This window comes from Yersinia aldovae ATCC 35236, from assembly GCF_000173735.1.
GTDB classification, from domain to species: Bacteria; Pseudomonadota; Gammaproteobacteria; order Enterobacterales; family Enterobacteriaceae; genus Yersinia; species Yersinia aldovae.
Map to the genome: position 1 here is coordinate 173015 of NZ_ACCB01000001.1, position 57671 is coordinate 230685.

The following is a 57671-nucleotide window of genomic DNA, read 5'->3' on the forward strand; positions in this document are numbered from 1 at the left end:
AAATAGAAACCAGTGTATTACTAAGCGAGTAATAGAATTATTTTTTGTTAACTTATCTGACCACATGAGTAGATATTATTTATTTGATTAAGTTTAGTCGATAGTGGTGGGATAAATGCGGTATTTATTGTAATGAGGTAGCAAAAAATAATTTCTTAGTCACGGATAAGTTAAAAATAGCCATAATTATCTGGCGTTGTGTTTTGGTTAATTGGACGGCAGATAAGCGTGGCCAAAATTGTGTAACCTAGTCAGTTATACCGGCTCAATGTTTATGCCGATGATGTGAATCAGGGAAATGCCGGTGAGAGTGGCTTATTGGCCGATGCTGGTGGCGATGTTTGTGGGCGGCACCTTCGGTTACAGGGAAATCATGTGTGTGCTGATGATGCTCATCATGCAGATGTTGGTGCTCATGCGATAATTCATCATGAGTATGCTGATGCTCATGCTGTTCCGTCAGATGCAACCCGATCCCCACCGCCATCAGTAGCCCGGCGACGATTAATGTAAATGTGACAGTGTCACCCATTGCGATTGCCAATATGGCACCTAAAAAAGGCGCAATAGAGAAATAGGCACCGGTACGCGCCGTGCCGAGGTGACGTAATCCGATGACAAACAGCGCCAGACTGACGCCGTAAGCAAAAAAACCAACCAGTAAAGCGCTGAGCAGATTTGTCAGCGGTGGCATCGTCGCACCCAGAGCAAAAGCGAAGGTCAGATTCACCGCGCCAGCAACCAGCCCTTTGATAGCTGCAATCCAGGTGGCATCAGTTAACGAAACCTTGCGAGTCAGATTGTTATCAATTCCCCAGGCAAAGCACGCACCTAAAATAGCCAGTGTTGGCCCCAAACCGGCAAAATGCGCCTCTCCCGGCCAGCTTAAAATCACCGCACCGGCAACAATCACTATCATGCCCAAGGCGATACGGCGGTCAAAATTCTCTTTGAAAGCAAACCAGGCAAGCAGGGCGGTAAATACCCCTTCAGCATTGAGCAACAATGATGCTCCGGATGCAGGCATCCCCGTTAGCCCTATCATCAGCAGGACTGGAGCCACAATTCCGCCTGCGCTGATAGCACCGAGTAACCACAGTAATTCGTTACGGGGCAGGCGGACAGCCGCCGCGCGGGTTAGCAAACGATAGAGCGCCAAGCCGATACCCGAACCCAAATAGAGTAAACCTGCCAGTAGCCACGGGCTGACGGTATCGAGTAAGTGTTTTGCCAGCGGGGTGCCGGCACCAAACAGTACCGCGGCACTCAATGCGGCTAATACACCGGGTTGTCGCAGCCCATCATGCCATTTCATGGTGTTAACTCTGAGAGTAATGGAGGTGTGACAATGTTAACCGATGAAAAAGCCGGAAAACCATTTCTGTGGCAGAAAAAGTTAACCGGCTGCTATTATCGTTAATTATCAATTGTCTGTTTGTGAAACAACTCACGAAATACCGGGTAAATATCTTCTGGCTCACGGATATGTTGCATGGCAAAATTCGCAAAATTTGCCTCTAAATCTTCATATTCCCGCCACAAGGTTTGATGGGCACGGCGGGTTATCTCGATGTAGCTGTAGTAACGCACCATGGGCAGGATCTTTCTTGCCAGTAACTCATGACACAGCGGCGAGTCATCTGCCCAGTTGTCGCCATCAGAGGCTTGGGCGGCGTAGATATTCCACTGTGCCGGGTCATAGCGTTCTTGCACCACTTCATCCATCAACTTCAGTGCGCTGGAAACAATGGTGCCGCCGGTTTCTTGTGAGTAGAAAAACTCTTGCTCATCGACTTCTTTAGCTTGTGTATGGTGGCGAATATAGACCACGTCGACATTTTTATAGGTTCGGCTCAGGAACAGGTAAAGTAAGATGTAAAACCGCTTTGCCATGTCCTTGGTGGCTTGATCCATCGAACCTGACACATCCATTAGGCAGAACATTACCGCCTGGCTGGATGGCTCTGGACGACGCTCATAGTTTTTATAACGTAAATCGAAGGTATCGATAAAAGGTACTCTGGCGATTTTTTGCTTCAATTCGGCAATCGCTTTGCGCACCCGTTCTTCTTCGAGTAATTGGGCTGGTTCAGAGTGCTCCAGCACACTGAGCGTCTCTTCCAGTTCACGCAGTTCGCGGCGCTTACTGGCGGTCATGGCGGTACGACGGGCCAGCGAGTTTTGCAGCGAACGCACCACACTGATATTGGCCGGTACGCCGTTTGAGGTGTAACCCGCGCGATGAGTTTTGAATTCTGTCAGTTGTTTATGCTGATTTTTCTTTAAGTTGGGTAGGGCAAGGTCTTCAAATAAAAGATCCAGATATTCATCTTTAGAGATCTGAAAGACAAATTCATCTTCACCTTCACCATCTTGACTGGCATTACCCTGACCACTGCCGCTGCCACCACCACCTTGCGGGCGTTCCACCCGATCATTAGTGACAAAGTGGTCATTACCGGGGTGTACCCGGTGGCGCAATCCACCACGGCCCTGATGGAACATTGGCTCATTGATGTCGTCAATAGGAATCGATACTGATTCGCCACTTTCAATATCCGTTACCGACCTTTTGTTGATAGCATCGGAAATCGACTGTTTAATTTGCGCCTTATAGCGGCGCAAAAAGCGTTGGCGGTTAACCATGCTTTTATTCTTGCCGTTAAGTCGTCTGTCAATAAAGTAGCCCATAACTCCCCCTGCCTCTGTGCCCTACATCTTTCACGCTGTAGCTGTGCTGGCTGCCAACACAGCCACAACGCGAAAGCTGTACCTGCGATGTTAGGGTGGATCGATAACAGGTTATGATGATTTTCTTACCCGCAGATACCATTCGCACAGCAAACGAACTTGCTTGCGGGTATAACCTTTCTCCATCATTCGGTCGACAAAGTCATCATGTTTTTTCTGCTCATCCGTTGAGGTCTTGGCATTAAAGGAGATAACGGGCAATAACTCTTCCGTGTTGGAGAACATTTTCTTCTCGATAACGGTACGCAGCTTCTCATAACTGGTCCAATTTGGATTACGGCCATTATTATTGGCTCTGGCGCGCAACACAAAATTGACGATTTCATTACGGAAGTCTTTCGGGTTGCTGATACCCGCCGGTTTTTCAATTTTCTCCAGTTCAGCATTCAGTGCTTCACGGTCAAATAACTGCCCGGTATCTGGGTCACGATACTCTTGATCCTGAATCCAGAAATCGGCGTAGATAACATAACGGTCAAAAATGTTCTGACCATATTCAGAGTAGGATTCCAGGTAGGCAGTCTGGATCTCTTTACCGATAAATTCGGCGTATTTCGGGATCAAATAGCCTTTCAGATGCTCAAGGTATTTCTCTGCAACATCTTGTTGGAATTGTTCCCGCTCGATTTGCTGTTCCAGCACGTAGAACAGATGTACCGGGTTAGCGGCCACTTCGGCGTGATCAAAGTTAAATACCCTTGAGAGGATTTTAAAGGCAAAACGGGTAGAAAGGCCGTTCATCCCTTCGTCAACCCCCGCGTAGTCGCGATACTCCTGATACGACTTGGCTTTCGGATCGGTATCTTTCAGACTTTCACCGTCATAGACTCGCATTTTGGAGTAAATACTGGAGTTTTCCGGTTCTTTCATTCGGGAAAGAATCGAGAAACGTGCCAGTGTTTCCAGTGTGCCAGGCGCGCAAGGTGCGTGGGTTAATTCACTGTGATTCAACAGCTTGTCGTAAATTTTGATCTCTTCTGAGACACGCAAGCAATAAGGCACTTTGACGATATACACCCGGTCGAGGAATGCCTCGTTGTTTTTGTTATTACGGAAAGTGACCCACTCAGATTCGTTTGAGTGTGCGAGGATAATACCGCTGAATGGCAGGGCAGAGATCCCCTCGGTACCGTTATAGTTCCCTTCCTGCGTGGCGGTCAGTAATGGATGTAGCACCTTAATGGGCGCTTTGAACATCTCGACGAATTCCATAATCCCCTGGTTTGCACGGCACAATGCGCCGGAATAACCATAAGCATCGGGATCGTTTTGCGCGTGATTTTCCAGTTTACGGATATCTACTTTACCGACCAGTGCGGAGATATCCTGATTATTCTCATCACCCGGCTCAGTTTTCGCGATAGCTATCTGTTCAAGGATTGAGGGCCAAACTTTAATGACTTTGAATTTGGTAATATCACCACCAAAGTCATGCAAGCGCTTGGCCGCCCACGGCGACATAATGGTGCCAAGATAACGGCCAGGAATGTTGTACTCTTTGGCCAGAATTGCCGCATCTTCCTGCGGGTTGAATAAGCACAATGGATGGTCATTGACCGGGCTGCGCTCACCATTAGCACTTAAGATGTAGATAGGGACACGTTGCATCAGTGCTTTCAAGCGTTCAGCCAGTGATGATTTACCCCCACCGACCGGGCCGAGCAAGTAGAGGATCTGTTTCTTCTCTTCTAAGCCTTGGGCCGCATGTTTGAGATAGGAAACAATCTGTTCGATGGCTTCCTCCATACCATAGAATTCTTCAAAAGCAGGGTAGCGGGCGATAACCCGGTTAGAAAACAGCCGAGACATGCGGGACTCTAGCGCGGTATCAACCATGACTGGCTCACCAATTGCCATCAGCAAACGTTCAGCCGCATTGGCATATGCGCTGCGATCTTGCTGGCAGATGGTGAGGAACTCTTGCAGTGTGAACTCTTCGTCCTTGGCCGCTTCGTAGCGCTGGCGATAGTGATCAAATATGTTCATAGCGATGCCCGTCCTGTTTGAATGGTTGGGAACATAAAATAATAGTAGCGCTTTATTGGGTTAAAATTTTGAAACTACTACCTTATTGTTATGGTCGCGTCTCCTCTAAAGGTCAAGTGAGTCATTAACATAGATTTGTCACCCACCGAACAATAAATGACCACCAATTAGTGATTAAATCTATTTTTTATTTTATTACTAGCATTTTATATATGATTAATTAAGCTTATCTATTTGAATGTATCGTTATTTTATTGCAATCAAATCTACGTAAATTTTTTGGTTATCAGGGATAGGATAATGGGGGATAAGTTGTACTGGCGTTTTGGATGTCCACCTAAAATGTGTAAAAATTTCGCCACAGACAACTAATTGATTTACACTAGATCTGAGCAATATTTTGTTACTAACAGGATTTAATCAGTGAAAAAACATCATATAAAAATGACGCGCATGAAAACTCTGGCTGCTTTAACTATTGCCACGGCTATTTGTATGCCAGCGGCGATGGCAGGAACCTGGTCTCTGGGGGCGTCGGCATTGGTTAGCCCAGATCCCTATCGTGGCAAGAATGACCGCGTATATCCTGTACCCATCATTACTTACGAAAGTGATAATTTCTACTTTCGTACTTTAGCTGCGGGCTATTACTTGTGGAAAGATGATAATAACCGCTTATCAATTGATGCCTATTATTTGCCTCTACATTTTACGCCAGGCGACAGTGACGACCAGCAGATGAAGCAGTTGGATAAACGACGCAGCACCCTGATGGCGGGGATGTCATATTCTCACATTGAGGACTGGGGAACATTGCGAACCATGTTCTCAGGTGATGTGCTGGATAACAGCAACGGTTTTGTCGGGGATCTGGCCTATTTATACCGTTATACCGTCGATAGCTGGACACTGATACCCGGAGCCGGTGTGAGCTGGAACAGCAGTGACCAAAATGGTTATTACTATGGTGTCAGTGGCGCTGAATCCGCGCGCAGTGGCTTTGCGCAATATAACCCAAGCGATAGCTGGTCACCGTATTTGGAATTATCTGCTCATTACACTATCAACCCAAACTGGAATGCCTTCTTTACGGGCCGTTATATCCGTCTGTCCAATGAAGTGAAAAATAGCCCGGTGGTTGATAAATCCTATACCGGTGTGCTGTGGACTGGCGTGACTTATACTTTCCGCTGATAAATAAAGTAACACATTGAATCATAAAAAATGGGGCTAATGCCCCATTTTTACGTTTAAAATCAAGTGTTCTTACGGCTACGAAGCGTCATGGCTAACCGGGCTGGCGCATCTACCGTTGCGACCAATGGCTTACTCACCCGTGCGGTTTCAACGCAAACCATCGTCTTATAACCCTCATTGGGCATATCCACCATGCTGCTGGATAATTCAGCGCCTGGGTTCCAGGCAACCACATCACTCTGGTGATGGTGATGTATTTCAATGGTACGCTGCAACGCGGCATCTTTTATCAGGCTGTAGGCTTGAGGATGCGTATAAATCCGGTCTGTCTGGCCATTAAACACCAAATCACCGTGCTGGGTTGCATCCGCAACCTTCAATACTTTATCTAAGTATTTCTCACCCAGCCCACTGACTTTAATTTGGTTGATATCGCCAATCTGAAAGTATGTGTGCAGTGCTGCTTCCGCTTGATATTCACCGTGCGATTCCAACTCAACTTCACATTCATCACCCAATTTAAAGCGCGCGATTAAAGTGAACGCATGTGGCCATAGCTGACGAGAAGTGTCGCTATCTTCCAACGTGAAGGTCAGGATGACACCATTTTCATTCTCATCATGGGCGCTAAGTACCCACGGCAGAATACGAGCAAAGCCGTGTGAGGGTTGCGCCGTTGGGCCAAACCACGGCCAGCAAATGGGTACGCCGCCACGAATCGCCACACCCTCTTTAAACGGTGTGTTATTGCTCAGCCAAATAATCGGTTGTTCACCACTGGGTTGGTAAGCCAACAGATGGGCACCTTGCAGGCTTATGGCTGCACGAACTTTCGGATGAGAGACAACCACGACCGGTAATTCATCCAGTTGGCGCTGGCTGATATAGGGGGAGATTTGTTCGACAATAGGCAGAGTGAATACTTTCTCGTTCATTCGTTTGGCCTTATGAGCAAAGGGGCTGGATATCCATTGAACTTCAGACTCTTGATAATATCACAGGCTTAAAATCTTGCAGCACATCGCCGATAAAGTCGTGTGAATCATTGATATTGCGCAATTTTTTGTCGTGGAGCAACGGACGAAGGTTCGGAACACACTGTATCAACAATAAAAAAGCCACCCGAGGGTGGCTTTTGGCAGAAATCTACATCAATCCATTATTTGGAGATGTGAGAGATCAAATCCAGAACTTTGTTTGAGTAGCCAGTTTCGTTATCGTACCAAGAAACCAGTTTCACAAAGTTGTCGTTCAGCGCGATACCGGCTTTAGCATCGAATACTGAAGTTAGTTTTTCGCCGTTGAAATCGGTAGAAACAACGTCGTCTTCGGTGTAACCCAGAACGCCTTTCAGCTCGCCTTCTGAAGCCGCTTTGATGGCAGCACAGATTTCTTTGTAAGACGCTGGTTTTTCCAGACGTGCAGTCAGGTCAACAACTGAAACGTTAGGGGTAGGAACGCGGAACGCCATACCAGTCAGTTTGCCATTCAGTGCTGGGATAACTTTACCCACTGCTTTAGCTGCACCGGTAGAAGAAGGGATGATGTTCTGGGATGCGCCGCGGCCGCCGCGCCAGTCTTTGTGAGACGGGCCATCAACAGTTTTCTGAGTTGCGGTAGTGGCATGAACAGTGGTCATCAGTGCTTCAACGATACCGAACTTGTCGTTGATAACTTTAGCCAGTGGAGCCAGGCAGTTAGTAGTACAAGAAGCGTTAGAAACGATTTCCTGACCTGCGTATTCTTTATGGTTAACACCCATAACGAACATAGGGGTATCGTCTTTAGACGGGCCAGTCAGAACCACTTTCTTAGCACCTGCTGCGATGTGCTTACGTGCAGTTTCGTCAGTCAGGAACAGGCCAGTTGCTTCGGCAACAACGTCAACCTTAACTTCGTTCCACTTCAGGTTAGCCGGATCTCTCTCTGCGGTAACACGGATGGTTTTACCGTTAACAACCAGATGGCCGTCTTTTACTTCTACAGTACCGTCGAAACGACCGTGGGTAGAGTCGTATTTCAGCATGTACGCCATGTATTCAGCGTCCAACAGGTCGTTGATTGCAACGATTTCGATGTCAGAACGTTCCTGAGCAGCACGGAAAACAATGCGACCGATACGGCCAAAACCGTTGATACCTACTTTGATAGTCATATATTCCACCAGCTATTTGTTAGTGAATAAAAGGTTGGTTGTAAAATTACAAAAACCTTACCGAGCGTCAAGCGGAATCGTGTCAATTATTGCTACAAATCAAACCAACAACGGTAGATCGAACATTAATCGCACGTTTCCAGATTCGATTAGCCTCATTTTTATATTGGGGCGAATTATTCAGTTTAAAGTGAGAATCAGTAATATTTGCGATTTTTATCGTATTTATACCCAAAATGATTGGCGTTGCAGGTAGGCAGCTAGCGAACGAATCCCGATGAGCTTACATGAGTAAGTGATTCGGGTGAATGAGCATAGCTAACAACCCTGCGGCGTCAAGTATAAAGGGTATATGCGGTTGCCGCTTCGATGGCATACAGTTTAGGACAATTTTAACTGCTTTGTTGTTAATTTTTTGTTATTATTAGGCATTGTTTTCGTTGATTTTATTCCCTGCCAGAGAAGCGCACAAATGGCTAAACAACTGAACCCTGCACAAGATATTGAGAAACTGTCCGATATTCAGCGTCATGTCACCCAACAGCGCGGGACAGAAGCCCCTTTTAGTGGCAAATTGCTGCATAACAAACGCGATGGCATCTATGAGTGCCTGTGTTGTCATCAACCTTTATTTATCTCAGAATCGAAATTTGACTCTGGCTGTGGTTGGCCGAGTTTTTACCAACCTATCAAAGATGACTCTATCCGCTATATTGATGATAATTCACATAATATGCAGCGAATTGAAATTCGCTGTGGTCATTGTGATGCCCACTTGGGGCATGTATTCCCTGACGGGCCGCAGCCTACAGGCGAGCGCTATTGCGTGAACTCGGCGTCATTGAACTTTGTTGATGACCAGAATGGCGAACAGATTGCGGGCTGATAACGGCTTGGTATGCAGTTTGAAAAAACGATTCAGCTTATTATTCGTTTATCTAAGGATGCTCTGATGGAGCTTGAAGACCTGATTTCCGTGATGACACCTGAAATCTACCAGCGCTTGATGCAAGCGGTAGAGTTAGGTAAATGGCCAGACGGTGTGGTTTTGACGCCAGAACAAAAAGAGAACAGCTTACAGATGGTGATGCTGTGGCAGGCCCGTCACAACAAGGATGCGCAGCATATGAGTATCGGCACCGATGGGCAGATAGTGATGAAAACCAAGCAAGAGTTGAAGCAGCAGTTTAGCCAACCGATGCTGGCAAAGTTGAAGCCTGAGTAAGGTGTTTTAAGCGGTATTACTGGCGCAGGAAGAGCGTTCTCACTGCGCCACTATTAGCGCCGACTTAGGGGTTAATGACCAAACTATTACCCCGCTGAACTGACTTCAGCAAGATTGGGTTGCGACTAAAAATTGTTGCAATGTGAGTTGCTGTGCACCTGCATCGCTCATGGCTTTAAATGCTAACGCACTGTCCTGCGGTTGCAGATTGACCCCACGGCAACCGTCGCTGATCACGGTTGTTTTATAGCCCAGCGCTAATGCATCAAGCACGCTGTATTTCACGCAGTAATCTGTCGCCAGCCCCATAATGAACAAATTCTCCACGCCTTGCTGCTTTAACCATGCATCCAATGGCGTTTTGGCTCGTTTCCCATTATCAAAGAAAGCGCTATAACTATCGATGTCTGGATCTTGCCCCTTACGGAAAACCTGTTCGATGGCATCTTGCTGTAGCAGAGGATGAAAGGCGGCCCCAGCTTGGTGCTGAACGCAATGAACCGGCCACCAGACTTGCACCAGCCCATTCAACTCGCCAATAGTTCCCTGTTTGGCATTTGAATTGATGGCAAAGCTGCGGTGTTCGGCAGGGTGCCAATCCTGACTGGCGATAACGGGGATCTGTTGTGCGATACAAGCCCCGATCGCCTGGTTAGCAATCTCAATGACACGGTCGCCTTCTGCGACAGCTAACGCGCCACCTGGGCAGAAATCATTTTGCAAATCAATCAAGAGTAGGGCTGTGTTCATTGAAACTCCGCAGGATCAATTCGTGTCGGTTAATTCGCCGCGCAAGTTCTGCTGCATCAACTCGCGGATCTCTTCAGGCGTGAGCGCCTGGCTCAATAAATAATGCAGCTTTGTCAGGGCGGCTTCAACGGTCATGTCAAATCCACTGATCACCCCCGCGTTAGCTAATGCATTGCCAGTGGCGTAACCGTCCATATTGACCCGGCCAGAAATGCATTGCGTCAGATTCACCACCACAATACCGCGCTCGCTGGCATTTTTTAACTCATCCAATAATTCGGCTTTCTGTGGGGCATTGCCCACCCCGTATGAGCGTAAAATGAGCGCCTTTACCGGCTGAAGCAAGAAGTTACGCACTACCGCACCGGATATTCCTGGATAAATCGTCACCACTCCAATGGGCTGAGGTGTAATGCTATGCACAATCAATGGCCCATTATTGACCGGTGACTCAACGGACACCATACGACGGATATGAATCCCGGCTTCAAGCAACACCGAGAGATTGGGTGAAGCGAAAGCATCAAAACCATCGGCATGAGCTTTAGTGGTGCGGTTGCCACGGAACAGTTTGTTATTGAAGAATAAGCTGACTTCATTCACCGGATGATTAGCCGCCAGATAGAGCGCATTTAGCAAGTTGGTTTGCCCATCAGAGCGTAATTCTGCTAAGGGAATTTGTGACCCTGTCACAATGACCGGCTTCGCCAGGTTCTCCAACATAAAAGAGAGTGCCGAGGCGGTAAACGCCATCGTGTCAGTACCGTGCAGAATCACAAAACCGTCATACAAATCATAATTCTGCTGAATGTCATTAGCGATATGCTGCCAATCCTCTGGTGTCATATCAGAGGAGTCAATTAACGGGGCGTATTCATGGATAGTAAAATCAGGCATTTCTGGCCGATGGAACTCAGGCATCAAGGCCAATTGGCGCTGCAAGTGGCCAGATACCGGGATATAGCCGTGATCAGAACGTTGCATACCAATAGTACCGCCGGTGTAGGCGACATAAATAGATTTCTTCTGCATGGCGGGGTGACCTGAAAATGAGTGCGAAGTGAGATGAGTGAATTATAGGGAGCCTGACGAATAAAAAAAGCCCGGCAGGTGCCGGGCGGAGTATTTATCTTTCATTTGGTGAATTATCTAGCGGACATCACCACAATTTAAGCATAACGCATAGCGATTCTGCGGATCGTTCAAGGTGTTAAGCAAACTCGGTTTATCTTTAACGGCCTGTGCCATCGCAGATATCGGAGCCGGTAGCATCGCTTGAATGGCTGAAGGTAGTATCGCCTGAATGGATACGTTCATTTGACCCAAGATCATATCGCTCAGGCTTGGCTCATCAATAAACCAGTTCAACTGCCAGGTTTTCAGTTGTGCCAGTTCAGCGACTTTCTTAACGGCGTCGTCAAAATCTCCCAACTGGTCTACCAGACCATTACTTTTGGCGTCCACGCCTATCCACACATGGCCCTGAGCGATTTGATCCACCTGCTCTGGCGTTTTGTGGCGAGAGGTTGCCACCAGGTCAATAAAGGTCTTATAGCCATTTTCGATATTAATTTGCATCATCTGAGCGAACTCAGGTGGCAAGTTTTTGGTGATGGAGATATCAGCCAGTGGTGACGTTGCTACGCCATCGGTGTGTACGCCAATACTTTCCAGCGTATTTTGGAAGGTATTAATCACACCGAATATTCCAATCGAACCGGTCAGGGTGCTCGGGCTGGCGACAATATAGTTCGCCGGTGTTGAGATCCAATAGCCACCAGAGGCTGCCATTCCACCCATTGACACCACCAATGGCTTATTAGCCGCGCGCAGTGCGGTCAATTCAGAGCGAATCAACTCAGAGGCGCTCACGCTGCCGCCTGGGCTGTTTACCCGCAGGACAACCGCTTTAATCTTCGGATCTAACCGTGCCTGACGGATTTGAGCTGCCAGCGTATCGCCGCCGACGTTGCCCGGTGTTTGTGGCCCATCAATAATCGCTCCGTTAGCAAAAATAACCGCTATCTGGCCGCCTTGTTGTGGGACAGCCATCGGCTGATAGTCATAGATACTGACGTAATTAAAGTCATTACTCTTTTTATCCCAGCCGAAGGTTTTGACCAACTCAGTCTCAACATCAGGGCGTGAAGCCAACTGATCAACCAATTTACTGGTGAGCGCGTATTGGGCAGGAGAGCCGCCCGCGGCTTGCAATCCACTGATCACGCCAGCCGCGCCGGGGAACAGTTGCTCAGGTGTTAATTGGCGGTTAGCCGCGACCGCGGTGAGGTAGTTGTGCCATAAACCGCCAATCCAACGGCTATCCGCTTCACGGGCTGCTGGTGACATATCATCACGGATCATGGGTTCGACCGCAGACTTATAGGTTCCGACGCGGAAGATATTGGTGGTGACCTGAAGTTTTTCCAGCAACGATTTGTAATAAAGGTTATTACTGGCAAAACCATGTAAATCCACCGCACCTTGGGGTGACAGGTAAATTTTATTGGCAAAACTGGCTAAATAATATTGGGTTTGATTGTAACTATCGCCAATAGCATAAATGGGTTTACCACTGTCACGGAACTCACGCAGTGCTTTACCCATATATTGTAGCGACGGTTGATCCGCGCCGGTAAAATCACTCAGTGATAGCACCAGGCCGGTAATATTATTATCGTTTTTTGCTAAACGGATAGTATCAACGATATCGAACAGCGAGTTTTCCTGTAAACGATTACTGGATGACCCTAATAACTCGCGGCCCAATTGACGCAACTTATTATTGACGGCCGGTTGATCCACCACCACGCCAGTTAAATTAACCAGCAAAGCGCCTTTAACCGGTTCGACCGGTTTGCTTTGAAACTGAAGGTAAATACCGACGCCGACTAAAATGAGCAGTATCAGGAAAAGATTAAGAATAAACTCTCTGACAAAATTCAGCAGACGCCATGTCCACTTGAAAAAGCCAGCAATAATTCGCCACAAAGTGCGCATGTTATCTCCAACAAAACCGAGCAAGTAGGGATATCCTAATGACCTGACGAATAAAAGTCAGCTTTAAATCACTGTTGAGCCTAGCTGAAAGGTCAACGCTGGCAACAAAACGACAACTTATGCTACCTTGCTGAAAATGAAAATCGTTATCAGGAGAAAATGATGGATGCATTAGAACTGTTACTTAACCGCCGTTCGGCATCACGTTTAGCGGCTCCGGCCCCAGTTGGAGAGGCGTTAGGCCATATTATTCACGCCGGAATGCGAGCACCGGATCATGGCACATTGCAGCCCTGGCGCTTTGTTTTGATCGAAAATGACGGGCTGGAGCGTTTTAGTCAGTTGTTACAAAAAGCCGTTCAACATGATGGTGCGGATGATGCGGTGCTGGAGAAAGCGAAAAATGCGCCTTTCCGCGCACCACTGATTATTACCGTGATTGCCCACATTACTGAAAATGGCAAAGTGCCTAACTGGGAACAGGTGGTTTCTGCCGGTTGTGCGGTGCAAGCGATGCAAATGGCAGCTTTGGCACAAGGCTTTAATGGTATCTGGCGTACCGGCTCCTGGACTCACCATCCGGTTGTTCGTCAAGGTTTTGCCTGCCGTGAACAAGATGAAATTGTCGGTTTTCTCTATCTCGGTACTCCGTTACTGAAGTCTTCGACCAAAGTGACCCCACCGGATTACAGCACTTTTGTTCGCCACTTCTAACAATAACCTCGTTTTTGTCAGGTGGCCGTGACGCAACTTTTGCCTTTTTCCGGCAATATGCTGCGTTTTCGGCTGCTTTGTGACCAACCTATCTGCCCGACCACCGCACTGTACTTACCAAGACATGCTATAGACGCTACCATAGGCTGTTGGGATATTGGCCCTGCGTGCATCATTCCTGACCGAATAGCCTTATTTATTGATTAACGTGCTCATTATTGAACCACCAAACGGGAGAGTGTTATGACATCGCCAGCGATACGTCTTACTCAATACAGCCACGGAGCGGGCTGCGGTTGCAAAATTTCACCGAAAGTATTGGATAAAATTTTGCACTCCGAGCAACAGCAGTTTTTTGATCCCCGTTTGTTGGTAGGGAATGAAACCCGTGATGACGCCGCCGTTTATGATATCGGCAGTGGTGTTGGGATTATCAGCACTACCGATTTTTTTATGCCGATCGTTGACGATCCATTCGATTTTGGCCGCATTGCTGCAACAAATGCTATCAGTGATATCTATGCGATGGGCGGCAAACCGATTATGGCGATAGCCATTCTGGGCTGGCCGATTGATAAGCTGGCACCCGAAATCGCCCGACGGGTTATCGAAGGTGGGCGGCAGGTTTGCCAACAAGCAGGTATTTCCCTGGCCGGAGGCCATTCTATCGATGCACCGGAGCCGATTTTTGGTTTAGCGGTCACGGGGGTGGTCAGTACCGAGCAGGTAAAGAAAAATAGTGCGGCAAAAGCGGGATGCAAACTATTTCTAACCAAACCCTTAGGTATCGGCATTTTAACGACGGCTGAGAAGAAAAGTAAATTGCGGTCAGAGCATCAAGGCGTTGCTACGGAAACCATGTGTCAGTTGAATAAATCGGGCGCTGATTTTGCGCATATCCCCGGTGTCACCGCAATGACGGATGTGACCGGGTTTGGCTTGCTCGGCCATTTGAGCGAAATATGCCAGGGTTCAGGCGTTCAGGCGACGTTGCATTTCTCCGCTATCCCGCGTTTACCTGCCGTCGAAGACTATATCGCTGAAGGGTGTGTACCCGGCGGTACGGAGCGAAACTTTGACAGCTATGGTCATCTGATCGGCGTAATGTCTGACTTACAGCGAACGTTGCTATGCGACCCACAAACGTCGGGGGGGTTACTGTTGGCCGTGCTGCCTGATGCAGAGGCTGATGTGCAGGTGATTGCGGCGCAATATGGCATAACACTCAACCCTATTGGTGAGTTAACTAAGGCTGTGAGTGGCCGGGCGCTGATTGAGATTGCAGAATGACTTTTCCTTGGATGTCTTTTTTTATGTATTCGTGCGGTGAATGATGCGACTGTTTATTGCCGAAAAACCCAGTTTGGCGCGGGCAATTGCGGATATTTTGCCAAAACCGCATCGTCGGGGTGATGGATTCATTGCCTGTGGCAATGATCAAATGGTGACCTGGTGTGTCGGCCATTTACTGGAACAGGCCCAACCGGATGCTTACGACAGCCGTTATGCTCGCTGGTCACTGGCCGATTTACCGATTATTCCCGAAAAATGGCAGCTACAGCCACGTCCCTCAGTCAGTAAACAACTGAATGTTATCAAGCGATTGTTGCTGCAAGCCGATGAAGTGGTCCATGCCGGTGACCCTGATCGTGAAGGGCAACTGCTGGTTGATGAAGTATTGGACTATTTGGATTTGGTCGCAGAGAAGCGGCAAAATGTACGCCGCTGCTTGATTAACGATTTAAACCCGCAAGCCGTGGAGCGCGCCGTGGAGCGATTGCGCTATAACCGCGAGTTTATTCCGCTTTGTGTCTCCGCCCTGGCGCGGGCCAGAGCAGATTGGCTCTACGGCATTAATATGACGCGGGCCTATACCATTCTTGGGCGTAATGCGGGCTACGACGGTGTCTTATCGGTCGGCCGGGTACAAACGCCGGTATTAGGGCTGGTGGTGCGCCGCGATGAAGAAATAGAAGATTTTGTTGCCAAAGATTTTTTTGAAGTCAAAGCCCATATCGTCACACCGGCTGATGAGCGCTTTATTGCGCTATGGCAGCCGAGTGATTCTTGCGAATCTTATCAGGATGAAGAAGGGCGCTTGTTACACCGGCCACTGGCTGAACATGTGGTTAATCGCATCACGGGTCAGCCTGCATTTGTAACTTCCTATAATGATAAACGGGAATCAGAAACCGCTCCGTTGCCATTCTCGCTTTCTACCTTGCAGATTGAAGCGGCAAAACGATTCGGGTTAAGTGCGCAGCAAGTGCTGGATATTTGCCAGCGTTTATATGAAACGCACAAATTGCTTACGTATCCTCGTTCGGATTGCCGATACCTACCTGAAGAACATTTTGCCGGGCGTCATGCGGTACTCAATGCCATCAGTATTCATCAGGCTGATTTGTTGCCGCTGGAAGTGATGGACAGTGATAGGCGTAATCGCTGTTGGGATGACAAAAAAGTGGATGCCCACCATGCCATTATCCCGACGGCGCGGACAAGTAAGGTGAATCTGACGGTAGATGAGGGCAAGGTTTACCGGCTGGTGGCACAACAATATTTGATGCAGTTTTGCCCTGATGCGCAGTTTCGTAAATGTGTTATTGAACTGGATATTGCCGGGGGGAAATTTGTCGCTAAAGCCCGTTTTCTGGCCGAGGCGGGCTGGCGAACCTTATTAGGCAGTAAAGAGCGTGATGAAGAGAATGAAGGTGCGCCTTTGCCGGTGGTTGAGAAGGGCGCTGAATTATTGTGTGAGCGCGGGGAGGTTGTCGAGCGGCAAACTCAGCCCCCACGGCCATTCACCGATGCCAGCTTATTATCTGCCATGACCGGTATTGCGCGCTTTGTGCAGGATAAAGAGTTGAAGAAAGTGTTACGCGCCACCGACGGTTTAGGTACAGAAGCAACCCGTGCCGGCATCATCGAATTGCTCTTTAAGCGAACGTTTTTGTTTAAGAAAGGGCGTTATATCCATGCCAGCCCCGCAGGGAGAGCATTAATTCATGCATTGCCTGATATTGCCGCACGGCCAGATATGACGGCACACTGGGAGTCAACGCTGACACAAATCAGTGAGAAAAACTGTCGTTATCAGGATTTTATGCAACCGCTGGTGGCCACGTTGCAGAGTTTAATCAGTCAGGCAAAACAAAATCGGTCACCTCAGGCTTTCCGTGGGTTGCCAGCCGCGCCTTCGGCTGCGGCAACCCAAAAACGTAAGAGAACACCGTCTAAGGCCAAGGAGAATAAAGCATGAGAACATGGGGAGTGTTGGGCTGTATTAGCTTTGTTACGCTGATGTCTGGTGCGGCAATGGCTAACCGTAACAATGTTGATGTCGTGGTGCCACTGCCGCCAGAGGTATGGAATAACTCAGCAAATCGTAATACTAACAATAACCTCTGTACTCGCTGTTGCGTTTATCAAAACCAGAACTATTCGGAGGGCGCGGTATTACGCGTGGACGGTGAGGTGTTACAATGTGTGCGAGATTCAAACGTTATTGGTACCAACCCACTGATTTGGAAACGATTAACCCGATAATGGCTAATTAATGACGGCCTGCTGCCGGGAGATAAATGCGTCCAGCAGTGGAATATCAGCGGGAGCTAACGGGTAGAGATAAGCCTGCTGCGGTGTCAGCCAGACAATTGCCGAGTGGCAATTTAGCTCTGGTTCACCGCTGAAATGTATCACATGCCAGCCATGCAGGCGGATAGTCTGGTGGCCCGAATCCCACTGATTGGTTCCAATATAGCCAGATATCGTCGCTTCAATCCCCAGTTCTTCAGACAATTCACGCATCAGCGCCTGAGGTTGGCTTTCTTCAGCCTCAACCTTGCCGCCAGGAAACTCCCATAAACCGGCCTGATCACGATCTGCATCTCGTCGAGCCAATAAGATCTTTCCATCTTGTTCTATTATTGCGGCAACGACATCAATCATTTTAGGAAAACCTTCATTTTGGCTAACATCTACTGTGCTGGGCTTATTGCTGAAATCGAAGATAGGTAACATTGAGAAATGGCCCCATTTTCATGCGGGGCCAATAGGCATCAGAGCGCGAATTCAGACCATACCGGCGCGTGGTCTGACGGTTTTTCCATGCTGCGGATATCGTAATCAATCCCCGTGGCAATGCAGCGAGCGGCCAGCGGTTGGCTGGCTAGCAATAAATCTATGCGTAAGCCCCTGTTTTCATCAAACCCGCGTGAACGGTAATCAAACCATGAAAACTGCTGATTACAATCAGGATTTGCTGCGCGGAAAGTATCAACCAAGCCCCAATTTTGTAAGCGTTCCAGCCATGCCCGCTCTTCTGGCAGGAATGAGCATTTACCGGTACGCAGCCAGCGTTTACGGCTCTCCTCACCAATACCGATATCCAGATCGGTCGGGCTGATATTTAAATCACCCATAATCAGCACTTGCGCATCGGCAGAAAGTTGTTGTTCCAGATAATTTTGTAAGTCTGCATAAAAACGCTCTTTAGCTGGAAACTTAGTGGGGTGGTCGCGACTTTCCCCTTGCGGGAAGTAGCCATTAATGACCGTTAATGGGCCTTGCGGTGTAGCGATATCTGCCATAATAATCCGACGTTGAGCATCTTCTTCATCGGTAGGGAAACCACGACGCACCGCTAAAGGCTCTTGCTTGGTCAGTAATGCAACACCGTAATGGCCTTTCTGCCCATGATAAAATACGTGATAACCATGTTGGCTAACGTCTTCCAGAGGAAACATATCGTCATGCACCTTTGTTTCCTGAAGACCAATGACATCGGGCTGGTGTTGCTCGATTATAGCCGCTAGTTGATGAGGTCTTGCACGTAGGCCATTGATATTAAAAGAAACAAATTTCATGATCAGCACCGTTTATCGCTAAAAAAGTAGATGAATTTTAACAGAAACAGAGTGAAAATGTAATGCACTGTCGGCGGCTAATGTTAGCTAAATAGGCGTGCGTTGCGATATTAGGTGTTAACCCGTGTGACGGTACTTAATGATCTCAAATCATGTAAATCTTTAAAGTGTCAATATTACGAACAGCTTGCGAAGCGTTATTTATAGATAGAGAGATAAGTGATTTTCATAGTTAATAAGGAAAGCATATCTTTTTCTATATCAATCTTAAGTTAAATTGTTTTGTGGTTTTTTATTTTATAAATGCAGCCGCATTGAATTATAAAACAAACTCCAATCTTATATCTTTATTTTCACCTCAAGTTAATTCTTAAAAAACAATATCATGCAAGACGATATTCATCCTGACTAAATTAATACGAGTGTTATCTCTCGATTAAATTAAAAAACACTTATTATCGTCGGTATTTGTCCTTTTTTATACACTGGTCTGTTAATTGATTTTGTAACGGTAAGAATAAAAAATAGTTATTAAATATCATGGATCTACGGTGTTATGTCTGTTAAAAATGTGTGTGATTTCAAGATGAAAATACACAGATAATTTAGGTTTAATCTGTAATGTAAAAAGTTAATGATATAGACGTCTATGCGATATCTATTTTATTATTCATCTTTTAATTATTATAAATCAAATTTATATATATATTTTATTAATGTATTAAACATTATCTACAGTAAACAACTCACACGTAGAAATGTTTATAGTTTGTGGTTTTCTGATGAACTTTTGATGCAAAGGATTGGTGAACTATGTTTTTATCTAGAAAGCTGGAAGCCTTTATGGCTGTAGTTGAAAATGGCTCATTAAGTAAGGCGGCAAGAGTAATGAATAGAACTACACCACCAGTAGCTAAGTCTATTAAGGACTTTGAAAATATAATAGGTAAAAAACTATTTAAACGAGAGAAGTTTGGTATGAGTTTGACCAGAGATGGAGAGGTTTTATATAACGACCTGAAGGATTTATATCAGCAAGAAAAGGAAATTACCAAGAAGCACCTTACTGGTCATGTATCCAATGTCATCAATATTTATTACGATTGGGGTAAAAGCGAGGATTTGACAAGATTATATAAAGTGGCAGAAAAAAATAACATACAAGCCAATATAATTAAGTTTTATTATGAGAGTATTGATGACATTGGGGATTATGATGGTAACTCCCTTATCTTAACATCTGAGAAGGTAACCAGTGAAAGATTTACATTGCTTAACGACGTTCCCGACTCAGGTTTTGGCATCTATGGAAGGAAAGATATAATAAATGAAAGCAAAGATATCATAAGTATACTTTATAATAATATTTGGTTGTGTAACCCTACGTTATACAAAAGTAAATTTGTGAAATCACTGGAAGAATCCGTTAAAAAACAACATAGTAAGGTAAGTATTAGGCAGGTGGACAGCTTAGGGTGTTGCTTGAATTTTATCTACTCAGGTCGGTATATTTGTATTACTGATTCAATGATGGATGACTTTAATGGTGATTCTAAACTTGAATTCGTCAATCTGGCTAATTTCCAAGATGAGAATAGGCTATATTTTTACAAATCACGTTCACACTCTAGTGTCTTGAATAGACTCATCGATTACATCTACACATTGGAATAATATTATTTAGCATCGTAACGTCGTAATAATCATTATTATGATACAGGCGGTTTATTTGTCGTCGCCTTGCATTGCGTGTATTTATCTTTTTTTTCTGGTGTAAACCTTGTCGAAGGTACTTACCTTCCCTGGTGTGGGTACTATTTATGATTATGATTATGATTATGATTATGATTATTGGTATTAAGAGGAGGCTTACAGGAATAGATGGTGGTGGGGGAAGGATTATTCGTCACTTCGTTCCTCACCCTTCGGGCCGCCGCTGCGCGCGTTGTCTCACTACGCTCGACTCGAACCTTGTCGAAGGTACTTACCTTCCCCAGTGTGGGTACTATTTTTGATTATGATGATTGGTATTAATAGGAGGCTTACAGGAATAGATGGTGGTGGGGGAAGGATTCGAACCTTCGAAGTCGATGACGGCAGATTTACAGTCTGCTCCCTTTGGCCGCTCGGGAACCCCACCACTGAATTCGTGGTTTTTAATACGTGGCCGTACTTTGTGCTAATTATTAGAGCGTTAATGGTGGTGGGGGAAGGATTATTCAACACTTCGTTCCTCACCCTTCGGGCCGCCACTGCGTGTCGTTGACTCGCTACGCTCGGCTCGAACCTGCGTCGAAGGTTTTCACCTTCCCTTCAAGTGGCTCATTTGGATTCTTAACGCTGAATCGGCTTGAGACTCAAGGGTAACTATGGTGGTGGGGGAAGGATTCGAACCTTCGAAGTCGATGACGGCAGATTTACAGTCTGCTCCCTTTGGCCGCTCGGGAACCCCACCACTGGCCTTACCGCTTATCAACGCTGTCTTGGTAAGCGGGCGCATCATATCAAATGAAGCGCCCCTGTAAAGACTTGAAGTGAAAAAAACAATTTGTTCGGTGTTTTTTTGCGCGCGACGACGGTTATCTGGACAATAAATATAGATTTATTGTGTGCTTATAGAATGATAGTCCGGTTTCCGTAAACAAAAACACGCTGCGCCAGTACCTGATAAAGCGCGCGGCTTAACACATTCTTTTCTACATCACGCCCTGCCCGCATCATATCTTCGGCTGTATATGAGTGATCAACATGAATCACATCCTGCATAATAATGGGGCCTTCATCCAGGCATTCATTAACATAATGTGCAGTCGCGCCAATAATTTTTACGCCACGTTCGTAGGCTTGATGATAAGGGCTGGCACCAATAAATGCGGGTAAAAATGAGTGGTGGATATTAATTATCTTATTAGGATAATTTTGAACAAAGGCGGGTGTTAGTACGCGCATGTATTTTGCCAACACGACGTAATCTGGTTGGTACGAATCAATTTGTGCCATTAAAAGCGCGTTATGTTCCTCTCTGCTCAGACCTTCATGGCTAATCAGATGGAAAGGAATATCAAAGCGCTCAACCAGACTCTGCAATGTATTGTGGTTAGAAATGACCGCAGCAATTTCCACGTCCAGGCCACCGTAAGCACTTTTCATTAATAAGTCGCCGAGGCAGTGTGCTTCTTTCGTTATCATGATAACTATACGGCGTCGTCCTGCCGGATGTAATTCTCTAACGGTGCCGTGCGGTAAGGCACTGTCCAAATCTGCCAGCAAGGTGGTATCATTAAAAATCCCCTCAAGCTCAGTGCGCATAAAGAAACGCCCCGTCAGATGATCGACAAATTCGTTATTCTGAACAATATTCAGTTCATGTTTGTAGCAAATATTGGTGATTTTCGCGATCAAGCCTTTGGCATCAGGACAGATGGTGCGTAATACTTTCTTTTGTACGTTTTGGTGTGACATAAAGTGGTAAATCCTGTCTTAACATGATTTGATGTTGTGTAAGTGTTTGATATTACTGCATGGCAATGGGGTGTCTCTTGATTAACGCCCGCAGCATTTTTTATTATTTTTTCGCCGAACCGCAAGGGCAGGTATCATTTCGACCTACTGCTGGCCGGACTCCATCGATATAGTACCAGTGTTCTTTTATACGAAGGAAGCGTGAACGTTCATGCATGGCGGTTATCTGAGGATTATTTGCATCAGTGGAGCGGGCGATAAATTCAACAAAAGCTTCATCATTATGGCTACCCGCTGTTTCCGCGACCACCGTTAACCCACACCAGATAGTATTAGCAAAGCTCTGAACTATCCCCTCACGCCATTCGTGGGCATGGCAGTCAGGGTGCCAGGTACTTATCAGATAATCCGCATTCTTCTTTACGTAGGCGCAATAGCGTGAACGCATCAATATTGCTGGTTTTTCTGCCACCTGCGTTCCCAGATGGTAGGGCTGACAGCATTGCTGATACTCGCGCGTACTGCCGCATGGACACTGTTCTGACAAAATCTCTCCGAAATAATTAATAGTGCCACCGAGTCAGGTCGTTATCACGTAGCGGCAGGTTTAACAATGTAACGTTATAGGTATCATCTTACCTAATCACGGCGTGAGGTTCAAAATTGTTGATGCCACGGGATATCCGGCGTCATTTTAATTTTCGTGATGGTGATCACATAAAAACTTGACCGGTGTTTCATTATGGCGTAATTTGTAAAGCGTGAAGTGTGTCACAAAATAAAAATGATATTTACAGGAATAAACAATGAAACTGATCAATAAAATCATCGCCATTTTTGAAAAAATGAATGTCTCTTTCGGTACTCTCAACGGTTAATTATTTCTCTACCACTAATAGATATCAAGAATATTCTGAAAAATAACTCTGCGGATAGATAATAACACTATAGCCAGCGCGAGCTACCTGTGAAATGGCAGCATGACTTGCGATTATTTATGCGTAAAATTCATTGATAGACGATATTAAATGCTATAATTGAGTGTCATCCAGAATGTATTTCCTCAATGGTTACCCTCGCGGTGGCTATTTTGTATTTGTATGCCAGACAATAAATGATTATTTCCTCCTTTCCCATCGGCTACCAGTTGATTAACTAACTATCCCCATCCAACGATTTCACCATATATACACTTAATGGGTCATATTGATAATGGCCAAACACCGACGTGAACTTAAATCCAAAACATTGATAGAGCTTAATTGCTTCAGGCTGATAAACACCCGTCTCCAGGTAAATATCGTTTAAATTTAACTCGTTAGACTGATCAATTACCGTGGTCATCAGTAATTTCGCGATACCCAAACCGCGATATTCGGGTATGACAAAAATACGCTTCACTTCCGCATATCTGCCTTCTGGCAGAACAAGTGCGGCGCATCCAACGGCCTGATTGTTAACGTTAGCAATATATACCAATGTTTTTACCTGCCGCATAACCTCTACAGGGTCGGCGTAATTACTTTCTGCAGGATAGCGTGGCAGTTGGTACGCATCTAATTGTGCTATCAATGTCATCAGCGCAGGATTAAACAGATCTGTCTGGCATATCTCAATATTCACAGTGTGTCCTTTGAAGGTGGCGTTATATATTGGTAATAATATGTAAATAGTTTGTATCACGCTAACAAAAGCATAGACTTATCACTATAGTCATAGAGGCGAAGTGATACACGATTCAAAACTGAGAGTGTACATTTGAGATATATCTTATGTGAAGATTATCGGTGCTAATTTGAAAACTGAAGGATTACACCCTTGATCATATCTCGATTTTAGCCTGTTCCATTTAGGGAAAATATGCCAAAGCAATTTGAAAATGGATGCCATTGAATGAGAAAAATAAAAATAGGGTTGGCGCTGGGTGCCGGGGCGGCTAAAGGATGGGCACACATTGGTGTAATTAATGCGCTGAATAAAATAGGTATCAGTATTGATGTCGTCGCAGGTTGTTCGGTGGGTTCATTGGTTGGAGCCGCTTATGCCAGCGATCATTTAGACGCAATGGAACGTTGGGTGCGTTCTTTCAAATATTGGGACGTTATTCGCATGATGGATTTTTCCTGGCAGCGGGGAGGGTTGTTACGCGGAGAGCGGGTGTTTAATGAGGTGAATAAAATCATCGACGTGCGTGACATTGCCGAATGTACGCTGCCTTTTGGCACCGTTGCGACGAATTTAACTACTGGCCGCGAACTGTGGCTTACTGAAGGCGATATTAAGCAGGCTATCAGAGCGTCGTGCAGTATCCCTGGGTTATTTGCTCCCGTGTGGTTCGATGGTTATTGGTTGGTTGATGGGGCGGTTGTTAATCCGGTTCCGGTTTCGCTCGCAAGAGCTATGGGTGCTGACGTTGTTATCGCCGTCGATTTACAGCACGATGCCCATTTATTTCAGCAAGATTTATTTTCTTCACCCGCGGTTTCAGCAGATAAACCTATTGATCAGTCTGAAAGTTGGCAACGGCGGCTAAAAGGGCGGATTGCCAATCTTACGGCTAAATCTTCCAATAGTGCGCCTGGCGCAATGGAAATTATGTCTACCGCGATTCAGGTGTTAGAGAATCGCTTAAAACGTAATCGCATGGCTGGCGACCCTCCTGATATCTTAATACAGCCCTTTTGCCCACAAATCTCAATGCTGGATTTTCATCGTGCAGATGAAGCTATCGCCGCAGGGCAGTTAGCCGTAGAGATAAAAGCAGAACAATTAACTCATTTAATCAGAAATTGACAGTAGCTGAATCAGTATTAACAAAATATCACATGACAATTTCTAACAAGCACAAACACCCTTTTTGAGCCACTATTACCATTAAGGTCAGTAAGAGAAGTAGTACATGGAAAAACCACTAGCAGGAAAAAATATTTTAGTCGTAGAGGATGAAACTGTCTTCCGCACCGTGATCGCCGGCTACCTGAGTTCGCTTGGCGCAACTATCTATCAGGCAGAAAACGGCCTGGAGGCATTGAACCAACTGAAAGTTCAATCTGCGGATTTGATCCTTTGTGATCTGGCCATGCCTGAAATGGGCGGGATTGAGTTTGTTGAACGTTTACAGATTCAGGGGGTTCAGATTCCGGTATTGGTGATTTCAGCGACCGATAAGATGACTGACATTGCTCAGGTGATGCGTCTGGGGGTAAAAGATGTATTGCTGAAACCAATCGTAGATTTGAATCGATTACGAGAAGCGGTACTGGCATGTCTGTACCCGGTGCTATTCACATCTTATGCTATCGAAGAAACCGACCTTATTCAGGACTGGGAGGCGTTGCGCAAGAATCCGCATGATGCTGCACAGTTATTAAAGCAACTACAGCCTCCAGCACAGCAAACCATTGCCCGCTGTCGAATCAATTACCGTCAACTGACCGTGGTTGAACAGCCTGGTTTGGTACTTGATATTGCAGCATTGTCTGATAAAGATTTGGCTTTCTATTGTTTGGACGTAACCCGAGCAGGCGATAATGGTATTTTGGCTGCATTACTGTTGCGAGTATTATTTAATGGCATATTGCAAGAGCATTTGGCACATCAACAGCAACGTCTGCCACAAATGTCATCTTTACTTAAACAGGTCAATCAATTATTAAGGCGAACCCATCTGGATGGGCAATTCCCTTTATTAGTTGGTTATTACCATGTTGAATATCAGAATTTGATTCTGGTTTCTGCGGGGTTACATGCCAATGTCAGTGCAGGTAAAAATCAGATTCAGCTGAGTAATGGTGTGCCTTTGGGAACACTGAAAACGACATACCTAAATCAAATAAGCCAACGCTGTGATGCCTGGCAGTGTCAGGTATGGGGGGGAGGGAGCCGCTTAAAACTGATGCTTTCATCTGATGAGTAGTTTGATTTTTGAATATATCAGCCTGAAAATATGCCATAAAGCCTATCTATTCCCCTCTTTTCCGTTATCGCGCGACCCTCTATATAAATGGTTCTATAACGAAACTTCGAAATAAACTCGATTTGTTTCAATCTATGTGTCTGTTCAAGATGTGTGAAATTTGGCTTGATATACTTTTGCTAGCGTCGACATCGGCTAATTTTACGTAAGCTTAATTATTAGCCAGCAATGATAATGTGCGGCCTCAGGCTAAATTAAGGTTCGTTACTGATAATGACTAACAGACAGTTTTGTATTGAATTTGAACTCGAGGATCGATGGAATGAAGGTTACCGTTTTTGGTATTGGTTATGTAGGGCTGGTCCAGGCCGCAGTGCTTGCCGAAGTTGGTCATGACGTACTTTGTATTGATGTCGATGCTAAGAAAGTTGCCGACCTACAACAAGGCCGGATCGCAATTTTTGAACCAGGTTTGGCTCCATTAGTGAAAGAAAATTATGAGGCTGGCCGTCTTCAGTTCTCAACGGATGCTCAGGCCGGGGTTGCCCACGGTACTATTCAATTTATTGCGGTCGGTACACCTCCTGATGAAGACGGTGCCGCTGATCTTAAATATGTACTCGAAGTTGCCAGTACCATCGCTAAATATATGGATGCACCGAAGATTATTATCGATAAGTCGACGGTCCCGGTAGGAACGGCAGATAAGGTACAGCAAACGGTTCAGGCTGTTTTACAGCAGCGTGAAGAGAATATTGAATTTAACGTGATATCAAATCCTGAATTTCTAAAAGAGGGGGCCGCCGTTGCTGACTGTAAGCGTCCGGAACGTATCGTTATCGGCATTGATACCGATGATAGCGGTGTGATCGATTTAATTAGCGAGTTATACGAACCCTTTAATAGAAATCATGATCGGCTATTAATTATGGATATCCGCAGTGCTGAACTGACCAAGTATGCAGCAAACGGTATGCTTGCAACAAAAATCAGTTTCATGAACGAGATTGCTAATATTGCTGAACGCCTCGGCGCTGATATTGAAAAAGTACGACAAGGCATTGGTTCGGATTCACGCATTGGCTACCATTTTATATATTCGGGTTGTGGTTATGGTGGTTCCTGCTTCCCGAAAGACATACAAGCCTTAATTCGTACCGCGGAAGCTCATGACTATCAGCCTCTACTCTTGCAAGCGGTAGAAAAAACCAATAATCAACAAAAGTATAAGCTGACCGAATTCATTGAGCGCCATTTTGGCTCAGAATTAGCAGGGAAAACATTTGCGCTTTGGGGATTAGCATTTAAGCCTAATACAGATGATATGCGAGAAGCGCCCAGCCGGGTTTTAATGGAAACCTTGTGGAAGGCTGGGGCTATTATTCAGGCATATGATCCAGAGGCTATGGATGAGGCGCAGCGTATTTATGGCGCTAGAGATGACCTGAGATTAATGGGGACAAAAGAGTCCGCCTTACAAGGTGCTGACGCTTTGGTTATTTGCACTGAATGGCAGAGTTTTAGAGCTCCCGATTTTGATGTAATCAAGTCACGACTAAAACAGCCCATTATTTTTGATGGACGCAATTTGTACGATCCAGAGCGTCTAAATAGCCGAGGGTTCACTTATTACGGGATTGGCCGTGGTGTTTCGATTAGACAGGCATAATAAGTCTGTAAAGGTGAATTTATCTGTTGAGTACAAAAAGTAAATTAGCTGATTTTGTGCTCAATCTTGTTCGATAGTGTAGCTAACATCTGCATTCTCAGCATCGGATTATATCGTTAACTGACTTAATTGATTCTGCGTTGTAGTTATTTTGATTATTGTATGACTATAAATTAGCAGAGTATTCTTATAGATTTATCAACAGAGTGATAACCGAGCGTTATTTATCTAAACCGAAAGTTTAGGTGACGGGTTATGTATCACTTGTATGTTAATCCAGCGATATGATGGTGTGCATTTCAACGCATATGGCTCAGTTTAAATGAGAGACAAAAAATACCCTCCGGTGAATGGGAGGGTATTTTCATCGTAATAGTAAATGAAACAATACTATTACAGTAGGAAATCATCCAGTGATTTGCCTTGCTCTTCAATAGCTTTCTTAATTACTGCTGGAGTACGGCCTTGGCCTGTCCAGGTTTTCAGTTCGCCATTTTCATCTTTGTACTGATATTTAGCAGGACGCGCAGCACGTTTTGCTTTACCAGCAGTTTTAGTTGCAGCTAAAGTTTGCAGCAGTTCATTTGGATCAATACCGTCAGCAATAAGCATTTCACGGTATTGCTGCAATTTACGCGTACGTTCTTCAATCTCGGCTTGTGATTGAGATTCTTCTTCGCGGCGTTCGTTAACGACCACTTCAAGTTTCTCAAGCATTTCTTCTAACGTTACAAGAGTGCATTCGCGCGCTTGTGCACGTAGAGTACGGATGTTGTTAAGAATCTTTAACGCTTCGCTCATTGTCCTGGTCTCAAATTATAATTGGTGGGGGGGCGTCTGGGTAATAATAGAGTGCTATTTTAATTTCTGCAATAGCCAATTTGATATACATGCTCGAATTTACGTATTTTATTTGTAGAAAGTTGCTGGCCGCTACTAATAAGCGAGGAAGAATTGTTATTCTCAGCACTTTTTTTAACACAATTTTTCGTTTTGCTGCCAAATGCCCTTACAAGTGAACATGATTTTCTGACTAAGTTATAAGTTTGCTTTATATCAATAAATCAAGAATAGACAACTTCCACGTTTGTATGTGCAATAACCGATAGTGCTAAAAGGGAGAGATATAGGTGTAGTGAAAAACTCAGTAAGTCAAAAAGGCATGTTGTATTGGATTCGTCAGATTCTGACAATATTTGTAATCACTATTTTGCCAATTAAACATGAGAACACATTACTTGCATCATTAATGAACCAATCGTGCGGCCAGCATATGCGGTAGCTTGTGCTTCTTACATCGCGGATCTGGTTAATGTTCAAGCAGAGTTTTTTCACTATTGCAATATTGTGAATTTGATCAAGTAATGTCACTAATAATAGATCAGTATTTCAAATGCAAGTTTGTACAGTCTCATTAACAATATCTATTACTTAATAGAGAAAACAGCAATATAGCGGAGCCTCAGACGCTATGCCGTGTCTGAATTTATGATAAACTGAGCGTATGTTGTCACTGTGATCATTTATTAAACCATTGGAGTTACGGGCCCATGGCTCAACTTTACTTTTATTACTCTGCAATGAATGCAGGAAAGTCCACAGCGCTGTTACAGTCTTCTTATAATTATCAGGAGCGCGGTATGCGTACCTTGGTATTTACCGCTGAAATAGATAACCGCTTTGGCGTCGGGACCGTAAGCTCACGCATTGGCCTCTCTTCACAAGCACTCCTGTATAATAGTGCGACATCACTGTTCTCGATAATCACGACAGAACATCAGGCAAAGCCTATACATTGTATTCTGCTTGATGAATGCCAGTTTCTGACCAAAGAACAGATTCAGGAACTGTGTCAGGTGGTGGATGATCTCGATATCCCGGTATTGTGCTACGGACTACGAACTGATTTTCTTGGCGAGCTTTTTCCTGGTAGCAAATATTTGCTGGCATGGGCGGATAAACTGGTGGAACTAAAAACGATTTGTCATTGTGGTCGCAAAGCTAATATGGTGCTGCGTTTAGATGCGCAGGGTAAAGCAGTACATGATGGCGAGCAGGTGGTTATTGGTGGCAACGAAAGTTATGTTTCCGTTTGTCGCCGCCATTATAAAGAAGCGATTAAAGCCGCTTGCCAACCAGATTCATGTGAGTAGTCAATTCTCTGCTGTACGCTACCTCACAGGCTTTTTTATTCAGTCTGTGGGGTTGTTTGCCTTTCATCGTATTAATTCAATACAAACCTTTATGCGCTAATTAATAAGGCTTAACGGTATTTGGTGGTGACTTACTTTCCTGTTGCAACCTTTACTCGCTGAATATTTTAAACTGTGTGTCTCATCGGGTGTATAGCGAACGTCCAGCATCAGGGAATTTATCTTGGAGCCTGCAAAGATCCTCCGTTATGTGCATCGAACCATACCCCGAAATACGTTTCAGCCGCGTGTCACTGCGCGCGTGAGCAGAGGCACGCATTATATCGAGTCAATTTAGCCGATTGCGTGTTGGAAGGCACAGAGAGAATTAATAGGGAGGCGCTGCGGGTGCATGTGGAATAAAAAAGAAAACCCCCAATCAGCCGTTGCCCATTGGGGGTTATATCATCTTTACTTTACCCCATTTGAACGTGGGGGTTTAAGCCTTAAGACGATTATTACTTCTTAGCTTTCTTCTCAGCTTTTGGTGCCGTAGTTGCTACTGCAACGTCTTCACGGTCAAGCTCTTCGCTAAATTCACGGCCATAATAAGTATCCATCAGAATCTGTTTCAGCTCAGAGATTAGTGGGTAACGTGGGTTAGCACCGGTACACTGATCATCGAATGCATCTTCAGACAGTTTGTCTACTTTTGCCAGGAAGTCAGCTTCTTGAACGCCCGCTTCTCGAATTGATGCCGGGATACCTAAATCAGCTTTGATTTCATCTAACCAAACCAGCAGTTTCTGGATTTTCTGTGCAGTACGGTCGCCCGGCGCACTCAGACCCAGATGGTCTGCAATTTCAGCATAACGACGACGCGCTTGTGGGCGGTCATACTGGCTGAAGGCAGTCTGTTTGGTTGGGTTGTCATTCGCGTTATAACGAATAACGTTAGAAATCAACATGGCGTTTGCCAGGCCGTGTGGAATATGGAACTCAGAACCCAGTTTATGGGCCATTGAGTGGCAGACACCCAAGAAGGCGTTAGCAAAAGCGATACCGGCAATGGTCGCAGCGTTGTGAACACGCTCACGGGCCACCGGGTTTTTCGCCCCTTCGTGGTAGCTGGCTGGCAGGAATTCTTTCAGCAGTTTCAGTGCTTGCAGAGCCTGACCGTCAGAATATTCATTTGCCAATACAGAAACATAGGCTTCCAGCGCATGGGTTACTGCGTCCAGACCACCGAAAGCACACAGTGACTTAGGCATATTCATCACCAGATTGGCATCAACGATTGCCATATCTGGAGTCAATGCATAGTCAGCCAATGGATATTTCTGACCAGTAGCATCGTCGGTAACAACCGCAAATGGTGTCACTTCTGAACCCGTACCTGAAGTGGTCGTGACGGCGATCATTTTCGCTTTCACACCCATTTTCGGGAACTTGTAAATACGTTTACGGATATCCATAAAGCGCAATGCCAGTTCTTCGAAGTGCGTCTCTGGGTGCTCGTACATCACCCACATGATTTTGGCAGCATCCATCGGTGAACCACCACCCAGCGCGATGATCACGTCTGGTTTGAAGGAGTTCATCTGCTCTGCACCTTTACGTACGATGCTCAGGGTAGGGTCTGCTTCGACTTCAAAGAAGACTTCAGTCTCAATACCGTGAGATTTCAGTACGCTGGTGATTTGATCGGCATAACCGTTGTTGAACAGGTAGCGGTCAGTCACGATGAAGGCACGTTTTGCACCGTCAGTTGCCACTTCTTCCAGCGCGATTGGCAGAGAGCCACGGCGGAAGTAAATAGATTTCGGGAGTTTATGCCACAACATGTTTTCTGCTCGCTTAGCCACAGTTTTCTTGTTGATCAAGTGTTTCGGACCGACGTTTTCAGAGATGGAGTTACCACCCCATGAACCACAACCCAGCGTCAGAGATGGCGCTACTTTGAAGTTATACAGGTCACCGATACCACCATGAGAGGCAGGGGTGTTGATTAAGATTCGGGCGGTTTTCATTTTATCGCCAAAATACTTAACGCGTGCAGGTTGGTTATCCTGGTCGGTATACAGGCAAGATGTATGGCCGATACCGCCCATTTCCACCAGTTTTTCTGCTTTTTCGACCGCGTCTTCAAAGCTCTTCGCACGATACATCGCCAGTGTTGGCGACAGTTTTTCGTGAGCGAATGGCTCTGATTCATCAACAACTTTAACTTCACCGATAAGAATTTTGGTATTACTTGGTACTTTAATACCGGCCATTTCAGCAATTTTAGTGGCTGGCTGACCTACGATGGCGGCGTTCAGACCACCATTTTTCAGGATGATATCCTGAACCGCTTTCAATTCTTTACCTTGTAACAGATAACCGCCGTGAGAAGAGAAGCGCTCACGGACAGCATCATAAACGGAGTCAACTACAATAATTGACTGTTCTGACGCACAAATTACGCCGTTGTCAAAGGTTTTTGACATCAGAATAGAGGCGACAACACGTTTGATATCCGCAGTTTCATCAACAACAACGGGGGTGTTACCTGCACCTACACCGATAGCCGGTTTACCAGAACTGTAAGCCGCTTTAACCATGCCTGGGCCACCGGTTGCCAGAATTAGGTTAATGTCTGGGTGGTGCATCAGTTGGTTAGACAACTCAACAGTAGGGGCATCAATCCAACCAATAATATCTGCTGGCGCACCTGCTGCAATAGCGGCTTGAAGCACGATATCGGCAGCTTTATTGGTTGCGTCTTTAGCACGAGGATGTGGAGAGAAAATGATACCGTTACGGGTCTTCAGGCTAATCAGTGCCTTAAATATGGCGGTCGAAGTAGGGTTGGTTGTCGGAACAATACCGCAAATCAAACCGATAGGTTCAGCGATAGTGATGGTGCCGAAGGTTTTGTCTTCTTCTAAAATGCCACACGTTTTTTCATCTTTGTAAGCATTATAAATGTATTCAGAAGCAAAGTGGTTCTTGATCACTTTATCTTCAACAATACCCATGCCTGATTCTTCTACAGCCAGTTTGGCCAAGGGAATACGGGCATCCGCTGCAGCCAGAGCTGCGGCACGGAAGATTTTATCAACCTGCTCTTGAGTGAAGTTGGCATACTCGCGCTGGGCTTTCTTGACGCGTGCTACTAGCTCGTTAAGTTCAGCGACATTCGTTACAGCCATAATGCTCTCCTGATAATGTTAAACTCTTTTAGTAAATGAGCTGTTGAAGCAACTAGTATAGACAGGCTATGCCATACTGTATGGCGAAATAGAGATAGTTTTTATAGCCTACTTTTCTATTTCTGACCGCTGATTTACTGAAAGAGCTTCTCGTGCCTAAGGATAATGTGGGGGGAGGAAAAACATTTTCAACCTTTTATACCTCATTCACTCCGTGGATTCGCTCTCTGCCACGACTCTGAGCTTAACTATTCTTAGGTATGCTTTTCGTGACTTAAATCACAAAATCGTCAAGCTGACACCATTCAGCAATTATTTGTTGAGAGTAATTATCACTTGGGTGAATAAATCGATAATTCATGACCTTAACACAGCATTAGTACCACAGATTTTTAACAAAAAAATGCCATTACGATCTGCATTCCAAAATTGAGTATAAATGCTGTTTTATTCCATAGATTCCTGTGACTAATTCCATTACATTATCGCGAAAACTCGCTGAGTAGCGTCAAATCGGTGTTTTTTGGTAGAACGACCTGATGTGGTTGGCATGAAATAAATCGTGCAGAAAACAACGCACGAAAGGGTTTTATCATAAGGCAACATGTGATGCATATTTGTGGCGCACCGCGTTGATTGCATCGATACGGTGCGCCACAATGCCGTGCGCCGGTAGAATGATTATAATTGACGGCTACCGATGATGTTTTATCAGCAATGTTTTTATCAGCGATTTTATTATAAACAATGCGGAGTGATGTGTGAGTCAATCACTGTTGGACCTTTCAGGTTACATCAAGTTTTTTGTTGGCTTATTTGCACTGGTTAACCCGGTAGGCATATTGCCGGTATTCATCAGTATGACCAGCTATCAGGCCGCAGCAGGGCGGGATAAAACCAACCTGACAGCCAACCTGTCGGTGGCGATTATTTTATGGATATCTCTGTTCCTTGGCGATGCCATCCTAAAAATATTTGGTATTTCTATCGATTCATTCCGTATTGCGGGGGGGATTCTGGTCGTCAGCATTGCCATGTCGATGATCAGTGGCAAACTGGGTGAAGATAAGCAGAATAAGCAGGAAAAAACAGAAACTGCGGTGCGTGAGAGTATTGGTGTCGTCCCATTGGCATTGCCTCTAATGGCCGGGCCGGGTGCCATCAGTTCAACCATCGTCTGGAGTTCTCGTTACCACAGTTGGCAAAATTTATTGGGCTTAACCGTCGCGATAGCGCTGTTTGCTTTCTGTTGCTGGCTATTATTTCGTGCGGCTCCATTATTAGTTCGCTTATTAGGCCAAACAGGGATTAACGTCATAACCCGTATTATGGGGCTATTGCTGATGGCATTGGGTATTGAGTTTATTGTCACTGGTATTAAAGCGATATTCCCTGGGTTACTTTAACCCACCCGGCAAACCCTCCTCATAATTGAAAGGTCATCTATGTATATTGGATGACCTTTTTCATTTCAAAAGCCTATCGTGTAGGCAACTAAGCATTAATTTGGTGCAGAGAACGTATCAAATTTAATCTATTGCACTTTAATGCTGCATTTATATCAATCTCATCTTAAAAATTTGGTTTAAGGTCTATTTACTCCGCTTTATTGAGCGGCCCGTATCGGATTTGATCAAATAAAACACGCTATTTGTTGTTAAAATGCTCACATCATTCTGTAGGGCTTGTGCGGAAATTATCTAGATGTTATTAGTGATTATCGCCTAATGTATAGGTGTTTATCCTGCCAATGGCAATAATGTTAACTTTATGTTTTTTTTCGTGGTGGGTGGTGTTTCTCATGATTTTAAGTTAAATGCTTTACGAAATATATCTATCTAAATCATATTGTTATGTCAGGTATTGTGCGTTGATGTACTTCAGCACTATAGTTAGAAATTATATTGAAAAGAGAATTGCTTAACATTTCTGTAAAATTTATTGGCGTCAGATTTCGGCATCTGTTAGTTTTCGGGCAACTTTCTGATAAGAGATCTCTTGTCTTTTCAACAAAAAATCTATCAAGTTCACTATTCTGGAATAGTTATTGCTAGTCGTTGTTAGCCACAAATTGGCCTTAAGCATTGAGAAAAACATCACAAATCTCGTAAAACGGGCGGTGATAAATACAAATAAAGTTTAAGCGGCGACTATCGGCAATAATTAGCACTATTCTGGGTTTATCATTTTCAGCAGCATCAATGATAGCCGTGGTTCCGCCGGTGTTGAAATGGGCAGGCAATAGGGCTGTATAACAGGGTTGATAAAATGGTCTGATGTTTATACATGTGGGATGTTACGTAGTCGGATTCGTTCCCCGAATAACGTAATTTACAAATACCTTTTAAAGGTGAAGCTTGCTCAGTCACTGGGCGATGCAATAATAAAAACTGGAGTGAATATAAGCATGACCAACATCACAAAAAAAACTCTGCTGGCGGCAGGTATCGCTGCGGCAATGGGTATGATGGCCGTAGGGACTTCTTTTGCAGCCAATGTCCCTGCTGGCGTACAACTGGCAGAAAAGCAGGTTCTGGTACGTAACAATGGCTCTGAACCACAATCACTGGATCCACATAAGATTGAAGGGGTGCCAGAATCCAATATATCTCGTGATTTGCTGGAAGGGTTGGTTATCAACGATCCTAATGGCAAAATTCTGCCCGGTGCGGCTGAACGTTGGGAAAACAAAGACTTTAAAGTCTGGACGTTCCATATTCGCAAAGATGCTAAATGGTCAAATGGTGACCCTGTAACGGCACAGGATTTCGTTTACAGTTGGCAGCGTCTGGCTGATCCTAAAACGGTATCTCCCTATTCCAGCTATGTGCAATATGCCCATATCGCTAATATCGACGATATTATTACCGGCAAAAAAGCCCCTGATACGCTGGGCGTAAAAGCGTTAGATGATCATACTCTGGAAGTGACACTGACCGAACCGGTTCCTTATCTGGACAAACTGTTGGCCCACCCATCAATGTCTCCGGTTAACAAAACGGTGATTGAGAAGTTTAATGAGAAGTGGACGCAGCCACAAAACTTTGTCGGCAACGGCGCTTATAAGCTGAAAGATTGGGTGGTAAACGAACGTATTGTATTAGAACGTAGCCCAACCTATTGGGATAATGCGAAAACTGTCATCAACCAGGTCACCTACCTGCCAATTTCTTCTGAAGTGACGGACGTAAATCGCTATCGCAGCGGTGAAATCGACATGACATATAACAACATGCCGATCGAGTTATTCCAGAAACTGAAAAAAGAGATCCCACAAGAAGTCCATGTTGATCCATATCTGTGTACTTATTACTACGAAATTAACAACCAGAAAGCACCGTTTACCGATGCCCGTGTCCGTGAAGCATTGAAGCTAGGTATGGATCGCGACATTATTGTCAATAAAGTGAAGAATCAAGGCGATCTGCCAGCCTACGGTTTCACGCCTCCGTATACCAGTGGCGCTGAGTTGACACCGCCAGAATGGTTTGGTTGGACGCAAGAGAAACGCAATGAAGTGGCGAAGAAGCTGTTAGCTGACGCAGGCTACACTAAAGACAAGCCATTGACATTTAACCTGTTATACAACACTTCCGATCTGCATAAAAAACTGGCTATCGCGGCGGCATCGATCTGGAAGAAAAACCTGGGTGTTGACGTTAAGCTGGAAAATCAAGAGTGGAAAACCTTCCTTGATACCCGTCATCAGGGGACTTTCGACGTCGCGCGTGCTGGCTGGTGTGCTGACTACAACGAACCCTCTTCATTCCTGAATATGATGCTATCCGACAGCAGCAATAACACCGTGCATTATAAAAGCCCGGCGTTTGATAAGTTGATCAAAGACACACTGAAAGTAAAAACTGAAAAAGAGCGTGCCGGTTTGTATCAGCAAGCTGAAGTTCTGTTGGATAAGGACTCTGCCATTGTACCGTTGTTCTACTACGTGAATGCGCGTCTTGTGAAACCTTATGTCGGTGGCTACACCGGTAAAGATCCGCTGGACAATATGCACGTTAAAGATCTTTATATTATCAAGCATTAATGTATTAGGGGCAGCCGCAAACGGGTGTGCTGCCCTTATTGCTTGATAATTCAAAAAGGCTAAAGGTACAGGCAATGTTAAAATTTATTCTACGCCGCTGTCTGGAAGCGATTCCGACACTTTTTATTTTGATTACTATCTCATTCTTTATGATGCGTCTCGCACCCGGCAGCCCATTTACTGGCGAGCGTAATCTTCCACCCGAAGTCATGGCAAATATTGAGGCGAAATATCACCTCAACGATCCCATTTATAAGCAGTATTTCAATTACTTGGGGCAATTGGCACAAGGTGATCTTGGGCCTTCATTTAAATATAAAGATTACACCGTCAATGAGTTAGTTGCTGCGTCATTTCCCGTCTCGGCAAAACTGGGTTTTGCCGCCTTTTTATTGGCGGTAGTATTAGGGGTGAGCGCGGGTGTTATTGCGGCGTTAAATCAAAATACCAAGTGGGACTATACGGTGATGGGCTTTGCCATGACCGGTGTCGTTATCCCCAGTTTTGTGGTCGCGCCGTTATTGGTGCTGGTTTTCGCCATCCTATTAAAATGGTTGCCGGGGGGAGGCTGGAATGGTGGTGCGCCTAAATTCATTATTTTACCGATGGTAGCGCTGTCACTGGCTTATATCGCCAGCATTGCACGTATTACCCGTGGTTCAATGATTGAAGTTTTGCACTCCAATTTTATTCGTACTGCGCGAGCGAAGGGTTTACCACTGCGGGTTATCGTATTGCGCCACGCGTTAAAACCGGCATTGCTGCCCGTGCTGTCTTATATGGGACCCGCTTTTGTGGGTATTATCACCGGTTCAATGGTGATTGAGACTATCTTTGGTTTACCGGGGATTGGTCAGTTGTTCGTCAACGGAGCGTTAAACCGCGATTACTCTCTGGTTCTGAGTTTGACCATTTTGGTCGGCGCTTTAACTATTTTATTTAATGCGATCGTGGATGTGTTGTATGCCGTCATCGATCCGAAAATCCGTTACTAGCACTGGAGCACGCCAATTATGTTGAGCAAAAAAAATAGCGAAGCTCTGGATGTTTTCAGTGAAAAGCTGGAAGTTGAAGGGCGTAGCCTTTGGCAGGATGCCCGCCGCCGTTTTGTCCATAACCGTGCGGCGATCACCAGTTTGGTGATCCTGATATTTATTACCTTATTTGTTATTGTGGCACCGATGTTAGCGCAATTTAGCTACGCAGATACGGATTGGGGCATGATGTCAGCCGCACCGGATATGGCCTCTGGCCATTATTTCGGTACTGATTCATCGGGCCGTGATTTGTTGGTTCGCGTGGCCATCGGCGGGCGCATCTCATTAATGGTGGGAGTCGCGGCGGCGTTGGTGGCCGTGGTTGTCGGCACATTGTATGGCTCTTTATCCGGCTATCTTGGTGGCAAAATCGATTCACTGATGATGCGTCTACTGGAAATTCTCAACTCCTTCCCGTTTATGTTTTTCGTTATTCTGCTGGTCACCTTCTTCGGCCAAAATATTCTGCTGATATTCGTGGCGATCGGCATGGTTTCCTGGTTGGATATGGCGCGTATTGTGCGCGGGCAGACATTAAGCCTGAAACGCAAAGAATTTATTGAAGCGGCGCTGGTGGGCGGTGTTTCCACGCGCAATATCGTATTACGCCACATCGTACCGAACGTATTGGGCGTGGTGGTGGTTTACGCCTCTTTATTGGTTCCCAGTATGATCTTGTTTGAATCTTTCCTAAGTTTCCTTGGGTTAGGGACTCAGGAGCCGCTGAGTAGCTGGGGGGCGTTGTTGAGCGATGGTGCTAACTCAATGGAAGTCTCGCCGTGGTTGCTGATGTTTCCTGCCGGTTTCCTGGTCGTGACGCTGTTTTGTTTTAACTTTATCGGCGATGGCTTGCGTGATGCCCTCGATCCGAAAGATCGCTGAGGAGTAGCACTATGACGACTATTGATAATCAGTCTGCTGTTCAGCCATCGGCGCTGTCGGAGCAAAAAATACTGTTGGATGTGAAAGATTTGACCGTCACATTCGGCACACCCGATGGTGATGTGACTGCGGTTAACGCACTCAATTTTGACCTGCGTGCTGGCGAAACACTGGGCATTGTGGGGGAATCTGGCTCGGGTAAATCACAAACGGCATTCGCTTTAATGGGGCTGCTGGCCAGTAATGGTCGCATCGGTGGCTCCGCGAAATTTAATGGCCGTGAGATCCTAAACCTGCCTGAGAAGCAATTGAACCGTTTGCGGGCGGAAGAAATTTCGATGATTTTCCAAGACCCGATGACGTCACTAAACCCCTATATGCGGGTGGGTGAGCAGCTCATGGAAGTGCTGCAACTGCATAAAAAGATGAGCAAAAGTGAGGCGTTCGAAGAGTCGATTCGGATGTTGGATGCGGTAAAAATGCCCGAAGCGCGCAAACGGATGCGTATGTACCCCCATGAATTTTCAGGGGGAATGCGTCAGCGAGTCATGATTGCAATGGCACTATTGTGCCGCCCGAAATTATTGATTGCCGATGAACCGACAACTGCGCTGGACGTAACAGTTCAGGCACAAATCATGACTTTGCTGAATGAATTGAAAAGTGAATTCAATACCGCGATCATTATGATCACCCATGACCTTGGCGTTGTGGCCGGTATCTGTAATAAAGTTTTGGTGATGTATGCCGGGCGAACTATGGAATACGGTCAGGCCCGTGATGTGTTTTATCAACCAAGCCACCCGTATTCTATTGGCCTGTTGAATGCTGTTCCTCGCCTTGATGCTGAAGGTGAATCTCTAATGACTATTCCAGGCAATCCGCCGAATTTACTGCGCTTACCCAAAGGTTGCCCGTTCCAGCCGCGTTGCCAATTCGCAATGGATCGCTGTTCTACAGCACCTGAGTTGGAGCACTTTGGTGAAGGCCGTTTACGTGCCTGTTTTAAGCCAGTAGGGGAATTAGTATGAATGCCATAACAGATAAGAAAGTATTATTGGAAGTGGCTGACTTGAAAGTCCATTTTGATATTCAGGATGGTAAACAGTGGTTTTGGCAACCCTCAAAAACCCTAAAAGCGGTTGATGGTGTCACCCTGCGGCTGTATGAGGGTGAGACTTTAGGTGTGGTGGGTGAGTCCGGCTGTGGTAAATCAACCTTTGCTCGCGCCATCATCGGCCTGGTCAAAGCCTCTGGCGGCAGTGTCTCGTGGTTAGGCAAAGACCTGCTCAACATGAGCAAAGCTGAGTGGCGCGCAACGCGTAGTGACATTCAGATGATATTCCAGGACCCGCTGGCATCATTAAACCCGCGTATGACTATTGGCGAAATTATTGCTGAGCCATTACACACTTATCACCCCAAAATGTCACGGCAGGAAGTCAAAGATAAAGTTAAAGCCATGATGTTAAAGGTGGGATTATTACCTAACCTAATCAACCGTTATCCTCATGAGTTTTCCGGAGGGCAGTGCCAACGTATCGGTATTGCTCGCGCGCTGATTCTTGAGCCTAAACTGGTGATTTGTGATGAGCCGGTTTCCGCGCTGGATGTGTCAATTCAGGCGCAGGTCGTTAACTTATTGCAGCAATTGCAGCGCGAAATGGGGTTGTCACTGATTTTTATTGCCCACGATCTGGCGGTGGTAAAGCACATCTCTGATCGGGTATTGGTGATGTATTTGGGCCATGCGGTGGAGTTGGGAACCTATGATGAGGTTTATCACAACCCGCAGCACCCTTATACCAAAGCGTTAATGTCTGCGGTACCAATCCCCGATCCGGACAAAGAAAGGGCTAAAGTCATTCAGTTGCTGGAAGGGGAGCTACCTTCGCCGATTAACCCACCATCAGGCTGTGTATTCCGCACTCGTTGCCCGATTGCCGGGCCAGAATGTGCGAAAACGCGCCCACTGCTGGAGGGCAGTTTCCGACACGCGGTTTCATGTCTGAAAGTTGATCCGCTGTAATATGATGGTGTCGCTTCACCCAACGTTGCGTATCGAATAGCAAAAAGCCACTGGCCTTATTGAACTGCACCCCAAATGTTGGACACTCAATAAAGTAAGGTGCTTTTTTTTATGAGTAAATACTCTCTCAATTTCAAGTTACGGGTCGTGCAACACTATCTTTCCGGACTGGAGGGACAAAAAGCGACAGCCAAACGATTTGGCATTGATCACAGTGCGGTCCGTAAGTGGTCCAGTGCGTGGAAACTTCATGGTGAGGCAGGACTGACGACAAAACCTGGCCACTATCCTCCAACCTTTAAGGAAGCCGTTATTCTGTATATGCGCGACCATCTTCTTTCCGCACGTGTGTTTAATATTCCTGCATTCACCTCTGTTTGCCTGTGGGAACGCCTGTATAATGAAGGGGGTCTGGAAGCCCTCAGAAATAGCCGCCGCGGGAGAAAAAGGATGTCAGAATTAACCGGAAAACACCCTAAAAAAAACACAACATCCTCTCTTTGTCCAGATGAACGGGAAGAGCTGGAACAACTTCGTGTTGAGGTGGCTTATCTAAAAAAGTTGCAGGCCTTACTCAGTCAAAAAAACACGCCAGAGCATGGTACAAAGCGCAAGCCGTGAATGAGTTAAGGCAATAATATTCGCAGCCCCGTCTGCTGAGGGCCGCAGAGCTAGCCAGAAGCACGTTCTACTGGCAGTTATCTTCATGCAAAAAACCAAATAAATATGCGGATGATAAGCGACGGATTACGACACTGTTCCATCAGCATAGAGGTCGATATGGATACCGCAGGATCACGCTTGCCTGTTGCAGGGCTGGCACGCCGCTTAACCATAAAACTGTTCAGAGGTTAATGCAGGAGTTACAGTTAACTTCCTGTATTAGAAGAAAGAAATATAACTCTTATAAAGGTCGATATGGAAAAGCAGCCGATAATATCCTGAGCCGTCAGTTCAGTGCGGATAAACCTAATCAGAAATGGGTAACGGATGTTACTGAGTTCAAAATTAGCGGAGAGAAACTGTATTTATCACCGGTACTTGATCTCTATAATGGTGAGATAATCGCGTATCAGATGGAGTCACGCCCACATCTGTCAATGGTGGAGAATATGCTGTCAAAGGCCTTATCAATACTGAGTGAAAATGAATATCCGCTGATACATTCAGATCAAGGCTGGCAATATCAAATGGCACAGTACCAGATATAGTCATTCGCACCCTGAGAGTTACACTTTTAAGTGATTCAGGGTATGCGCTTACTGGTTACGAATATTGTGCCAGAATCATGTGATTTGATGATTGCCGCTTTGCTTTCGAGCCAGTAAGTGCTCCACGTTCGCTAACGAATACTCAGGGCATGCAGAAAAACTGCTGACTATATTTCTTTCGAAGAACGTGGAATGCATACCAATCCCCGATAAAAAGGAGTTGGTCATGACTACGATAGATCAGTTTGCTGCCCATGTTGGTTTGGACTGGGCGGATAAAAAACACGATGTCTGCGTTCAGTTTAAAAACGGTGAGCGTATATTCTATGTGGTTGAACACACTCCGGAAGCGCTTGATATCTGGCTCAGCGAGTTGCACCAGAAGGTGAAAGGCAGGATCGCGATCGCCCTTGAGCTGAAGAAAGGCCCGGTGGTGTATGCTCTCCAGAAGTACCCATTTGTCACGGTTTTTCCTGTGCACGCGTTGTCACTGGCCCGCTATCGGCAGACCTTTTGGCCAAGTGGTGCGAAGGATGATCCACAGGATGCTGAGTTAGCATTAGAGCTAATGTTACGCTATCCCCAAAAGATAAAAGCCATAGAACCCGACAATGCGGATATCCGGTTACTTCAACAATTAGTTGAGCAGCGTCGACTGCTGGTCGAAGACAAACGCCGTTTTGTGAATCGTCTCATCAACACGCTTAAGCAGTATTATCCTCAGCCCCTGGAATGGTTCTCGCATCGGGACAGTTCTCTGTTCTGCGAGCTAATAATCCGCTGGCCCAGTCTGCAACAACTCAAGCGGGCCCGGAGCGATACCATCCGTCATTTTATGAACGCTAAAGGTGGTCCTGCTGTTGCATATACAGAGCAGCGGGTCGCAAGCATTGCCATCGCTATTCCCCTAACCACCGATAAAAGTGTCATCGAGGCGAACGCGCTAATGGCAACAGCACTTGCATCGCAAATCAAACTGGTAGGTGACCTCATCAGAACCTACGACGAGCGAATCGAATCGTTATTCAATACTCTTCCGGATGCAGACCTGTTCAAATCCCTTCCGGGCATGGGACCATGTATGGGCCCGCGAATGCTTGCAGCACTGGGTGATAACCGCAACCGCTTCAACAGTGCAGAGGAAATACAAAACTACGCTGGCATTGCACCAGTAACCGAACGAAGTGGCCAGAAATCCTGGGTACACTGGCGTTGGCAGTGTGCGAAGTTCGTCAGGCAGACCTTTGTCGAATGGGCTGCCAAGACGGTAAACTCCTCATACTGGGCCAAGCTGTATTATCAGGGGCTGCGAGAAAAAGGAAAATCTCATCAGTCAGCGATCCGGGCTCTGGCATTCAAATGGATAAGGATAATTTACTGCTGCTGGAAGACCAGAACCCAGTACGACGAAGCAAAATATTTGCTGGCTCTCGAGGCGCGACACTCGCCCTTATTGATGCCGTAAAAAGCTTGTCGAATGCCTCAGGGCGTGAAGCGGCTGAAAGAAGCGGGTCTGACGCAAAGTATGTCCAGAAAAGGGAACTGTCTTGATAACGCGGTAATAGAAAGCTTCTTCGGGACACTGAAATCGGAATGCCTGTATCTTGATGATTATAAAAATATCGGTGAGTTACGAATTGCAATCGATGAGTATATTCACTATTACAACCATGAAAGAATAAAACAGAAGCTAAAAGGCCTGAGTCCGGTAGAGTATCGAACTCAGGCCCAGATAGCCACCTGACAAACCGTCCAACTTTATGGGGTCAGTTCAATTAGGGTGGGGCTTTTTATGTTACCGCTCAGCGCTGGCGGCGTTATCGATTACTCTTTCCACAAGATATGGCAAAGTTTGTGGTCTTTTTCGCGGCACAGCAGCACCCGCGCAAAAATATCGTTAATCTCTTCACCATCATTGTCAGCCAGGCCGATAACCACTTCAGCGAAGAAGTCAGGGTTTAAATCAAAATCGACATGTTCTTGCCAATCTTCAGCCGGATCAAATAGCTCTGCGCCACCACGTTCTTCAAACTGAAGATTAAATAACAAGATATCGGCCGGATCGAGGTTATCCCCAGCTAATTCCAGAAAGATATCGTAAGCCTGTTCCAGCGTTTCATCTTCAGTCAGGCGGTTATTGAGATCCATTGAGCTTGGCTCTTGTGCGTTCTGGTCCATTTGCAGATTCCCATTTATCATTTGCGATTTGCGCTCATTAAAACATTCCCGGCACAGCTTTTACAATTATTATGCTGCCATTACTGCGTAACTCAGAGAATCTACAATTTACTAACACCCAACCACGTAACTTATTACAGTAATGGACTGAAAAAATAGAACAATCTTTCAGTGACACGATGCCAAAGAGGGCGCTTATTCCACAGTTTTCCGTCCAATAAGGCTGAACGGGCGATATAGTCACCCTGAACCTGGGCTAAATCGGCACCAAAACCATCATCATCAATGACTAGCGTGATTTCGAAATTAAGCCACAAACTGCGCATATCCAGATTAACGGTACCCACTAAACTCAGTTGACCATCGACCAGCACACTCTTGCTATGCAGCAGGCCACCTTCAAACTGGTAAATTTTGACGCCAGCTTCCAGTAATTCGGCAAAGAAAGCACGGCTGGCCCAACGTACCATCATGGAGTCGTTTTGGCGCGGAACAATAATACTGACATCAACGCCACGTTGTGCAGCGGTACAGATGGCGTGCAACAAGTCGTCGCTGGGCACAAAGTACGGCGTGGTCATGATGAGCTGCTCACGCGCAGCATAAACCGCAGTCAATAATGCTTGATGGATCATCTCTTCCGGGAAGCCGGGGCCAGATGCGATAACTTGTATCGTGTGGCCACTTTCTTCTTCAAACGGCATGATATTGGCGTCTGGTGGGGGGGGCAAAATACGTTTGCCGGTTTCGATCTCCCAGTCACAGGCATAGACGATACCCATCGTGGTGGCGACCGGGCCTTCCGTTCGTGCCATCATATCAATCCATTGGCCGACGCCGGCGTCCTGTTTGAAGAAGCGTGGATCGACCATATTCATGCTGCCGGTATAGGCAATATAGTTATCAATCAGCACGATTTTCCGATGTTGGCGTAGATCCATTCGGCGCAAAAATACTCGAAAAACATTCACTTTGAGCGCTTCGACCACTTCGATGCCGGCATTGCGCATCATGGCGGGGTAAGGGGTACGGAAGAACTGCTGGCTACCCGCAGAATCCAACATTAGCCTGCAATGGACACCGCGACGCGCTGCTGCCATCAAGGATTCGGCAACTTGATCAACCAAGCCGCCTGGCTGCCAGATGTAAAACACCATCTCTATATTGTGGCGGGCCAGTTCGATGTCGCGCATCAGGGCTTTTAGTGTGTCATCGGTGGTCGTCAATAATTGTAATTGATTGCCTTTAACGCCACTGATGCCTTGGCGGCGTTCGCATAACTGAAACAGCGGAGTGGCCACTTCACTGTTTGAACTGGCAAAAATGTGTTGGCAATCTTTGAGTTCGCTTAACCAACGGGCTGTGGAGGGCCACATGGCTTTAGCACGTTCGGCCCGGCGTTTACCCAGATGAAGTTCGCCAAATGAGAGGTAAGCGATGATTCCGACCAAAGGAATAATATAGATAATAAGCAGCCAGGCCATCGCCGAAGGAACCGCTCTGCGTTTCATCAGAATACGCAATGTTACCCCGGCAATAAGCAACCAATAGCCAAACACTGAGAGCCAACTGATTACGGTATAAAATGTTGTCATAAGGGCGGAAATCCTGTTCACAAACGGTAACTAAAAAGAGTGTACGCACAGTATGGCAAAGGCGAAACCTTTAATCGGAATTTTACTGGATAAAATCTTTTAAGCTAAAGGACTTGCAACGGTGACTACGTAATAAGTCGCGGTTTGATATTCAGGTGTTGAACAATGCGTCAGGAGAGGGGGCGAGCACAATACGTAATTTCACCGAACGGCACTTTGGCTCAACAGCTTAAAGGTTTATAATAGCGTGGTTCTCAGCTTTGGAAGAGTTTTTCATGCGACGGAGTAAAAATGAAGTCGGTCGTTGGCGAATGCTGCGGCAAAATCAACGGCGAAGAAATCGCTGGCTAGAAGGGCAATCACGGCGTTATCGCCATATCTACTGTGTCAGGCAACTCCACGAACATCAGCACCGGCGTTCGCTATTGTTCATCGTTGCTTATGAGTGGTAGCCCGAGCTTGAAGTAAAAACAGCCTCCTTGTAGGGGCTGTTCTTGTTTTTGATAAGGGTGAATATTTTGATTTTTAACTATTTGTCACATAAAAAATTTCATTAATATTGGCTATTGGTTGAGTCTAACCTGTCCTGCTGTTAGAGGGAGGTTACACGATTGAATATCGACAAGGATATTTTTCACTTTTAATTATGGCTTTTTTCGCAGAAAAACAATCCCTATCCTAAATTAACAAAATGCGATAATTCTGATGTCATTAGCTATAAAGAAAGAGGCACAATAATAACTCCTCAGTTTATTTCACATCAGAATGACATCGCGTTACTCTATATATTTGGTCACTTCGTATTAATCATTCAGTTTCAGGGGTGTTACTGTTTGGTTGTTCGAAGCGGCCATCTCACCAGAAAATGGCAAGTTTTAAATAGTAACACTTGGAATTATTAATGCGAGATTATAAGTTCATTTATTTCAATCGGTTAATGCACTTCGTGTTATCTTTACTTAAATCTGTATATTACTTTTAACGATCAATGATAAATAATTGATCAATTTTATCAATTGATCAATACTGTCGCTCTCATCAAATAAAAGGATTTTTATCATGGGTTGCAGGCTAAACATTGCGGTTGATTGCACCTTTATCTGTGAGCCGGTTTACAGCTCAACGGGTAAGTTGCTTGCGGTGGAGTTATTGAGCCGATTTATGACATCTTCTTTTAAATCGCCAATTTATACTGAACGCTTTCTGTATCAACTTAATGCGCAAACGAAAACGCTACTGTTATGTGAGCAATTATCCGCAGTGGAGAAATGTCAACAGTGGTTTATTGAACAGCAAATAACACTATCAATAAATATAGATTTTGATATGGCGCAAGCTGTGTTACATGACGAAAAAATCATATCTTTATTGGCAGTGATGCCGTTTATCCGCCTGGAGGTGATGGAGAGTTTCCCTAATCTCAATGATGGTGCTAAGAACCCATTATTAAGTAAGTTGGCTGAACGATATCCGTTGTGGTTAGACGATTTTGGCAGTGGTAATGCTCATCTCGCTGCTGCGACGAGCGGTTTTTTTGAATGCGTAAAAATTGATAAGAACTTCTATTGGCAATGTGGAGGGAGTGCCACTTTCAATAATCTCATCGCCCACCTGCGGGATCACTGCCAAAATGTGATTGTTGAAGGCGTCGAAACCCATCAGCAATTTATTCAGTTAGCGGATAGTGGTATTGATGCGATGCAGGGTTACTTATTCAGTTCATTACGGTTGAATAAGGTTAATAAGTTTCCCTTGCAATATACCGATTTTAATATTCGCTGAGCGTGCCATTACCGGGCGGTGTAAAACTGAATTTTGCTAGTATGACATCAACTTAGGAAGGTTTTTGCTGTGAATATCACAGTTAACGAGAGCTAATCGGCGGATGATAACCTACCTATCTTCAGCAAAGGCTAGAGTTCATGTCTCAATATAAATTAGCTAAAACAGTATTCTTCGGGGATTTGAAAGTCAGTACTGCACTTTATAAGTATGAGATTTATTGTGAAGAGTCTGAGCTGGTATATCATGCGGCTATTTATTCTGAACAAGTCATTGCCGCCGGTAAACATACTTACCCTGTGTGGGTAAGAAAAGATCATATGATATTAAAAGCACCCGCTCATATGCTCGATAAAGCGGTAGCGGCTTGCGAGGAGCACTGGTTGAAGCACTATAAAGTTTAGTGGCGCTGGCTTGAATGCGCCTGAATGCAGGCGTATTCAAGGATGTTATTGTGATGAAGAACCTATCTCATTAGGGCTATTTTATTTGCCATTTTGAACCTGGGTTGTACTCGGAATCTTCACGTACTACGTATACGCTCCGGTTCTTCTGCGTTGTCCGTGCTCAAACTCACCGCAACAATTATGCCTACTGGGATGGGCTCTAAGGCCGGTTATTTAATCAAAATACGCGTTTGTAAGGTTTTACTATCACCGATTGGTAAACCCCAGCGGCAACATAAGGGTCTTGTTCGGCCCAGCACTTCGCATCTTGCTGCGAGGCGAATTCGGCAATTACGGTTGAACCGGTAAAACCGGCATTGCCCGGTTCGGCACTGTCGATAGCTGGATTTGGCCCCGCGGTCAGCAGGCGGCCTTGATCCTGCAATGCTTGCAATCGCGCCAGATGGGCAGGGCGTACTGATAAGCGTTTCTCTAGTGAATCAGGGACATCCGTTGCAAAGATCACATAAAACATTTCTTACCTTCAAATTTATCAACGTGGTGCCGGTTGTGTGTGGAGGGCCATAACAACATGTTCTACTCATGAATTCAATCATCGTGAGGCGCGGCTGTTATTTGTGTCATCTGATTGAAATATACCCGCTATTTATAATGAAATAAAATGATAACTGGCGGTAAATATATTGTACGCTTTCGTTATGATTGAAGTTTTAATCGCCATTTAACGCTAATTGGTAAGATTGTTTGTGGTTGCTTATTGAATATGATTGCTATTTGCATTTACACTTGGCTGCATTAGAGGACACTGAATTATTATGCAGCTAAACAAATTTTTCCTGGGTCGCCGGCTTACATGGCCATTCGCATTTTCAATTGCCTTACACGGTAGCGTAGTTGCTGCGTTGCTATACGTTTCCGTAGAGCAAATGAAAATACAACCTGAAATAGAGGATGCTCCTCTTGCTGTCACGATGGTGAATATCGCCACTTTTGCGGCACCACAACCTGCCGCCGCCGAGCCTGAGCCAGAACCGGTTGAAGAAGCGCCACCAGAACCTGAGGTGCTACCAGAGCCTGTTGCTGTACCTATTCCTGAGCCGGTAAAGCCAAAACCCAAGCCCAAGCCTAAACCGGTGAAAAAAGAAGTCAAAAAGCCGGATGTGAAGAAGGTGGAGGCTCCACCAGACGATAAGCGATTCAAGTCTGATGAACCGGCACTGGTGGACAACAATGCACCGGTTAAATCGGCCCCCAAAGCTTCAGTACCCGGCGCTTCAACATCGGCTGGGCCAAAAGCCTTAAGTAAGGCCAAGCCGACTTATCCCGCCAGAGCATTGGCGTTAGGGGTTGAAGGGCAAGTTAAAGTCCAATATGACATTGATGAAGATGGCCGTGTGACCAATGTCCGTATATTGGACGCAACACCGCGCAACACTTTTGAACGGGAAGTGAAGCAAGTGATGCGTAAATGGCGTTTTGAGGCGGTGGCCGCGAAAGACTATGTGACGACGATTGTGTTCAAGATTGGCGGCGACATGGAGATGAGATAAGGCATTTATGCTTTGTATATATCACTTTTGAACGATATATCAGATATAAAATTATAAAGGGTCGCTTTGTGGGCGACCCTCTGTACTAACAGAACATTGGCTATTGAGTCGCACCGACCTCAAAATTACCTCTGCCGTCAGGTAACGCACGGGCTTTACCTGCATCATCTACTGCCACATAGGTAAATATCGCCTCTGTCGCCCGATAGCGCTGGCCGATAGGCTCTGAAGAGACTTTTTTGACCCACACTTCGATATTGATAGTGATAGAGCTGCGCCCGGTCTTAATGCAGCGCGCATAGCAACACACAACATCACCGACGGCGACAGGTTTGAGGAAAGTCATGCCATCAACACGTACTGTCACCACCCGCCCGTGGGCTATCTCTTTGGCCTGAATCGCCCCGCCGATATCCATTTGCGACATCAGCCAGCCACCGAATATATCGCCGTTGGCGTTGGTATCGGCAGGCATTGCCAGGGTACGAAGTACCAGTTCACCGTTAGGTAGTGATTGTTGTTCGTTCATTTCGGTCTGCTTTTGAAAGTAATAATTCGCCTGGAATGGCTCACTGAAAGCTCAATGAGCCTAATAAGATGGTTCAGAACTAGGATTTTTTTTGTTTCTTCGGGCATATGGCGATAAATATAAACGCCGCTGATCAGGGTAAATACCAGCGTCAGTGCGGTTAAGCCAAATACTTTGAAATTAACCCAAATATCTTGCGGCAGCCAGAACGCGACGTAGATATTCAAGAGGCCACAGGCCAGGAAGAACAGCGCCCAGGACATATTGAGTTTAGACCAGACACTATCCGGTAGCGTCAGCTCTTTGCCAAGCATACGTTGAATCAATGGTTTCTTCATGAACCACTGACTAACTAATAATGCAGCGGCGAACAAGACGTACAGAACCGTCACTTTCCATTTAATGAATAAATCACTGTGAAACGCCAGTGTTAAAGTCCCGAACACCAGCACCATAATTGCCGTGACCAGGGTCATTTTCTCTACCTTGCGGTATTTCAACCAGGTAAAGGCTAACGCTAACAATGTGGCGACAATCAGCGCCCCTGAAGCGATAAAAATGTCATACATCTTGTAAAAGACGAAAAAAACCACCAATGGGAGAAAATCTAAAAGTTGCTTCATGAATCAATCCATTATTTATACACCGCCTGACTATACCGGATTCAGGCAGATGAGGGTACCTGCGGCAAAGCAGTATTATCCTTAATTATCTGTTTGAATGCGCGTTCCGCCAGTGGAATTTGCAGAAACTTACGATAAACACGTAACAGATTTTGTCTGCATATTGCCAGATATGCACTAAGCCAGCATGATAAGTAAATTGGGTATCCATATTGGGTTAAGGCCGGGTGGAGTAAATATGCAAAGAAAATCGCTTCGGTATTGGATGCCAGGCTTGACCCAATTAATGGCTTATGAGCGCGAGTGGCTAAAGCCCGATGTCAGGGCGGGGTTATCGGTCGCCGCAGTCGCGTTGCCTATTGCAATTGCTTACGCGGAACTGACCGGGGTGAGTGCCGCCGTGGGGCTGTATTCGTGTATTTTGCCGATGATAGCTTATGCGTTTTTCGGTTCTTCACGGCAATTGATTGTCGGGCCTGATGCGGCCACCTGTGCGGTAATAGCCGCAGTAGTCGCGCCACTGGCGGCGGGGAATAGCGAGGTCCACTGGCAATTAACCATTATGATGACCCTAATGATGGGAACATGGTGTTTGGTGGCCAGTCGCTTCAAGTTGGGGGCGCTGGCGGATTTATTGTCACGGCCCATACTGACCGGTCTACTCAATGGGGTGGCGATGACCATTATTGTCGACCAACTGGGTAAAGTGTTTGGTTTTATGACCCGGCCACCCCAATTGATTGAGCGGGTATTGGCGTTGCCGCATAATTTGATTAACAGCCATTTACCCACGGTGGCAATCTCCTTACTGACCTTTATCGTGTTATATGGCGTGAAGTGGCTAAGACCAAACTGGCCTGCGCCCTTGCTGGCGATTGTGATGGCAACCTTCGTCTCCTGGGCGGCTAACATGCAGCAGTTTGGTGTGACGGTGGTCGGCGGGTTTGAGGGCGGGTTGCCATTGGTGCATTGGCCCGATTTTCAACCGGGCCTGCTGCGTGACATGGTTATCCCGGCACTTAACCTCGCGGTGGTCAGTTTTGTCAGTATGATGCTGACTGCACGCAGTTTTGCCGCGAAAAATGGCTATGAAGTGGATGCTGATGTGGAGTTGAGGGCATTAGGGATTACCAACATCGTCTCGGCGTTATCGCAAGGGTTTGCTATTAGCGGTGCCAGTACGCGCACCGCGGTAAATGATGCCAACAACGGTAAAAGTCAGTTGGTTTCGATTATTGCCGCACTGGTTATTGCCACGGTATTGCTGTTCCTGACGCGGCCGTTGCAATTTATTCCGGTCGCAGCCTTGGGCGTGGTGCTGATCTATGCCGCCTGGTCGTTACTGGGGTTCAGAAGCCTGTGGCAATTGCGCAAACGCAATACACAAGCTTTCTATCTGGCAATTTTTACTTTCGTCAGTGTGGTTTTGGTGGGCGTGATTAGTGGTATTGGCTTGGCGGTGTTATTGGGGCTATTGCAGTTCCTGCGCACGGTATTTCGCCCAACAGAGCAGTTATTGGGGGTGAATGCCGATGGCATGATTCATTCGATGCGCAGTGGAAATGGCATTAAACCGGTGCCCGGTGTGATGATTTATCGTTTTAACTCGCCACTGACCTATTTCAACGTTGCCTATTTTAAGCGGCGCATCCTCAATTTGGTCGATAGTACACCGCATCGGGCAGATTGGGTGGTGATTGATGCGGTTGCCAGTTTTACCTATGCCGATATCAGTGTGCTGGCGGCGATTGATGAGCTAAAGCGTGACCTAAAGCTGCGTCATATTAAGTTGATACTGGCGGGAAGGCGCACTGAGCTGACGCGCTGGTTTCGTATTAATCGCCTAAAGAGCCATGATGATGATCTGATTTTGGTGCCCGATTTGTATCTGGCACTGAAACTGATTCAGAGTAAACAGCGGGTGGCTGAGAGGGACGATAGCAGTGATAACACGGTGCCGGAGCCTGGCTGACAGGCGATGACATGGTAAGATAAGAAGGGGCCGTGATGGCCCTTTCTTATTGGGATTGAACTTGCCGATGTTACTCGGCAGGTTCAGTGACGGCAGGTGTGCTCGGCCGCAAGAACATATATAAACGGAATAGATACACCAGTAATAATGCAGAAACCAGATTGCTCAGGGCGCTTAACACCACGGTAGCAATGGTGGTGGGCAGAATGGTCAGGTGGCTGACTAAATACAGCAGAATCAGTTTGGCGGCGATCCACAGCATCATGGCCGGTACAATCAAACGGACATTGGCAAAGGCCAATTTCATGCTCACTTTTATCGCGGCAAAAACACCTATTTTTCCGTGGTCACAATCACCGGTGACAGGGACAATGCGACGGCCAACACCACGCCCGGCACGATAAACATGGTCAACCCTAATTGAACCAGCAGGGTGCCGATAAACATCAGTAATAACAAGCGCGGTAAAATCGGTAAAGATAAACCGATGGCCTGCAATGCACTGATACGACGCCCGGTTGAAACCATAGAAATCAGCGTTAACAGACCGCCGACTAATAAAACATTACCCACTAATGCAGAGAAGGTTGCCACGGCCGAGACTTTCAACAGCACCATCTGCTGTTCAGGTGTCATCTGCGACACAATCTCAGAGATGCTCATGTTGCTGCCCGACGATGTCAGATCATTTTCTGTGGTGCTTAAGGTACTCAGTTGTTCAGTATCAGGGATAAATGCCTGATTTAACATGACGGTAATGAACGCGGTCAGTAACGCCAGCAACAGGATTGCCGGCATCTGGTTACGCAAAAAGTTAAAACTGTCACGGTATAAAGTGTTAGCCGTGATAGGCATGAAAGCTCCTTGGGATCGAAAAAATAGCGCTTAGCCGAGGATTATACCTTGTTATGGCGCGCAGTGGGATGCTGTGATTGGTCTGTTATTGATTTCTTCCAATCTTAATATGTGGACGTTATCAATAGGTAACGGTGGTAAGCCGTAATGGGCACGATCGCAGTAGCATTACCTTCTCCAGTTTCCCCTGAGCGTTTAAATTTATGACAAGGCAATAAGGAGTCGCACGTTTTGGCCGAAAATGGTTTTTATGATCCAGATCAATTTCAATATTATTAAGGAATTAAATAACCTTACTTAAAATAGGTTTTATTTAAATTGTTACCAAAGATGTGATCCCGATTGGATCATGAATACGCATTTATAGGTATATTCAGCTCGCAAATATACCTACAAATGGAATGGATAATGAAAAAAATCACTTTAGCACTCTTAGCTGTCGCATCATTAGTACCGACTGCGGCAAGCGCGCATGAAGCTGGCGATTATATTTTCCGGGCAGGGACGGCAACGGTCAGACCAAATGCAGGATCTGATGATGTACTGGGTTACGGCTCTTTTAAGGTCGATAACAATACCCAGTTAGGCATGACCTTCAGCTATCTGATCACTGACAATATTGGTGTTGAACTGCTGGCTGCCACCCCGTTCCGCCATAAGATTGGTTTGGCTGCCACCGGTACTATTGCTGAAGTGAAGCAATTACCGCCGACATTAATGGCGCAATACTATTTCCGTGACAAACAAGACAAACTGCGCCCATACCTGGGGATTGGTCTGAACTACACCACCTTCTTTGATGAGAAGTTCAACAGTACTGGCAGTGAAGCAGGCCTAACGGATTTGAGTGTGAAGGATTCATGGGGCATCGCCGGGCAGGCGGGTCTTGACTATATGGTCAGTGAGAACTGGATGGTGAATATGTCCGTCTGGTGGATGAATATTGAAAGTGACGTCAAATTCAAAGCCGGTGGCGTAGAACAAAGCATCAATACTCGTCTTGATCCTTGGGTGTTTATGTTCGGTGCGGGCTACCGCTTCTAATTACCCTTTGTTCTTGGCGTTGTAGGGGACGTTCACTTATCTGTAGTAAAGGAGGCGCGAAGAGCGCCTCCGCTCATGAGATTATTTGATTTGCATCTGATTGCTGACAGATTTCACACCAGGGACACCGCGGGTAATTTGCACTGCGCGGTTTGCATCCTGACTAGAGCTGACAAAGCCACTCAACTGAACGCGGCCTTTAAAGGTTTCAACGCTAATTTCAGTCGATTTTAGATTCTTCTCACCCAACAGTGCTGATTTCACTTTGGTTGTCACCACAGTGTCATCAAGGTAACCCCCTGTTCCTTCTGACTTTGGCGTAGGTGCGCACGCTGACACCGCCATCGCCATAATGACTGCAATGCACAAGGCCGAAAGGGTCTTAAAAAGTTTCATAAATTACTCTCCATGTTTACCGATGTTTTAACAAGACGCTGTGGAACGATAATGCGTTGAAAGTGCTATTAACTCATACTTTTAGATAACCTACTGATCACTCATAGCATCTTAAATGTAAAGAAATGCTTAGTGTGTTACATAATTATTGGTTATGAATGGCTTTTATTCAAATTTACAGCAGAAGTGGGGCAGGGAAGGGACTTAAAAACATCAATATAGCGCCTGTTTTGTGTCAGCAAATCAGGCGCTGATGTTGTTAAAATACTAGCTGCGGGTGGCTGCTTTCATTTCAGACACAAAACGGTTCAGTTGATCCAACATCACCATCGGCTGTGTGACATTATTCTCGATAATTTTTACAATTGCGGAGCCGGAAATCACGCCCGCAGCACCGGCGGCCAAGCTGGTTTTTACTTGTGCAGGCTCTGAAATACCGAAGCCTTGTAGTGCAGGCGCGGCATGATATTCACGCAATTTATCTACCAAATGGTTCAGCGGCAAATGACCGTGATTTTCAGCACCCGTTACCCCGGCCCGAGACAGCAGGTAGGTATAGCCACGGCCATGCGATGCAATCTCGCGCAGCAATTCATCGTCGGCATTGGGCGGGCAGATGAAGATGGGCGCTACCCCGTGGCGCGTTGCGGCAGCGCGGAAGGGGGCGGATTCTTCAAACGGCACGTCAGCAATCAAGACAGAATCGACACCGACTTCCGCACAGCGTTGGTAAAAGTTATCAATCCCGTTGTGGAATACCAGATTTGCATACATCAACAGGCCAATCGGGATGGTCGGATGCTTTTTACGGATCTCCCCCAGCATTTCAAAACAGATACCCGGCGTAACGCCCGCCGCAAAAGCCCGCAATGCCGCATTTTGAATGGTAGGGCCATCTGCTAATGGGTCAGAGAACGGAATTCCCAGCTCCAATGCATCGGCTCCCGCCGCAATCAGTGTATCGATAATCTGCAATGATAGGGCTGGTGTCGGATCACCGAGTTGTACGAAAGGGACAAATGCACCTTCTTTTTTTGCCGCCAGTTGTTGGAATAATTGCTGATAACGCGACATTAGATCTCTCCCCGTGCTTTCAGAATATCGTGAACGGTGAAGATATCTTTATCACCGCGCCCGGATAAGTTAACCACCAGTAATTGCTCTTTTTCCGGCGACGCTTTAATCATTTTCAGTGCATGAGCCAGCGCATGGGAGGATTCCAACGCAGGAATAATGCCTTCATTGCATGACAATGCTTTAAAGGCGTCCAGTGCTTCGTCATCGGTTACTGACACATAATCGGCTCGCCCGATACTGTTCAGATAAGCGTGCTGTGGCCCCACTGACGGGAAATCCAACCCGGCGGAGATAGAGTAAGACTCTTCGATTTGCCCGTCGCGGGTTTGCATCATCGGTGATTTCATACCGAAATAGATGCCCACTTTACCGTGTTTGAGTGGCGCACCATGTTGACCGGTTTCGATACCCAACCCCGCCGGTTCAACCCCAATCAGGCCAACACCCGGTTCATCAATAAAATCGGCGAACATGCCAATCGCGTTAGAACCTCCCCCAACACATGCCAGCACCGCATCGGGCAGGCGGCCTTCTCGGGCGAGGATCTGTGCTTTGGTTTCTTCACCAATCATGCGCTGGAATTCACGCACAATCGTCGGGTAAGGGTGTGGGCCAGCGGCAGTGCCCAGCATATAGTGGGCGGTTTCATAGCTGCCTGACCAGTCACGCAGCGCTTCATTACAGGCATCTTTCAGGGTGGATGAACCACTGTGTACCGGGATCACTTCCGCCCCCATTAAACGCATCCGAAAGACGTTCGGGGATTGGCGCTCAATATCTTTGGCACCCATATAAATGCGACATTTTAAACCCAACAGAGCACAAGCCAGAGCTGATGCCACGCCGTGTTGTCCGGCCCCGGTTTCAGCAATGATTTCGGTCTTACCCATACGTTTGGCTAATAAAGCCTGCCCCAAAACCTGATTGGTTTTGTGCGCGCCACCGTGCAGCAGATCTTCACGTTTCAGGTATAACTTGGTCTTGGTTCCTTTAGTCAAATTCTGGCATAAGGTTAGCGCGGTCGGGCGTCCGGCATAGTTTTTCAACAAATCTTGAAATGTGGCTTGAAACTCTGGGTCCAGTTGCGCACTGACAAAAGCCTCTTCCAGTTGCTTTAATGCTGGCATCAAAATCTGCGGCACATACATGCCACCGAACTCGCCAAAATAAGGATTAAGTGTGGTCATTTTTCTGTCCTATGGATTTACCAAAGTGTATTCGTAAATTAAATTAGCATTAAAATCAACGATCAATACGCGCGTAATGTCTGGAACACCGCCGCGATCAGTTGCGGATCTTTGATGCCCGGTGCGCTTTCTACACCGGAGTTGAAATCAAGACCGGCGCAGCCCAGTTGAGCGGCGGCACAACAGTTATCGGCAGCTAACCCACCGGCCAGCAGCACATTATCCAGCGGTTGACCGGCCAGCAGTGACCAGT

Annotated in this window: 47 protein-coding genes, 2 tRNA genes, 2 other RNA genes and 5 pseudogenes (1 of these 56 cut by a window edge); 27 read left to right on the forward strand and 29 right to left on the reverse strand. The window is 46.0% G+C overall.

What is annotated here, in order from left to right:
* Positions 1 to 265: 265 nt before the first annotated feature.
* From YALDO0001_RS00745 to yeaG, 3 genes are all read right to left on the reverse strand, one after another.
* Entirely contained in the window at positions 266 to 1315 is a 1050-nt protein-coding gene (locus YALDO0001_RS00745; RefSeq protein ID WP_004699096.1) for a DMT family transporter, read from the reverse strand.
* A gap of 101 nt (positions 1316 to 1416) precedes the next feature.
* Positions 1417 to 2691 carry a YeaH/YhbH family protein gene (locus YALDO0001_RS00750; RefSeq protein WP_004699098.1) on the reverse strand — a complete coding sequence of 425 codons (1275 nt, stop codon included), beginning with the start codon at positions 2689 to 2691 and terminating at the stop codon, positions 1417 to 1419.
* Between the two features lie 111 nt (positions 2692 to 2802).
* Positions 2803 to 4737, reverse strand: a complete 1935-nt coding sequence (yeaG, locus tag YALDO0001_RS00755) for a protein kinase YeaG (RefSeq protein WP_004699100.1) — start codon at positions 4735 to 4737, stop codon at positions 2803 to 2805.
* Positions 4738 to 5181: 444 nt separating this feature from the next.
* On the opposite strand from yeaG, the gene YALDO0001_RS00760 reads away from it, so the two are divergent.
* The gene (locus YALDO0001_RS00760) at positions 5182 to 5931 is read left to right on the forward strand and encodes a MipA/OmpV family protein (RefSeq protein ID WP_427926912.1); all 750 of its coding nucleotides are present in this window, start codon (positions 5182 to 5184) and stop codon (positions 5929 to 5931) included.
* Positions 5932 to 5993: 62 nt separating this feature from the next.
* On the opposite strand, the gene YALDO0001_RS00765 is transcribed toward YALDO0001_RS00760, so the two are convergent.
* Both YALDO0001_RS00765 and gapA read right to left on the reverse strand, forming a co-directional pair.
* Positions 5994 to 6869 carry a D-hexose-6-phosphate mutarotase gene (locus tag YALDO0001_RS00765; RefSeq protein ID WP_004699102.1) on the reverse strand — a complete coding sequence of 292 codons (876 nt, stop codon included), beginning with the start codon at positions 6867 to 6869 and terminating at the stop codon, positions 5994 to 5996.
* Between the two features lie 224 nt (positions 6870 to 7093).
* Positions 7094 to 8089 (reverse strand): glyceraldehyde-3-phosphate dehydrogenase, encoded by a 996-nt coding sequence (gene gapA / locus YALDO0001_RS00770; protein WP_042545980.1) that lies wholly within the window; start codon positions 8087 to 8089, stop codon positions 7094 to 7096.
* Between the two features lie 472 nt (positions 8090 to 8561).
* On the opposite strand from gapA, the gene msrB reads away from it, so the two are divergent.
* Positions 8562 to 8975, forward strand: a complete 414-nt coding sequence (gene msrB, locus YALDO0001_RS00775; protein WP_042839183.1) for a peptide-methionine (R)-S-oxide reductase MsrB — start codon at positions 8562 to 8564, stop codon at positions 8973 to 8975.
* 66 nt (positions 8976 to 9041) lie between these two features.
* Positions 9042 to 9314 carry a YeaC family protein gene (locus YALDO0001_RS00780; protein ID WP_042548464.1) on the forward strand — a complete coding sequence of 91 codons (273 nt, stop codon included), beginning with the start codon at positions 9042 to 9044 and terminating at the stop codon, positions 9312 to 9314.
* 105 nt (positions 9315 to 9419) lie between these two features.
* Here YALDO0001_RS00780 and pncA read toward each other — a convergent pair whose 3' ends face one another.
* From pncA to sppA, 3 genes are all read right to left on the reverse strand, one after another.
* Entirely contained in the window at positions 9420 to 10064 is a 645-nt protein-coding gene (pncA, locus tag YALDO0001_RS00785) for a bifunctional nicotinamidase/pyrazinamidase (protein WP_042839184.1), read from the reverse strand.
* A gap of 15 nt (positions 10065 to 10079) precedes the next feature.
* Positions 10080 to 11096 carry an asparaginase gene (ansA, locus tag YALDO0001_RS00790; RefSeq protein WP_004699110.1) on the reverse strand — a complete coding sequence of 339 codons (1017 nt, stop codon included), beginning with the start codon at positions 11094 to 11096 and terminating at the stop codon, positions 10080 to 10082.
* A 117-nt stretch (positions 11097 to 11213) separates the two neighbouring features.
* Complete coding sequence (gene sppA / locus YALDO0001_RS00795; RefSeq protein WP_004699113.1) at positions 11214 to 13064, reverse strand: signal peptide peptidase SppA; 1851 nt, start codon at positions 13062 to 13064, stop codon at positions 11214 to 11216.
* A 162-nt stretch (positions 13065 to 13226) separates the two neighbouring features.
* On the opposite strand from sppA, the gene YALDO0001_RS00800 reads away from it, so the two are divergent.
* The 4 genes from YALDO0001_RS00800 (at position 13227) to YALDO0001_RS00815 (ending at position 17327) form a co-directional block, all read left to right on the forward strand.
* Positions 13227 to 13778, forward strand: a complete 552-nt coding sequence (locus YALDO0001_RS00800) for an NAD(P)H nitroreductase (protein WP_042839185.1) — start codon at positions 13227 to 13229, stop codon at positions 13776 to 13778.
* Between the two features lie 243 nt (positions 13779 to 14021).
* Positions 14022 to 15068, forward strand: coding sequence for a selenide, water dikinase SelD (gene selD / locus YALDO0001_RS00805; RefSeq protein WP_004699118.1), 1047 nt, complete (start codon positions 14022 to 14024; stop codon positions 15066 to 15068).
* Positions 15069 to 15111: 43 nt separating this feature from the next.
* Complete coding sequence (locus tag YALDO0001_RS00810; RefSeq protein ID WP_042839186.1) at positions 15112 to 17040, forward strand: DNA topoisomerase III; 1929 nt, start codon at positions 15112 to 15114, stop codon at positions 17038 to 17040.
* A complete protein-coding gene (locus tag YALDO0001_RS00815) occupies positions 17037 to 17327 on the forward strand; it encodes a DUF1496 domain-containing protein (protein ID WP_042839187.1) in 291 nt (96 codons plus the stop codon). Before YALDO0001_RS00810 ends, YALDO0001_RS00815 begins: the two co-directional genes overlap by 4 nt.
* Positions 17328 to 17330: 3 nt before the next feature.
* Here the strand turns inward: YALDO0001_RS00815 and YALDO0001_RS00820 are convergent, their stop codons facing one another.
* On the reverse strand, positions 17331 to 17729 hold the full coding sequence (locus tag YALDO0001_RS00820; protein WP_042839216.1) for a pyrimidine (deoxy)nucleoside triphosphate diphosphatase: 399 nt from the start codon (positions 17727 to 17729) through the stop codon (positions 17331 to 17333).
* A 110-nt stretch (positions 17730 to 17839) separates the two neighbouring features.
* A complete protein-coding gene (gene xthA / locus YALDO0001_RS00825; RefSeq protein ID WP_042839188.1) occupies positions 17840 to 18646 on the reverse strand; it encodes an exodeoxyribonuclease III in 807 nt (268 codons plus the stop codon).
* 813 nt (positions 18647 to 19459) lie between these two features.
* Between xthA and YALDO0001_RS00830 the strand changes: the two genes are divergently transcribed.
* Positions 19460 to 20320 carry a LysR family transcriptional regulator gene (locus YALDO0001_RS00830; protein ID WP_004699125.1) on the forward strand — a complete coding sequence of 287 codons (861 nt, stop codon included), beginning with the start codon at positions 19460 to 19462 and terminating at the stop codon, positions 20318 to 20320.
* Positions 20321 to 20528: 208 nt separating this feature from the next.
* On the opposite strand, the gene YALDO0001_RS19635 is transcribed toward YALDO0001_RS00830, so the two are convergent.
* The 7 genes and pseudogenes from YALDO0001_RS19635 to YALDO0001_RS00855 form a co-directional block, all read right to left on the reverse strand.
* Positions 20529 to 20654, reverse strand: a non-coding RNA gene (locus tag YALDO0001_RS19635) — RtT sRNA.
* A gap of 47 nt (positions 20655 to 20701) precedes the next feature.
* Positions 20702 to 20786 (reverse strand) — tRNA-Tyr (locus tag YALDO0001_RS00835).
* Positions 20787 to 20844: 58 nt separating this feature from the next.
* Positions 20845 to 20972, reverse strand: a non-coding RNA gene (locus YALDO0001_RS19640) — RtT sRNA.
* Between the two features lie 44 nt (positions 20973 to 21016).
* Positions 21017 to 21101, reverse strand: a tRNA-Tyr gene (locus YALDO0001_RS00840).
* A 158-nt stretch (positions 21102 to 21259) separates the two neighbouring features.
* Positions 21260 to 22108, reverse strand: a complete 849-nt coding sequence (purU, locus tag YALDO0001_RS00845; protein ID WP_004699129.1) for a formyltetrahydrofolate deformylase — start codon at positions 22106 to 22108, stop codon at positions 21260 to 21262.
* Between the two features lie 81 nt (positions 22109 to 22189).
* Positions 22190 to 22655: pseudogene (locus tag YALDO0001_RS00850) on the reverse strand (YchJ family protein).
* Positions 22656 to 23263: 608 nt separating this feature from the next.
* The gene (locus YALDO0001_RS00855; RefSeq protein ID WP_004699136.1) at positions 23264 to 23731 is read right to left on the reverse strand and encodes a GNAT family N-acetyltransferase; all 468 of its coding nucleotides are present in this window, start codon (positions 23729 to 23731) and stop codon (positions 23264 to 23266) included.
* 270 nt (positions 23732 to 24001) lie between these two features.
* Between YALDO0001_RS00855 and rssA the strand changes: the two genes are divergently transcribed.
* The 3 genes from rssA to YALDO0001_RS00870 all read left to right on the forward strand — a co-directional run bounded on the left by rssA (position 24002) and on the right by YALDO0001_RS00870 (position 27693).
* Positions 24002 to 24901, forward strand: coding sequence for a patatin-like phospholipase RssA (gene rssA / locus YALDO0001_RS00860; RefSeq protein WP_004699138.1), 900 nt, complete (start codon positions 24002 to 24004; stop codon positions 24899 to 24901).
* 106 nt (positions 24902 to 25007) lie between these two features.
* Positions 25008 to 26024 (forward strand): two-component system response regulator RssB, encoded by a 1017-nt coding sequence (gene rssB, locus YALDO0001_RS00865; protein WP_004699139.1) that lies wholly within the window; start codon positions 25008 to 25010, stop codon positions 26022 to 26024.
* A gap of 322 nt (positions 26025 to 26346) precedes the next feature.
* Positions 26347 to 27693, forward strand: coding sequence for a UDP-glucose dehydrogenase family protein (locus YALDO0001_RS00870; protein WP_004699141.1), 1347 nt, complete (start codon positions 26347 to 26349; stop codon positions 27691 to 27693).
* A 393-nt stretch (positions 27694 to 28086) separates the two neighbouring features.
* On the opposite strand, the gene hns is transcribed toward YALDO0001_RS00870, so the two are convergent.
* Positions 28087 to 28494 carry a histone-like nucleoid-structuring protein H-NS gene (hns, locus tag YALDO0001_RS00875; protein WP_042545967.1) on the reverse strand — a complete coding sequence of 136 codons (408 nt, stop codon included), beginning with the start codon at positions 28492 to 28494 and terminating at the stop codon, positions 28087 to 28089.
* Between the two features lie 749 nt (positions 28495 to 29243).
* Here hns and YALDO0001_RS00885 point away from each other — a divergent pair.
* Positions 29244 to 29846 (forward strand): thymidine kinase, encoded by a 603-nt coding sequence (locus YALDO0001_RS00885; RefSeq protein ID WP_004699148.1) that lies wholly within the window; start codon positions 29244 to 29246, stop codon positions 29844 to 29846.
* A 497-nt stretch (positions 29847 to 30343) separates the two neighbouring features.
* Here YALDO0001_RS00885 and adhE read toward each other — a convergent pair whose 3' ends face one another.
* Positions 30344 to 33019: a bifunctional acetaldehyde-CoA/alcohol dehydrogenase gene (gene adhE / locus YALDO0001_RS00890; protein ID WP_004699149.1), complete on the reverse strand. Its 2676-nt coding sequence runs from the start codon at positions 33017 to 33019 to the stop codon at positions 30344 to 30346.
* 761 nt (positions 33020 to 33780) lie between these two features.
* On the opposite strand from adhE, the gene YALDO0001_RS00895 reads away from it, so the two are divergent.
* The 9 genes and pseudogenes from YALDO0001_RS00895 to YALDO0001_RS00940 form a co-directional block, all read left to right on the forward strand.
* Positions 33781 to 34425, forward strand: a complete 645-nt coding sequence (locus tag YALDO0001_RS00895; RefSeq protein ID WP_004708395.1) for a YchE family NAAT transporter — start codon at positions 33781 to 33783, stop codon at positions 34423 to 34425.
* A 1001-nt stretch (positions 34426 to 35426) separates the two neighbouring features.
* The gene (oppA, locus tag YALDO0001_RS00900; RefSeq protein WP_042839189.1) at positions 35427 to 37064 is read left to right on the forward strand and encodes an oligopeptide ABC transporter substrate-binding protein OppA; all 1638 of its coding nucleotides are present in this window, start codon (positions 35427 to 35429) and stop codon (positions 37062 to 37064) included.
* A 74-nt stretch (positions 37065 to 37138) separates the two neighbouring features.
* A complete protein-coding gene (oppB, locus tag YALDO0001_RS00905) occupies positions 37139 to 38059 on the forward strand; it encodes an oligopeptide ABC transporter permease OppB (protein WP_004699155.1) in 921 nt (306 codons plus the stop codon).
* A 15-nt stretch (positions 38060 to 38074) separates the two neighbouring features.
* A complete protein-coding gene (oppC, locus tag YALDO0001_RS00910) occupies positions 38075 to 38983 on the forward strand; it encodes an oligopeptide ABC transporter permease OppC (protein ID WP_042545963.1) in 909 nt (302 codons plus the stop codon).
* Between the two features lie 11 nt (positions 38984 to 38994).
* Positions 38995 to 40014, forward strand: a complete 1020-nt coding sequence (locus YALDO0001_RS00915) for an ABC transporter ATP-binding protein (RefSeq protein ID WP_004699160.1) — start codon at positions 38995 to 38997, stop codon at positions 40012 to 40014.
* Entirely contained in the window at positions 40011 to 41012 is a 1002-nt protein-coding gene (oppF, locus tag YALDO0001_RS00920) for a murein tripeptide/oligopeptide ABC transporter ATP binding protein OppF (protein WP_042545961.1), read from the forward strand. Before YALDO0001_RS00915 ends, oppF begins: the two co-directional genes overlap by 4 nt.
* 111 nt (positions 41013 to 41123) lie before the next feature.
* Positions 41124 to 42217: pseudogene (locus YALDO0001_RS20575) on the forward strand (IS3 family transposase); the annotation flags it as partial.
* A 232-nt stretch (positions 42218 to 42449) separates the two neighbouring features.
* On the forward strand, positions 42450 to 43688 hold the full coding sequence (locus YALDO0001_RS00935; protein WP_042839191.1) for an IS110 family RNA-guided transposase: 1239 nt from the start codon (positions 42450 to 42452) through the stop codon (positions 43686 to 43688).
* A gap of 9 nt (positions 43689 to 43697) precedes the next feature.
* Positions 43698 to 43967, forward strand: a pseudogene (locus tag YALDO0001_RS00940) (IS3 family transposase); the annotation flags it as partial.
* A gap of 80 nt (positions 43968 to 44047) precedes the next feature.
* On the opposite strand, the gene YALDO0001_RS00945 reads toward YALDO0001_RS00940, so the two are convergent.
* Both YALDO0001_RS00945 and cls read right to left on the reverse strand, forming a co-directional pair.
* Positions 44048 to 44371, reverse strand: coding sequence for an HI1450 family dsDNA-mimic protein (locus tag YALDO0001_RS00945; RefSeq protein WP_025378148.1), 324 nt, complete (start codon positions 44369 to 44371; stop codon positions 44048 to 44050).
* A 164-nt stretch (positions 44372 to 44535) separates the two neighbouring features.
* Positions 44536 to 45996, reverse strand: a complete 1461-nt coding sequence (gene cls, locus YALDO0001_RS00950) for a cardiolipin synthase (RefSeq protein ID WP_004699172.1) — start codon at positions 45994 to 45996, stop codon at positions 44536 to 44538.
* A 275-nt stretch (positions 45997 to 46271) separates the two neighbouring features.
* On the opposite strand from cls, the gene YALDO0001_RS19820 reads away from it, so the two are divergent.
* From YALDO0001_RS19820 to YALDO0001_RS00960, 3 genes are all read left to right on the forward strand, one after another.
* The gene (locus YALDO0001_RS19820; RefSeq protein WP_071986364.1) at positions 46272 to 46448 is read left to right on the forward strand and encodes a YciY family protein; all 177 of its coding nucleotides are present in this window, start codon (positions 46272 to 46274) and stop codon (positions 46446 to 46448) included.
* 607 nt (positions 46449 to 47055) lie between these two features.
* Positions 47056 to 47778 carry an EAL domain-containing protein gene (locus YALDO0001_RS00955; RefSeq protein WP_042545959.1) on the forward strand — a complete coding sequence of 241 codons (723 nt, stop codon included), beginning with the start codon at positions 47056 to 47058 and terminating at the stop codon, positions 47776 to 47778.
* A gap of 140 nt (positions 47779 to 47918) precedes the next feature.
* Positions 47919 to 48182: a hypothetical protein gene (locus tag YALDO0001_RS00960; protein WP_004699178.1), complete on the forward strand. Its 264-nt coding sequence runs from the start codon at positions 47919 to 47921 to the stop codon at positions 48180 to 48182.
* 220 nt (positions 48183 to 48402) lie between these two features.
* On the opposite strand, the gene YALDO0001_RS00965 is transcribed toward YALDO0001_RS00960, so the two are convergent.
* Entirely contained in the window at positions 48403 to 48699 is a 297-nt protein-coding gene (locus YALDO0001_RS00965) for a YciI family protein (protein WP_042545958.1), read from the reverse strand.
* 301 nt (positions 48700 to 49000) lie between these two features.
* Here YALDO0001_RS00965 and tonB point away from each other — a divergent pair, with 301 nt between their 5' ends.
* Positions 49001 to 49735 carry a TonB system transport protein TonB gene (gene tonB, locus YALDO0001_RS00970; RefSeq protein WP_042839192.1) on the forward strand — a complete coding sequence of 245 codons (735 nt, stop codon included), beginning with the start codon at positions 49001 to 49003 and terminating at the stop codon, positions 49733 to 49735.
* 100 nt (positions 49736 to 49835) lie between these two features.
* Here the strand turns inward: tonB and yciA are convergent, their stop codons facing one another.
* On the reverse strand, positions 49836 to 50264 hold the full coding sequence (gene yciA, locus YALDO0001_RS00975; RefSeq protein ID WP_042545956.1) for an acyl-CoA thioester hydrolase YciA: 429 nt from the start codon (positions 50262 to 50264) through the stop codon (positions 49836 to 49838).
* A gap of 86 nt (positions 50265 to 50350) precedes the next feature.
* Positions 50351 to 50887 (reverse strand): annotated as a pseudogene (locus YALDO0001_RS00980) (septation protein A); the annotation flags it as partial.
* Positions 50888 to 51125: 238 nt separating this feature from the next.
* On the opposite strand from YALDO0001_RS00980, the gene YALDO0001_RS00985 reads away from it, so the two are divergent.
* Entirely contained in the window at positions 51126 to 52859 is a 1734-nt protein-coding gene (locus YALDO0001_RS00985) for a SulP family inorganic anion transporter (RefSeq protein ID WP_042839193.1), read from the forward strand.
* 70 nt (positions 52860 to 52929) lie between these two features.
* Here YALDO0001_RS00985 and YALDO0001_RS00990 read toward each other — a convergent pair.
* Positions 52930 to 53714, reverse strand: a pseudogene (locus YALDO0001_RS00990) (YciC family protein).
* Between the two features lie 408 nt (positions 53715 to 54122).
* Here YALDO0001_RS00990 and ompW point away from each other — a divergent pair.
* Complete coding sequence (ompW, locus tag YALDO0001_RS00995) at positions 54123 to 54758, forward strand: outer membrane protein OmpW (RefSeq protein ID WP_042545952.1); 636 nt, start codon at positions 54123 to 54125, stop codon at positions 54756 to 54758.
* Positions 54759 to 54839: 81 nt separating this feature from the next.
* Here the strand turns inward: ompW and YALDO0001_RS01000 are convergent, their stop codons facing one another.
* From YALDO0001_RS01000 to trpCF, 4 genes are all read right to left on the reverse strand, one after another.
* The gene (locus tag YALDO0001_RS01000) at positions 54840 to 55154 is read right to left on the reverse strand and encodes a BON domain-containing protein (protein WP_042839194.1); all 315 of its coding nucleotides are present in this window, start codon (positions 55152 to 55154) and stop codon (positions 54840 to 54842) included.
* Between the two features lie 267 nt (positions 55155 to 55421).
* A complete protein-coding gene (gene trpA / locus YALDO0001_RS01005; protein ID WP_042545950.1) occupies positions 55422 to 56228 on the reverse strand; it encodes a tryptophan synthase subunit alpha in 807 nt (268 codons plus the stop codon).
* Positions 56228 to 57418, reverse strand: a complete 1191-nt coding sequence (gene trpB, locus YALDO0001_RS01010; protein ID WP_004699196.1) for a tryptophan synthase subunit beta — start codon at positions 57416 to 57418, stop codon at positions 56228 to 56230. The genes trpA and trpB overlap by 1 nt, the downstream gene beginning before the upstream one ends.
* Before the next feature lie 62 nt (positions 57419 to 57480).
* Positions 57481 to 57671, reverse strand: partial view of a bifunctional indole-3-glycerol-phosphate synthase TrpC/phosphoribosylanthranilate isomerase TrpF gene (gene trpCF, locus YALDO0001_RS01015; protein ID WP_004699200.1) — the 3' portion only. It continues 1186 nt past the right edge of the window; only the last 191 of its 1377 coding nucleotides appear in the window; its start codon lies off the right edge, out of view; its stop codon occupies positions 57481 to 57483.

What these genes read in the sequence shown, in the direction of transcription:
- YALDO0001_RS00745 (WP_004699096.1), bottom strand. Translation starts at nt 1,315, where the DNA reads ATGAAATGGCATGATGGGCTGCGACAACCCGGTGTATTAGCCGCATTG.
- YALDO0001_RS00750 (WP_004699098.1), bottom strand. Translation starts at nt 2,691, where the DNA reads ATGGGCTACTTTATTGACAGACGACTTAACGGCAAGAATAAAAGCATG.
- yeaG (WP_004699100.1), bottom strand. Translation starts at nt 4,737, where the DNA reads ATGAACATATTTGATCACTATCGCCAGCGCTACGAAGCGGCCAAGGAC.
- YALDO0001_RS00760 (WP_427926912.1), top strand. Translation starts at nt 5,182, where the DNA reads ATGACGCGCATGAAAACTCTGGCTGCTTTAACTATTGCCACGGCTATT.
- YALDO0001_RS00765 (WP_004699102.1), bottom strand. Translation starts at nt 6,869, where the DNA reads ATGAACGAGAAAGTATTCACTCTGCCTATTGTCGAACAAATCTCCCCC.
- gapA (WP_042545980.1), bottom strand. Translation starts at nt 8,089, where the DNA reads ATGACTATCAAAGTAGGTATCAACGGTTTTGGCCGTATCGGTCGCATT.
- msrB (WP_042839183.1), top strand. Translation starts at nt 8,562, where the DNA reads ATGGCTAAACAACTGAACCCTGCACAAGATATTGAGAAACTGTCCGAT.
- YALDO0001_RS00780 (WP_042548464.1), top strand. Translation starts at nt 9,042, where the DNA reads ATGGAGCTTGAAGACCTGATTTCCGTGATGACACCTGAAATCTACCAG.
- pncA (WP_042839184.1), bottom strand. Translation starts at nt 10,064, where the DNA reads ATGAACACAGCCCTACTCTTGATTGATTTGCAAAATGATTTCTGCCCA.
- ansA (WP_004699110.1), bottom strand. Translation starts at nt 11,096, where the DNA reads ATGCAGAAGAAATCTATTTATGTCGCCTACACCGGCGGTACTATTGGT.
- sppA (WP_004699113.1), bottom strand. Translation starts at nt 13,064, where the DNA reads ATGCGCACTTTGTGGCGAATTATTGCTGGCTTTTTCAAGTGGACATGG.
- YALDO0001_RS00800 (WP_042839185.1), top strand. Translation starts at nt 13,227, where the DNA reads ATGGATGCATTAGAACTGTTACTTAACCGCCGTTCGGCATCACGTTTA.
- selD (WP_004699118.1), top strand. Translation starts at nt 14,022, where the DNA reads ATGACATCGCCAGCGATACGTCTTACTCAATACAGCCACGGAGCGGGC.
- YALDO0001_RS00810 (WP_042839186.1), top strand. Translation starts at nt 15,112, where the DNA reads ATGCGACTGTTTATTGCCGAAAAACCCAGTTTGGCGCGGGCAATTGCG.
- YALDO0001_RS00815 (WP_042839187.1), top strand. Translation starts at nt 17,037, where the DNA reads ATGAGAACATGGGGAGTGTTGGGCTGTATTAGCTTTGTTACGCTGATG.
- YALDO0001_RS00820 (WP_042839216.1), bottom strand. Translation starts at nt 17,729, where the DNA reads ATGATTGATGTCGTTGCCGCAATAATAGAACAAGATGGAAAGATCTTA.
- xthA (WP_042839188.1), bottom strand. Translation starts at nt 18,646, where the DNA reads ATGAAATTTGTTTCTTTTAATATCAATGGCCTACGTGCAAGACCTCAT.
- YALDO0001_RS00830 (WP_004699125.1), top strand. Translation starts at nt 19,460, where the DNA reads ATGTTTTTATCTAGAAAGCTGGAAGCCTTTATGGCTGTAGTTGAAAAT.
- purU (WP_004699129.1), bottom strand. Translation starts at nt 22,108, where the DNA reads ATGTCACACCAAAACGTACAAAAGAAAGTATTACGCACCATCTGTCCT.
- rssA (WP_004699138.1), top strand. Translation starts at nt 24,002, where the DNA reads ATGAGAAAAATAAAAATAGGGTTGGCGCTGGGTGCCGGGGCGGCTAAA.
- rssB (WP_004699139.1), top strand. Translation starts at nt 25,008, where the DNA reads ATGGAAAAACCACTAGCAGGAAAAAATATTTTAGTCGTAGAGGATGAA.
- YALDO0001_RS00870 (WP_004699141.1), top strand. Translation starts at nt 26,347, where the DNA reads ATGAAGGTTACCGTTTTTGGTATTGGTTATGTAGGGCTGGTCCAGGCC.
- hns (WP_042545967.1), bottom strand. Translation starts at nt 28,494, where the DNA reads ATGAGCGAAGCGTTAAAGATTCTTAACAACATCCGTACTCTACGTGCA.
- YALDO0001_RS00885 (WP_004699148.1), top strand. Translation starts at nt 29,244, where the DNA reads ATGGCTCAACTTTACTTTTATTACTCTGCAATGAATGCAGGAAAGTCC.
- adhE (WP_004699149.1), bottom strand. Translation starts at nt 33,019, where the DNA reads ATGGCTGTAACGAATGTCGCTGAACTTAACGAGCTAGTAGCACGCGTC.
- oppA (WP_042839189.1), top strand. Translation starts at nt 35,427, where the DNA reads ATGACCAACATCACAAAAAAAACTCTGCTGGCGGCAGGTATCGCTGCG.
- oppB (WP_004699155.1), top strand. Translation starts at nt 37,139, where the DNA reads ATGTTAAAATTTATTCTACGCCGCTGTCTGGAAGCGATTCCGACACTT.
- YALDO0001_RS00915 (WP_004699160.1), top strand. Translation starts at nt 38,995, where the DNA reads ATGACGACTATTGATAATCAGTCTGCTGTTCAGCCATCGGCGCTGTCG.
- oppF (WP_042545961.1), top strand. Translation starts at nt 40,011, where the DNA reads ATGAATGCCATAACAGATAAGAAAGTATTATTGGAAGTGGCTGACTTG.
- YALDO0001_RS00935 (WP_042839191.1), top strand. Translation starts at nt 42,450, where the DNA reads ATGACTACGATAGATCAGTTTGCTGCCCATGTTGGTTTGGACTGGGCG.
- YALDO0001_RS00945 (WP_025378148.1), bottom strand. Translation starts at nt 44,371, where the DNA reads ATGGATCTCAATAACCGCCTGACTGAAGATGAAACGCTGGAACAGGCT.
- cls (WP_004699172.1), bottom strand. Translation starts at nt 45,996, where the DNA reads ATGACAACATTTTATACCGTAATCAGTTGGCTCTCAGTGTTTGGCTAT.
- YALDO0001_RS19820 (WP_071986364.1), top strand. Translation starts at nt 46,272, where the DNA reads ATGCGACGGAGTAAAAATGAAGTCGGTCGTTGGCGAATGCTGCGGCAA.
- YALDO0001_RS00955 (WP_042545959.1), top strand. Translation starts at nt 47,056, where the DNA reads ATGGGTTGCAGGCTAAACATTGCGGTTGATTGCACCTTTATCTGTGAG.
- YALDO0001_RS00960 (WP_004699178.1), top strand. Translation starts at nt 47,919, where the DNA reads ATGTCTCAATATAAATTAGCTAAAACAGTATTCTTCGGGGATTTGAAA.
- YALDO0001_RS00965 (WP_042545958.1), bottom strand. Translation starts at nt 48,699, where the DNA reads ATGTTTTATGTGATCTTTGCAACGGATGTCCCTGATTCACTAGAGAAA.
- tonB (WP_042839192.1), top strand. Translation starts at nt 49,001, where the DNA reads ATGCAGCTAAACAAATTTTTCCTGGGTCGCCGGCTTACATGGCCATTC.
- yciA (WP_042545956.1), bottom strand. Translation starts at nt 50,264, where the DNA reads ATGAACGAACAACAATCACTACCTAACGGTGAACTGGTACTTCGTACC.
- YALDO0001_RS00985 (WP_042839193.1), top strand. Translation starts at nt 51,126, where the DNA reads ATGCAAAGAAAATCGCTTCGGTATTGGATGCCAGGCTTGACCCAATTA.
- ompW (WP_042545952.1), top strand. Translation starts at nt 54,123, where the DNA reads ATGAAAAAAATCACTTTAGCACTCTTAGCTGTCGCATCATTAGTACCG.
- YALDO0001_RS01000 (WP_042839194.1), bottom strand. Translation starts at nt 55,154, where the DNA reads ATGAAACTTTTTAAGACCCTTTCGGCCTTGTGCATTGCAGTCATTATG.
- trpA (WP_042545950.1), bottom strand. Translation starts at nt 56,228, where the DNA reads ATGTCGCGTTATCAGCAATTATTCCAACAACTGGCGGCAAAAAAAGAA.
- trpB (WP_004699196.1), bottom strand. Translation starts at nt 57,418, where the DNA reads ATGACCACACTTAATCCTTATTTTGGCGAGTTCGGTGGCATGTATGTG.